At 49.1% G+C, this 57,671-nt stretch carries 47 protein-coding genes and 1 pseudogene (1 of these 48 running past the window's edge); 10 read left to right on the top strand and 38 right to left on the bottom strand.

From position 1 onward, the window contains the following. The 8 genes and pseudogenes from V8F51_RS19265 to V8F51_RS19230 all read right to left on the bottom strand — a co-directional run. Positions 1–412, bottom strand: the 5' end (the start) of a protein-coding gene (locus V8F51_RS19265) for an MrcB family domain-containing protein (protein WP_337102014.1). 2,354 nt of this gene lie to the left of the window's left edge; the window shows 412 of its 2,766 coding nt (coding positions 1–412); the start codon lies at positions 410–412; its stop codon lies beyond the left edge, outside the window. A gap of 113 nt (positions 413–525) precedes the next feature. Then, positions 526–852, bottom strand: coding sequence for a nucleoside triphosphate pyrophosphohydrolase (locus V8F51_RS19260; protein ID WP_337102012.1), 327 nt, complete (start codon positions 850–852; stop codon positions 526–528). A gap of 17 nt (positions 853–869) precedes the next feature. Continuing rightward, a complete protein-coding gene (locus tag V8F51_RS19255) occupies positions 870–2,735 on the bottom strand; it encodes a DUF2075 domain-containing protein (protein WP_337102011.1) in 1,866 nt (621 codons plus the stop codon). A gap of 547 nt (positions 2,736–3,282) precedes the next feature. Continuing rightward, the gene (locus V8F51_RS19250) at positions 3,283–5,106 is read right to left on the bottom strand and encodes a hypothetical protein (protein ID WP_337102010.1); all 1,824 of its coding nucleotides are present in this window, start codon (positions 5,104–5,106) and stop codon (positions 3,283–3,285) included. Then, positions 5,096–7,081, bottom strand: coding sequence for an McrB family protein (locus V8F51_RS19245; RefSeq protein ID WP_337102009.1), 1,986 nt, complete (start codon positions 7,079–7,081; stop codon positions 5,096–5,098). Before V8F51_RS19245 ends, V8F51_RS19250 begins: the two co-directional genes overlap by 11 nt. After that, positions 7,078–8,361 carry a hypothetical protein gene (locus V8F51_RS19240; RefSeq protein ID WP_337102008.1) on the bottom strand — a complete coding sequence of 428 codons (1,284 nt, stop codon included), beginning with the start codon at positions 8,359–8,361 and terminating at the stop codon, positions 7,078–7,080. Before V8F51_RS19240 ends, V8F51_RS19245 begins: the two co-directional genes overlap by 4 nt. Positions 8,362–8,487: 126 nt before the next feature. Continuing rightward, positions 8,488–8,610 (bottom strand): annotated as a pseudogene (locus V8F51_RS19235) (diacylglycerol kinase); the annotation flags it as partial. A gap of 433 nt (positions 8,611–9,043) precedes the next feature. Then, positions 9,044–9,268 carry a hypothetical protein gene (locus tag V8F51_RS19230; protein ID WP_337102007.1) on the bottom strand — a complete coding sequence of 75 codons (225 nt, stop codon included), beginning with the start codon at positions 9,266–9,268 and terminating at the stop codon, positions 9,044–9,046. Positions 9,269–9,434: 166 nt separating this feature from the next. On the opposite strand from V8F51_RS19230, the gene V8F51_RS19225 reads away from it, so the two are divergent. Both V8F51_RS19225 and V8F51_RS19220 read left to right on the top strand, forming a co-directional pair. Further along, positions 9,435–11,594 (top strand): sensor histidine kinase, encoded by a 2,160-nt coding sequence (locus tag V8F51_RS19225; RefSeq protein WP_337102006.1) that lies wholly within the window; start codon positions 9,435–9,437, stop codon positions 11,592–11,594. After that, positions 11,591–12,289: a response regulator transcription factor gene (locus V8F51_RS19220; RefSeq protein WP_337102005.1), complete on the top strand. Its 699-nt coding sequence runs from the start codon at positions 11,591–11,593 to the stop codon at positions 12,287–12,289. The genes V8F51_RS19225 and V8F51_RS19220 overlap by 4 nt, the downstream gene beginning before the upstream one ends. A gap of 85 nt (positions 12,290–12,374) precedes the next feature. On the opposite strand, the gene fliD is transcribed toward V8F51_RS19220, so the two are convergent. The 3 genes from fliD to V8F51_RS19205 all read right to left on the bottom strand — a co-directional run bounded on the left by fliD (position 12,375) and on the right by V8F51_RS19205 (position 21,222). After that, the gene (fliD, locus tag V8F51_RS19215) at positions 12,375–13,625 is read right to left on the bottom strand and encodes a flagellar filament capping protein FliD (RefSeq protein ID WP_337102004.1); all 1,251 of its coding nucleotides are present in this window, start codon (positions 13,623–13,625) and stop codon (positions 12,375–12,377) included. 33 nt (positions 13,626–13,658) lie between these two features. After that, positions 13,659–14,066: a hypothetical protein gene (locus V8F51_RS19210; protein WP_337102003.1), complete on the bottom strand. Its 408-nt coding sequence runs from the start codon at positions 14,064–14,066 to the stop codon at positions 13,659–13,661. Between the two features lie 187 nt (positions 14,067–14,253). Beyond that, the gene (locus tag V8F51_RS19205; RefSeq protein WP_337102002.1) at positions 14,254–21,222 is read right to left on the bottom strand and encodes an InlB B-repeat-containing protein; all 6,969 of its coding nucleotides are present in this window, start codon (positions 21,220–21,222) and stop codon (positions 14,254–14,256) included. A 720-nt stretch (positions 21,223–21,942) separates the two neighbouring features. On the opposite strand from V8F51_RS19205, the gene V8F51_RS19200 reads away from it, so the two are divergent. After that, the gene (locus V8F51_RS19200; protein WP_337102001.1) at positions 21,943–23,022 is read left to right on the top strand and encodes a beta family protein; all 1,080 of its coding nucleotides are present in this window, start codon (positions 21,943–21,945) and stop codon (positions 23,020–23,022) included. Here V8F51_RS19200 and V8F51_RS19195 read toward each other — a convergent pair. The 13 genes from V8F51_RS19195 to V8F51_RS19135 form a co-directional block, all read right to left on the bottom strand. Next, positions 22,991–23,566, bottom strand: a complete 576-nt coding sequence (locus V8F51_RS19195) for a sce7726 family protein (protein WP_337102000.1) — start codon at positions 23,564–23,566, stop codon at positions 22,991–22,993. The two genes, V8F51_RS19200 and V8F51_RS19195, sit on opposite strands and share 32 nt — an antisense overlap. 331 nt (positions 23,567–23,897) lie before the next feature. Continuing rightward, positions 23,898–24,227 (bottom strand): hypothetical protein, encoded by a 330-nt coding sequence (locus V8F51_RS19190; protein WP_337101999.1) that lies wholly within the window; start codon positions 24,225–24,227, stop codon positions 23,898–23,900. A 12-nt stretch (positions 24,228–24,239) separates the two neighbouring features. Then, positions 24,240–24,416 carry a helix-turn-helix domain-containing protein gene (locus V8F51_RS19185; RefSeq protein ID WP_337101997.1) on the bottom strand — a complete coding sequence of 59 codons (177 nt, stop codon included), beginning with the start codon at positions 24,414–24,416 and terminating at the stop codon, positions 24,240–24,242. A 379-nt stretch (positions 24,417–24,795) separates the two neighbouring features. Then, positions 24,796–25,155: a helix-turn-helix domain-containing protein gene (locus tag V8F51_RS19180; RefSeq protein WP_337101996.1), complete on the bottom strand. Its 360-nt coding sequence runs from the start codon at positions 25,153–25,155 to the stop codon at positions 24,796–24,798. 596 nt (positions 25,156–25,751) lie between these two features. After that, a complete protein-coding gene (locus tag V8F51_RS19175) occupies positions 25,752–26,267 on the bottom strand; it encodes a hypothetical protein (protein WP_337101995.1) in 516 nt (171 codons plus the stop codon). A 41-nt stretch (positions 26,268–26,308) separates the two neighbouring features. Further along, positions 26,309–27,070 carry a hypothetical protein gene (locus V8F51_RS19170; RefSeq protein ID WP_337101994.1) on the bottom strand — a complete coding sequence of 254 codons (762 nt, stop codon included), beginning with the start codon at positions 27,068–27,070 and terminating at the stop codon, positions 26,309–26,311. A 60-nt stretch (positions 27,071–27,130) separates the two neighbouring features. Next, positions 27,131–27,640 carry a hypothetical protein gene (locus V8F51_RS19165; RefSeq protein WP_337101993.1) on the bottom strand — a complete coding sequence of 170 codons (510 nt, stop codon included), beginning with the start codon at positions 27,638–27,640 and terminating at the stop codon, positions 27,131–27,133. A gap of 544 nt (positions 27,641–28,184) precedes the next feature. Beyond that, positions 28,185–30,605 carry a phage/plasmid primase, P4 family gene (locus tag V8F51_RS19160; RefSeq protein WP_337101992.1) on the bottom strand — a complete coding sequence of 807 codons (2,421 nt, stop codon included), beginning with the start codon at positions 30,603–30,605 and terminating at the stop codon, positions 28,185–28,187. Between the two features lie 15 nt (positions 30,606–30,620). Then, on the bottom strand, positions 30,621–30,905 hold the full coding sequence (locus tag V8F51_RS19155; RefSeq protein ID WP_337101991.1) for a hypothetical protein: 285 nt from the start codon (positions 30,903–30,905) through the stop codon (positions 30,621–30,623). Between the two features lie 13 nt (positions 30,906–30,918). Beyond that, entirely contained in the window at positions 30,919–31,101 is a 183-nt protein-coding gene (locus V8F51_RS19150; protein WP_337101990.1) for a helix-turn-helix domain-containing protein, read from the bottom strand. Between the two features lie 12 nt (positions 31,102–31,113). After that, the gene (locus V8F51_RS19145; RefSeq protein ID WP_337101989.1) at positions 31,114–31,347 is read right to left on the bottom strand and encodes a hypothetical protein; all 234 of its coding nucleotides are present in this window, start codon (positions 31,345–31,347) and stop codon (positions 31,114–31,116) included. After that, the gene (locus tag V8F51_RS19140; protein ID WP_337101988.1) at positions 31,344–31,649 is read right to left on the bottom strand and encodes a hypothetical protein; all 306 of its coding nucleotides are present in this window, start codon (positions 31,647–31,649) and stop codon (positions 31,344–31,346) included. The genes V8F51_RS19145 and V8F51_RS19140 overlap by 4 nt, the downstream gene beginning before the upstream one ends. Positions 31,650–31,661: 12 nt before the next feature. Beyond that, entirely contained in the window at positions 31,662–31,982 is a 321-nt protein-coding gene (locus V8F51_RS19135) for a hypothetical protein (RefSeq protein WP_337101987.1), read from the bottom strand. 219 nt (positions 31,983–32,201) lie between these two features. On the opposite strand from V8F51_RS19135, the gene V8F51_RS19130 reads away from it, so the two are divergent. Together V8F51_RS19130 and V8F51_RS19125 are read left to right on the top strand one after the other, a co-directional pair. After that, on the top strand, positions 32,202–32,666 hold the full coding sequence (locus V8F51_RS19130; protein ID WP_337101986.1) for a helix-turn-helix domain-containing protein: 465 nt from the start codon (positions 32,202–32,204) through the stop codon (positions 32,664–32,666). Positions 32,667–32,685: 19 nt separating this feature from the next. Next, complete coding sequence (locus V8F51_RS19125; RefSeq protein ID WP_337101985.1) at positions 32,686–33,930, top strand: site-specific integrase; 1,245 nt, start codon at positions 32,686–32,688, stop codon at positions 33,928–33,930. Between the two features lie 256 nt (positions 33,931–34,186). On the opposite strand, the gene rlmD is transcribed toward V8F51_RS19125, so the two are convergent. From rlmD to V8F51_RS19105, 4 genes are all read right to left on the bottom strand, one after another. After that, the gene (gene rlmD, locus V8F51_RS19120) at positions 34,187–35,677 is read right to left on the bottom strand and encodes a 23S rRNA (uracil(1939)-C(5))-methyltransferase RlmD (RefSeq protein ID WP_337101984.1); all 1,491 of its coding nucleotides are present in this window, start codon (positions 35,675–35,677) and stop codon (positions 34,187–34,189) included. 99 nt (positions 35,678–35,776) lie between these two features. Then, complete coding sequence (locus V8F51_RS19115) at positions 35,777–36,685, bottom strand: diacylglycerol kinase (RefSeq protein WP_337102104.1); 909 nt, start codon at positions 36,683–36,685, stop codon at positions 35,777–35,779. 66 nt (positions 36,686–36,751) lie between these two features. Beyond that, positions 36,752–37,531, bottom strand: a complete 780-nt coding sequence (locus tag V8F51_RS19110) for a sirohydrochlorin chelatase (RefSeq protein WP_337101983.1) — start codon at positions 37,529–37,531, stop codon at positions 36,752–36,754. A 6-nt stretch (positions 37,532–37,537) separates the two neighbouring features. Then, positions 37,538–37,828: a YerC/YecD family TrpR-related protein gene (locus tag V8F51_RS19105; protein ID WP_020619046.1), complete on the bottom strand. Its 291-nt coding sequence runs from the start codon at positions 37,826–37,828 to the stop codon at positions 37,538–37,540. Between the two features lie 249 nt (positions 37,829–38,077). Between V8F51_RS19105 and V8F51_RS19100 the strand changes: the two genes are divergently transcribed. After that, the gene (locus tag V8F51_RS19100) at positions 38,078–38,668 is read left to right on the top strand and encodes a hypothetical protein (RefSeq protein WP_337101982.1); all 591 of its coding nucleotides are present in this window, start codon (positions 38,078–38,080) and stop codon (positions 38,666–38,668) included. 141 nt (positions 38,669–38,809) lie between these two features. Further along, the gene (locus V8F51_RS19095; RefSeq protein WP_337101981.1) at positions 38,810–39,475 is read left to right on the top strand and encodes a helix-turn-helix domain-containing protein; all 666 of its coding nucleotides are present in this window, start codon (positions 38,810–38,812) and stop codon (positions 39,473–39,475) included. A gap of 1,553 nt (positions 39,476–41,028) precedes the next feature. On the opposite strand, the gene V8F51_RS19090 is transcribed toward V8F51_RS19095, so the two are convergent. The 3 genes from V8F51_RS19090 to V8F51_RS19080 all read right to left on the bottom strand — a co-directional run bounded on the left by V8F51_RS19090 (position 41,029) and on the right by V8F51_RS19080 (position 43,998). Beyond that, positions 41,029–42,027, bottom strand: a complete 999-nt coding sequence (locus tag V8F51_RS19090) for an inorganic phosphate transporter (protein WP_337101980.1) — start codon at positions 42,025–42,027, stop codon at positions 41,029–41,031. A gap of 32 nt (positions 42,028–42,059) precedes the next feature. After that, on the bottom strand, positions 42,060–42,671 hold the full coding sequence (locus V8F51_RS19085; RefSeq protein ID WP_337101979.1) for a DUF47 domain-containing protein: 612 nt from the start codon (positions 42,669–42,671) through the stop codon (positions 42,060–42,062). A 235-nt stretch (positions 42,672–42,906) separates the two neighbouring features. Beyond that, on the bottom strand, positions 42,907–43,998 hold the full coding sequence (locus tag V8F51_RS19080; RefSeq protein WP_337101978.1) for a DUF3048 domain-containing protein: 1,092 nt from the start codon (positions 43,996–43,998) through the stop codon (positions 42,907–42,909). Between the two features lie 168 nt (positions 43,999–44,166). Here V8F51_RS19080 and V8F51_RS19075 point away from each other — a divergent pair, with 168 nt between their 5' ends. The 3 genes from V8F51_RS19075 to V8F51_RS19065 are packed head-to-tail and all read left to right on the top strand — an operon-like array spanning position 44,167 to position 47,937. Next, the gene (locus V8F51_RS19075; RefSeq protein WP_337101977.1) at positions 44,167–45,291 is read left to right on the top strand and encodes a GerAB/ArcD/ProY family transporter; all 1,125 of its coding nucleotides are present in this window, start codon (positions 44,167–44,169) and stop codon (positions 45,289–45,291) included. Then, positions 45,260–46,771, top strand: coding sequence for a spore germination protein (locus V8F51_RS19070; protein WP_337101976.1), 1,512 nt, complete (start codon positions 45,260–45,262; stop codon positions 46,769–46,771). The genes V8F51_RS19075 and V8F51_RS19070 overlap by 32 nt, the downstream gene beginning before the upstream one ends. After that, positions 46,768–47,937: a Ger(x)C family spore germination protein gene (locus V8F51_RS19065; RefSeq protein ID WP_337101975.1), complete on the top strand. Its 1,170-nt coding sequence runs from the start codon at positions 46,768–46,770 to the stop codon at positions 47,935–47,937. Before V8F51_RS19070 ends, V8F51_RS19065 begins: the two co-directional genes overlap by 4 nt. A gap of 465 nt (positions 47,938–48,402) precedes the next feature. Here the strand turns inward: V8F51_RS19065 and V8F51_RS19060 are convergent, their stop codons facing one another. The 7 genes from V8F51_RS19060 to purH form a co-directional block, all read right to left on the bottom strand. Then, complete coding sequence (locus V8F51_RS19060) at positions 48,403–49,224, bottom strand: alpha/beta hydrolase (RefSeq protein WP_337101974.1); 822 nt, start codon at positions 49,222–49,224, stop codon at positions 48,403–48,405. 356 nt (positions 49,225–49,580) lie between these two features. After that, complete coding sequence (locus V8F51_RS19055) at positions 49,581–50,969, bottom strand: sensor histidine kinase (RefSeq protein WP_337101972.1); 1,389 nt, start codon at positions 50,967–50,969, stop codon at positions 49,581–49,583. Then, positions 50,966–51,796, bottom strand: a complete 831-nt coding sequence (locus V8F51_RS19050; RefSeq protein WP_337101971.1) for a response regulator transcription factor — start codon at positions 51,794–51,796, stop codon at positions 50,966–50,968. Before V8F51_RS19050 ends, V8F51_RS19055 begins: the two co-directional genes overlap by 4 nt. A gap of 24 nt (positions 51,797–51,820) precedes the next feature. Continuing rightward, positions 51,821–53,269, bottom strand: coding sequence for an FG-GAP repeat domain-containing protein (locus V8F51_RS19045; RefSeq protein WP_337101970.1), 1,449 nt, complete (start codon positions 53,267–53,269; stop codon positions 51,821–51,823). Between the two features lie 34 nt (positions 53,270–53,303). After that, on the bottom strand, positions 53,304–54,170 hold the full coding sequence (locus tag V8F51_RS19040; protein WP_337101969.1) for a polysaccharide deacetylase family protein: 867 nt from the start codon (positions 54,168–54,170) through the stop codon (positions 53,304–53,306). 179 nt (positions 54,171–54,349) lie between these two features. Continuing rightward, positions 54,350–55,615, bottom strand: coding sequence for a phosphoribosylamine--glycine ligase (purD, locus tag V8F51_RS19035; protein WP_337101968.1), 1,266 nt, complete (start codon positions 55,613–55,615; stop codon positions 54,350–54,352). A gap of 138 nt (positions 55,616–55,753) precedes the next feature. Further along, a complete protein-coding gene (gene purH / locus V8F51_RS19030; protein WP_337101967.1) occupies positions 55,754–57,301 on the bottom strand; it encodes a bifunctional phosphoribosylaminoimidazolecarboxamide formyltransferase/IMP cyclohydrolase in 1,548 nt (515 codons plus the stop codon). Between the last annotated feature and the right edge of the window lie 370 nt (positions 57,302–57,671).

The raw sequence follows: 57,671 nt of genomic DNA, 5'->3' as shown, positions 1-57,671 counted from the left end.
CTAAATTACTATTATAATTATCCAATTCAACCCGAGCGTATCTCTGCAATTCATCCATAGTTTCTTCGTTTAGCTTATCCCAAATAGTTGACTTAAACGAGATAGTTATTCCTCCGTTGCTTTCATCAAGTATTGAGGATAGTGCTTTAATCGGCGTGTAGAGTAGCGATTTGGTTTGACTCTGCGTAAATTCAATCCAGCTTGCAGCTACACCACTCGGAGGGGAGTCTACTTTATTCCCTACTTCGATGTTATTTTGAAAATATGCTAAGAAACGCTTAGCTACATCATCGAGTGATATTGCTTGATTATGAGTGGCTCGATACTCATCTATTATTGAAAGTACAAGGACCATTTTATAGGACTTTTGTTTGCTTCTAAATATTGAAGATAAATCGGCGGAAAGTGGCATGATTGTGTCCTCCAGATCTAATGATGCAAATAAGTGACCTCTAAATATAAGCGTTAAGAACCTCGGAATATTAATGATAAAGCCTATTTAGGCTATCATATAGCCCCTTCCAATCAGGCATCTACCACCTCTATGAGATAGATTCTATCTTTGAATCCACCACGCTTCATAGCTTTATTAGTACGGATCTGCTCTAATTCTTGAACGGTAACTCCATTCGTTTCCGCGAGAGCGTATATGACTTCTAGCATGTCGGCCAATTCCTCGGAGGCTTCACTGCCACTCTGCGCTTCTATGAATTCGTTTGTTTCCTCTTTCAACTTCGCAAGCAGCTCCGTCTTATATTCATCTTTCTCAAGAACACGAGTTGTGAAAGACATTTCTTGCTTGGTTATGATCTCTGGAATCAGGTCTCGGACAAGTTTGTTGTAATTGGTCATAAGGACTGATACCCCTTCTATTCCGTCGTTTTTGCTAATCGCTCCATCAAATATTTTTGAAGCTCTTGGTCCCTGCAATAAATGTAACAACCTTTTATTCCTCTAGACATCAGGATTTTGTAAATGTTCTTGATGAGAGAATTAAGCCTGACTGGATCGTCCTTCAGCCCTTTTTTCCCAGTTTTGTCTTTGTAGTCTTTGTAATCAGAATATATTGTACCTGTAGCAGCATCGTACCTCAGGTCGTTCCCGATGATGACGCCGACATAATCAAACTCCAGTCCTTGTGTCGTATGAACGCAGCCGACCTGATTGATGCCATCGGGGTGGATCGCCCATGACTCGCGAATTGCATAGCCGTTCCATGGCATTCTAAAGTCATGCTCCTCCAATATTACATCCTCAATTTGTCCATTCGCGTTACCTTGCTTTGGTGGTGTCCAACTCCATGCATACCCGGCTAATAGGCGTGCTTTGTGTCCATTTTCTTGTTTATCTTTAATCAGATCGTACAAACGATGTGGCGTGTCAACAATCCTGAAGTCAAAAAACTCCTTATCCCACCCATTAAAATTACCTGTGTTCTGTATGCCTAGAACATCATCAACCCAATTTAAGTAACCTTCTGCACCCGCGCACCTGAATTGAGCGTGTAACGAGTATTCATGGATTTCTGAACCAAGCTCCTTGGCAATTCTTTTAACTTCCGCTACCGTACCAATATCGTCTGGACGAATCCTCTGAATATCATCAATAAAGAATACGCTCGTTTTTGCGCTTTTTACAATATCTTCAATCTGGTTTTGTCCCATATACATATAGGCGCCTTTACCCTTCAAGCGATGCGCTTCATCTACAATAAGGACATCGAATTGATCGGACGCTGTCTCAACAAAGCTTCCTGACCCCATAAATAAGCTCTTCGTTCTCATCTTCGATCTAGAGCTTTGTTTCGTCAGCATCTCTACCATTACATTCCGAAAAGAAGAGTTAGGCGCAACGAATTTGGTATTCAAGCTATGACGTAGCAAGCCACCAAGCGCATTCATTGATATGACGGATTTCCCTGTACCAGGGCCACCTTTGATGATGATTGTCCTTTTTTTATCCTGTTTCTTAGCTAGTGCCACGATTGTTTCATAGGCAACTTTCTGCTCGTCGAGCAGGACAAAATCCGAATTCCCCTCGAACAAAGCATTGATGTGATCTACCAACGACTTAGAAGGAGTAATTTTCCCGTTCTCTATTTCATATAAGAGCTGCATTCCTTTGCCCTTACCAACATATTTGAAAATGAACTCTTGCAGCTTCTTCGTTTCATGGGATAAGAATAGAGGTGCCTCCGCGATCGTTTTCTCATATTGCTCCGATTTGAGCGGTTCCGGATTTTTTTCGCGATAATTATGCAGAAAAGCCACGGAGTGCGCTGTGACATCTTGGTTATAAACGGCGGTATTCATGTCGACGATGAATTGTCTATAGGACCATGCTTGATAGGACGGATGCGTGGTTTCTCTCACACCGCCGTTAATCGATGTTTTGACGATATCTTCTTTTTCCGTCGACCAAGCTTCTTCCCACTGCTTAAGCTCCACAATAATGAAATTTCGGTTCTGCTTGTCATCCCGACCTGCGATGATAAAATCAATCCGTTTGCTTGTAGCCGGAATATTGTATTCGATCATGACCCCGCAGTCGTCGGCTACTTTCGAGTTGCGAATAATCCGCTCCATGAACTGCATGGAATTGTTCCAAGAGCGCCATTCCGAAACGGAAGGACGCTTTCCTAACTTTTCGATAAATGCGGTTTCTATATTAACAGCTATTTTATTATCATCCACTGCCTCTTTAAAGTCGGCAACAGAACTGCTGTATACAATCATTGGGCACCTTCTTAATCTAAGTGTAATGGTATAATTCGACAATTTAATATAAAGGTCCTTCTCATAGACAGAGATTGGTCTTTGAGGAATTGCCCTCTATTGAAAAAGAGCCGAACGGATGTCGGGAAGTTGACTGATATCCATTCGGCTCTTGGTATAATCACTTTTCTAGCTGCAAATCAACACTGTCTCGCTCAGAGGATTCAATAACTGCAATTGACTTCACATTGGATACGACACGGCCATTGATGTATGCGTCCAAAACGATTTAAGCAACAGGAGGAATCTATATCCTGTTCAGCAATACGAAATCATCTCTTCTTCGAATGTACATTTAGGGTTTGCGATATTGAATTTATCTACTAAAAAGAAGGCTGCAGCCGCAGCCCTCTCGTTTTAAAAAATTTTAATATCTTTCTATTCAAAACGATCATTTTTTTGAAAATCACCGCAGTGCATATCATTACAAATATCGAACAGATCCAACACCATATTAATGATTTGGTGTTGGGTCAATTTATTAAAATCTAGAATTAAAAAATTAAAATTAATTGTCCTTGCTTTGTTCAATCCATTCGGATATCTCACCCATTAATTCTGAGAATCCAGTGATTTGGTCTTGATCTATCTCTGGGAAAAGCTGAATAAATGTAAATGGGTGCTCCTCTTTTTTTACAGGCGCTTCTCGATCTCTTGAATATACACAAAGAACTCTGTCAACTACCGGACGTCTATAACTTACTGCCGTATGTTCGCCTCGGTAAAATATCGTGTTGTATTTGGATAATTGCGAATATACGTTACTCGAATAATTGTCATTATGAAGCGCTTTGTATCTCCGGTGTTTCGCATCCATTGCAAGCGTAGAGAGAAATACGGAAGAATGTTCCTCTTTCCTGTATAAATCAACACGGATATCAGGCTGGATTAGACGAGGAGAATAGAAAAGATCATCCCTGGTTAAAGTATCTCCCCGCATGTAGATCATTTTGTCATACCATATATGAACGATTAAATTCTCTTTTTCTAACTCTATTCCAAACCCGGAAGGCATTTCCCTAAAATCATCCAGAGTATAAGAATTTCGCATAGAAAAGCCATCCCGCCGCAATATCTCTACCACCTGAAAATATACAAACTGTTCATATACTTTCCAGGTAGGCTTTAGAATTTGGACGATATGGTTGCTCTTGTTTTCACCAACGAGCGTTTTTCTACTTTGCTCATATAAATCACAAATAGTCCGATAGTTTCGATCTTTCAACTGCGGCTTCCTTTGTGCCCTACTTAATTCTGATAACCCAGTTGAAGAGAGCACATATCCGAAACGGCCATGTAAATTTTGAAGTAGATCTATCCATCGTGTCAACACTAGTAACTGCTTTTCTGCTTTCTGTATTTCATCATCCAATCGAAGAGTAATGGATCGCATCGAATCTTTTGATTCTTGCGAAACTTCCCTCTCATTCAGCCAGTATCGCTTGCGCTCTTCATTACGTTTTTTTTCTTCCTCATTGTTTCGAATCGCTGCCTGTTGTTTCTTGCAATCGCTATGTATCTCCCGCTCGACTTGATTTAGCTCGGTTTTCCAAGATGAAATCACGTGCTTGATCCATCGATTAGCAGGGAGATCTAAGGTAAGAGTCTTCTTTTTATTAAGATCAAACGCAGAAGCTCGCATTTCCTTCCAACGCAAGCTTTTATGATCTACCTTACGCTGGTATGGGTTGATTATATACTCAGTTCTTACTTCTGAGTGAAGGTTTCGCTCCAAATAATTAAGCGCAGCATAGAGCCTGTCCTTTTCATTCATAAGCCTCAGCACATAGTCATAATACGTTTTTGAATTCAGTAGTTCATACTCATTACCTGTTGATTTACTGGTATATACAAGTTCGTAACATATTCCCACGATCTCTTGCTCTAAGACCATGTGCATATGCTGTACTTGTTCTGACGAAAGATGAATAGGAGAGACCAGTATCGCAGAAGCATAAATGATATCATCATAGTGAACTTCAAGATAATAAACGCCAAGCCTCCATGGAAACATCTGATTTTTCTCATGATTAAAAAGGTAATTCATATCACCTTGGTGCGATACTGAGATTGCAAGATCCACCTGTTTTCCTTCATCATTATAAGTACTGCTTTCAATAATAAGCTTTGACTGGGGGTCTAGCACAAATCCATCTCTTGGATAGAGCCTAACACCAATTCGAACGCTTTCTTTTACTTGTACAAAATCTCGAATGGATTTTGGCGACACACCGCCTCTATTCCAAAACTCTTTTACTGATTTCGTATTTTGTGGCGTATCATCGGTAAAAAACTCTACAACAAAAGGTAATGATTCTGCACTATAAAGCATACCCGTTCCTCGTCAATTCTTTCGCTTTTTGCTCAAGGAAGCTTAATGATGCTTTAAAATCATCTTCACCGTTGGAGGCGGAACGCTCTTCTAGAAGCAGACGAGTGATATATCCCCATTGATATTTATTAATGTCCAAGTCGTAGGTTCCAACGAGCTCTTGAATTTGTTCCCGATGACCTCTTATTTTAGTTAAAATGCGCTGCTTGATCTGGTAATCAAACGCTGTTTTTCTAGTTACAAAAGGGTTTCCTTCGCTGACTTCCGGAATATTGGATAAGTATTTACCTATCCCTTTTGCTATACGAAAGCTAACACCGATTTGAGAATCATACTCACGCATTAATTCATGAAGCCGGTCTAAAAGGGATATTTCACTCTCCTCCAGACGCGATTCATTGTTTACCCAGTAGTCTCGATAGGTATCTCGATTAACATTAAGTTCCATGTCAAAAGAAGAGATCCCTTCTTCTTTTTCCCCCATGGCTTGTCCAAACGCTGTTTTTTCAAGAAAAATGACATTCATCCTATCGAGCATCCTGTTGGAGAAATCTTTTGTTGTTTCATCGAAATTTGCGGTACCGACAAACAGCACATTATCAAATATATTGATCCCGTTTTGCAGTTTCCGATTGTGACAAATTGCATCTTTACTGAAAACGCGAAGTGTTCGTTGATCCTTAGGCATTTCAAGGAGCGAGATGAACGGCGAAAAATAATGCTCAACTTGACCCAAATTCATCTCATCAAAAAGTACCATATGCAATTCGTTTTTATTATTACTTGCCCTTTCCAGAAACGAAACAAGACCAGTCTCGCTTTCCATGAACAGACCCAGCTGATGATTTAAATAGCCAAGGATATCAGAAGGTTCTGTATAAGAAGGCGAAATCGGAACAACCAATAAATTTTCATCTTTTTTAAGCCCTAGTGCTTTGGCATAAAGCAGTGCGAGTTGCGTCTTACCTGTTCCACTCATCCCGCCAAGGACAGCAATATTCTCTGTTTTTAATGCTGTATGAAAGTTCACAAGTGCTTCTTCTTCCTGATATACCAGACCTTCTTCTGCTGAGTAATGCTTAAGCCTCGCAATAAAATCTGCCTCGGATAATGTGCGTAGTGGCTTCGACGCTGTTCGATCTTTCTTTTCTTCTTTTTTCGGATGCGAGGCCTCTTCTTGAATAATGCTGCTTCCACGCTGATCAAACAAGTCCCGAAGATCACTAGCATATTTCGCCGTTATAAATCCAAGTTCTCGGTATGCACACTTAATGTGATCCCAAAAATTTTCAATCTCACTAACAGACAATCTCTTAACGGATTGAGGTTTCATTGCGTAATATAGATTGTTGTTATTGCCTGTGACCAAAACATCTTGCTCAGGTATAAAGTATAAGTATCCATCGCATAGTATGAATTCAGGTATTTCCATATAGATGGGGTAATCAGGCAACTGCACTGGTGCTTTATCTAGAAGCGACCTTTCAAATCTTGCAGCAGGAACACCTTTTTTCACCTGAGGGATTACCACATAATCATTTGCTTCATTTTTATCATCGGACACTAAAACAATTTCAAAATTATAATGAAATTTGTGTACAGGATCGTTTCTAAAGTTTAATTTTGGCTTGAATAGAATCAATTTCCCTTCCAAATGTTCACGTAAAAATTGCACCTTGTCTGCTTGTTCATAGTATTTGATACTCTGTAGGTAACGGCTGTTAAAATCATCAAAAGACACATAGCATTCCTTTGGACTTTTGCCCAAATCATCCTTTAGCAATTTCGGTTCGTCGCTAACTGCCTGCAAATAAAATACAACATTATTTTCGTTTCGCTGGCTAATAGAAACTGCTCTTCGTTCCCTACCTAATGCTGGTATTCTTTCTGGATCTGATTCGTCTGCCAATCGACCTAATATATAACAACTACTGATCTCTCGTTTTACTTTTTCGTTTATTTCAATTGAACTCATAGCATATATTCCTCCGTCATATCCTTTTCAATAACTTGTATGTATTGTTTCAGAAGTTCTATATAATCGTTATACTCTTCGAAGTAAAACTCGTTTTCGTTAAGAAAATTTTTAATAGTTAACCAGTCCTGTGTATTCTTAAAGGATTGCCGATCAATAAACCAAACTTTATTTTTAAGTATTGCAATGGTTCCATTTTGTTTCTCTTTTAGCAAATCTTTTTTTGAAATAATGGAATTTCGAAAAATTTCTTTGATTCGCAGGTCCGGGCTATCTGTAACGATAATCGCATTTTTTGATGGAGGAACCAATTCCTCAAACAATTCATTAATCTTTTCCGTATGTATTCGTTTTTTTCTCTCGTTTTCTCGTTCATTCTGTATAATTTGTAATTCAGTTTTGCTATTTTTTAAAGCCTTGTCCGTCATTACGATTGTATCAGTAAGGCGCACTATCTCACCTTGTAAGTTTTTCTTTGCTTCTTCAAGTTCGATCATTAGTCGTGAACATTGTTCGTTTGTCGCAGCCATCTCAATTTTTGTTTGCGTAAACGCTTCCGTGATTAGGTTCTCTTTCTCTTTTACATACATAGTAAATGCAATTTGCTGGAATCGCTCTTGTTCCGGTAGCATTGCTATAACGGCAAGAAATTGCTCAAACGAATCAAGCGAAGCAATGTAGTTCAGTTTCGACCTTTCGTTTTCTTTTTCTTCAAGCCTCACCTTTATTGCTTCCCACTTTTCACTTGCTCCAATTGATCCTATAAACCCGGTATATTCATCTGTCGTCGGATAAAGCAGACCTTTACTAATCCTCATGATCGCCTTATTCACCATCTCTTCTTCGTTAATAACAAATATTTCGTGAAAGAGTGGTTTTTTCTCTACTGCATTTTTTTTGATCGCGTCAAAGTGATCTAAATACATGTCGTTATGCCATTCATAAATAATAGCAAACTTCTGGTATACTCGAAGCTGTGAACAATCAAGTTCCATTGCAAACTCATCGAAAGGCAAGCTTTTCCAACTATCAGGTATCTGCTCTTTCGCATCTTCAGCTACTTCAGCGTAAAACAAATGCATCGGAATTTTACCTCGTATCGCTTTTCTTGCACCGATCCCTTGAACTAACGCTGAAGTGACAACAGCCCGCAATTGTTCAACCGGGCGAGTTGAAAGCTTATCTTTTCGAAACCCGTCAATCGATAAATTAAACATGTTGCATATATGAAGTAGGTCAGATTTTAATAACAGACGCGGCATCCATTCGCTCTCATGCATTCTTACTCCCCCTTACTCTATTCCTTAATTTACCACAGCAGTATCTATCATACAACGACAAAATCTGCGCTATATATTATCAATTAGTCCTTTGGATGTGTGCCGATTGGCACGCTCGCCTTGTTGCAGTTCGGTCGGGCGCAGGCGGGTCATTTTCTCCAGTCCCTTAATAAAATAATAAATAAGCTTCCCAACCATTGTATTGAGCTTGCTCGACACATCGTAGGTCAACTCGGTGAGCGATCCGCCGCTTCGGCTGCGGCCATTATCGTATCGCCTTCGCCGATCGTTGCATGGCAGCTCGTCTCGATGCCGCCTCTTCGGCGGTTGCAGGATGTCCAGCAACCGCCGGCTGGTCCTGCACCAACTTCTTCGCTCGTCGTTCAGCTCGGCTAGTTCTCTCTCCAATCACGCTAAACAAACAAGAGGTTTCCCAATTATCGAAGATAATAGAGAACCCCTTTGTCTAATATAGCTAGTGACTTCACTGAGCTTTTAAATATTCATCAAAATAGCCAGCCTGGGAAACCTCCACCGCCACCATAATCCGAGTAGTCGCCAAGCGTAATTCAATAGATGACGTCCTGTGCAGGCATTGGGAGTGAACGAATGTAAATACTTTCTATCTCTGGGCCTCCAGCTACTGTTATCCATCCGGTAACCTCGTAATGTTCATAGCAGGTTATCGACGGAATGCTGAACTCCGTGCCATATCGATAGGTCTCTTCTGATAATATACTTCCAATTGTTCAGTATTCGGATTAATGGCAACGAACTTCGCTGTATATACATTTCTGTCATAATACAATTTGAGCACAAGGCTGCCGTCTTCCTTCACGGTTCCGGTTTTTTCATTCAGACTGGAATCGGATAATGTGCTTGGCGATATTTTCGACGCTGTCGTCATCCCAATCCGGCTCTTCCTCTTTTCCGAACAAGCCCCTGTAGTTTACCCCATTAATCAAAGGTAAAGAAAACTTTAAACTCGCGCTTGAGATAAAACCTGCCAATAATGCTATCATTAAAATAATCAACTTAATTTATAGCGCATCTAGTAGATTGGGGTCGACTTCATGATGAGGGATATTCTTCGATTCGGTTCTCGTACGATTTTGCTTCGCATAGCTGTTGTCATTGTCGTTGGTTTGGTTGCAAGCTATGCCCTCGTCTCTGCACCGGACTCCCCTCGGATTAAAAGCGAAGAAGGCATTCTGGATTTAACGGAGGATCATGTTAGTAACAATCCGCGAAAGCTTCAGGGAGAATGGGCGTTTTACTGGCAAGAGCTGCTTTCGCCAGAGGATATTCGGAGCCGTATGGAACAAGGGGGACAGACTGATCGGTATATCAACATCCCCGGGTCCTGGCTAGGCTACCCGCTGGATGGTCAAGAGTTGAAAGGAGAAGGCTTTGCAACCTTTCGGCTGGTCATCGAGCTTAACAAGCAGGATCGGAATGAGAGACTTGCATTGCGGCTTCCTGCTATTTTTCATTCGTATAAATTATGGGCGAACGGTGAACTGCTGGCAGAGGTCGGTACGGTTGCTCCGGACAAGAGTGGCGTGACACCGCGTCTGGCAACGAAGCTGGTATTCTTCCAGCCCGAAAGCGACACGGTAGAGCTGGTTATGCAAGTAGCGAACTTTCATCATAAGCGAGGCGGCATCACCCAGGATATTGAGCTGGGCGGCAGCGATGCGTTAACGGTCAAGACACACCTGAGAATCGCCGCTGATATGTTCATCACCGCCAGCCTGCTGGTGATCGGCATTTATCACCTGCTGTTGTTCATGCTTCGACGCAAAGACAAGGCGCCCTTGTATTTCGGCCTGTTCACCGTGTTGTTCGGTATCCGATCCTTGCTGGTCGGCGAACTCATGATCACGCAACTGTGGCCGGCTATTCCATGGGAATTGCAGTTTAAGATCGAGTATCTGATTCTTTGCAGCAGTGGTTATATCATCACCATGTATTTTGAATGCATTTTCCCGAATTATGTGTCGCGATGGTTTCGTCTTGGCACCCGTATCGCAACCGGCGCACTCTGTCTAGTCGTTGTGGCGACCCCTGCACTCATTTATTCCAAAATGCTGCCGATGATCGGCGTGATCGTTGTTCTGCACATGGCTTATCTGATGGTCGGGCTTGCCCACGCGGCCGTGCGGCGCATGGAGGGAGCGCTGACCTTCCTGTTAGTGTCGGTCGTTACTCTTGTTACGGTTATCAACGATTTTTTATATTACAACGAATGGTCGGTCATCGGAAATACGTCTCCGCTTGGTCTGTTGGTATTTACGATCGCACAAATCGTTTTGCTTTCTTCAAGATTTACGAGGGCGGCAACGAACGAGGAGCGGATCGCGCGCGAGCTGCAGGAAGCTAATGACAAGCTGAGCGAAATGAATGCCAATTTGGAGCGGATCGTGATGGAGCGCACGCATGATTTATCCGCCGCTCACGAAGATCTCCGCGCGTCGTATGAGCGGTTACTCCACTCCGAGCAAGGAAGGAAGAAGCTGCTTGCCTACATTACGCATGATTTGCGCATGCCGCTGTCCAGTATGCTCGGTTATGTCGAGGCTGTGAAGGACATGGTTAGGCCGGAACGAAATGAACAGTACCTGAAGTATATCCGGGATAACACGATAAGGATTAACCGTATGATCGAAGAGCTGTCCTTCTTGTCGCATCTAGAGACGGGACAAGTCGCGTATCGAATGGAGCCGGTTCATGCGATTCACTTCTTACGCGGTTTTTTTGAACAATATGAGCTGGTTGTGCGTGACGCAGGGCTGGATTTCATACTGGATATCGGAAATACGGAAGATCAACGCCCTGACTTGCCGGTTGTCGAGATAGATGCGCAAAGATTGGAGCAGGCGTTGTTTAATCTCGTGTCGAACGCGATGAAGTTCACCTCTAGCGGCGGGGTGGTGCGTCTTGCACTTGCAGTGGACGAGGCGCAAGATGCCCGCTGTGCGATCATTAGCGTACAAGACTCCGGCACGGGCATTCCCCCGGAGCAGCTCGAGCAAATCTTCGATCGCAATTACAGGTATGATCGATCGGGCATGGAGAATGGAGTTGAGGGCAGCGGACTCGGACTGGCGATTTGCAGGGAAATCGTACAAGCCCATGGAGGGGCGGTTCGAGCGGAGAGCGATGGCAAGACGGGGTCGATATTCTATGTATCGCTGCCTTTGTATTCGAGAGACAGGAAGGTGACAGCGTGAAGGACACGTACAAAATTATGATCGTCGATGATGATCCCCATATATGCGAGATTGTTCAGGCGTATTGCGATCGGGAAGGCTTTATATCCTCGTATAGCCACAGCGGGACGGAAGCTACGAATCTGCTTGCGTCGTTCGAACCGGATTTGATCGTACTGGATGTACTGCTGGCTAATGAAAACGGCATTGACTGGTGCAGGAACGCACGCAGCTACACGAATGCGCCGATCGTATTTCTGAGCAGTCGCGAGGAAGACGAGGTGAAAATCAGCGCATTATCCTATGGAGGCGACGATTATGTGACCAAGCCGTTCAGTCCGGGAGTACTCATGGCCAAAATCAAGGCTCACCTTCGCAGAGTGTCGACAAGCAGAAGGGAACAGCTGCTGGAGTTACCGGGTTTGACGCTGGATTTCTACGCACAGTCCGTCAACATAGGCAGTAACACCGTCTTTTTATCGAAAAAAGAATTTAGTCTGCTGTCCTATTTGGCGCAAAACGTTAACCGCGTCGTCGCTGTCGATACGTTGTTCCATCTCATCTGGGGGATGGAGAGTCTGGAGGATACGAGAACGGTCGCCGTACACATCAGTAATTTGCGAAAAAAAATCGAGGCTGATCCTGTTAATCCGGAGAGAATCATTACGATTCGAGGGGCCGGATATATGCTGGTTGGCCAGCAAGCGCGAACATAGCGATAAGGTTGGCCGTGTACACGACTGCCGATCATACACGAAAGACCACCTCCGTTTTACTTGGGAAGGTGGTCTTTCTTTGCCGTTAATAAAGCGAATTCACGATCCACCCGCTTGCCAGCGTCGGCATCGCCATTTGCATAGATGACTGGTACATCGCGAATTGTTGCACCTGGCGAGCCTTCGCGTTCAGCAAGCTGCTTGCCTTGACATCATTGTATCTTTCCGCTGCTGTTGATAGACGGTCGGCTAGGCCATAGCTGCCGCTAATCGCTTTCGTTGTTTGTTCGAAATTTGCGCTTAAGCTCTTCTTAAGCTGCTCTTCATCCAGCTTGAGAGTACCGTCGCCGTTGCGGTGAATACCGATTCGCTCATAGGTAGATGAGCTGACTAACGATTCCATGCTTTTACGGACAGATGAATCCATAACGCCGCCGGCTTCTTTCAAGCGATCATGCATCGCATTGTAATCCGTCACCAAATCTTTAACTTGCGCGATGACTTTGTCTTCGTCCGGCTTGATTTGAATTTTCACGGCTTCCGTCGACGGGGCTATTAGTGTCGCCGTAGCTTTGCCCTTCTCCAAATCAATCGTGTTCGACTTCGATGTTTGCGTTGCGCCGCCGTTCACGCTGTAGAACGCATTGGACGCTAGTTGCGTTGCATGGTTAACGCCGGTTGCCGACATCGCGTTGCCGGTAACGTCTTCAACCTCGAAAACCTGATCCGCTCCCGTCTTATCGCTGCTTAACTCGAGCTTCTTCTTGCCTGTTTGATCATCCGTTACAATACTGGCGGTTACTCCCGTCTTCGCTGCATTGACCGCATCCTTTAGCTTGGTCAGCGCTTGATCGTTCGTATCTTTATCGGAGATAACAGCCGATACCTTCGTCGTCTTGCCGCCTATCGTAATGTCGAACTGATTGGTGCCTTTGCTTACAACGGACGTATCTGCTTTAGATAAAAATGATCCGCTGTTCGTTTGAGAAGTCGCGACCGCATTCACTTTAACTTCATAAGTTTGGCTCGCTGCTCCGGCCGATGCAGCCGCAGTAACCTTCATCCTGTCCGATGATTCCGCCGTCCTTGCTTGGAAAGAGGAATGATCCTTCTGCATTAATTTTTGCGCCGATGCTTGCATATCCTGCGCGGATTTCAAAAAATTCGCAACCCCGTTTGCCGCCGTCTTGATATATTGCTCATAAACATTGCTCTTCGAAACGAACTTTGAGAATAAAGACGTGTTCTCGCCCGGACTATTGAAAGAGTAGTTACTCAAAGAAGTCGTTCTGCTAATCGGATTCATCAAGTTAAAGGAGTTAATCGATAACGTCATCTGTCAAACCCTCCATATTGTTGCACCATAATGTTAATTTCTGCTCAGCGAGGCATACTTGCTCGATCGCACGAACTCGCGATGGGCTTCCTGAATCGCGTTCGCGCGCATCAGCAGCTCCTCGGAACCGCCATGCTTCAGTTGCCCGGCAATCTGCAACAGGTTGAACGTGTTGTAATTGTTCGCATCCGCTTTGCTGCGGCTATGCTTCAGTGCGTCCTCATACGCTTGGCGTTCCATGGAGAGTCTCATTGCTTGATCATGTAGATTGATATCATTTCGCTGTAAGTAGTCCATTTCATCGGTGCGCAGCTTCTTGCCCGTCACGAGTACGTTTCGAATAGATGCCACACGCGACTGATCCGTTGATGCGCGTGCATCCTTGTATTGTTGCATCACTTTGTAATAATTGCTGACTGGCTGCGCGGATCTTACATTCATGCCATCCCCCCTAGCTTTTCTTAGTCAAATTCTACTATTTCTTCTAATTTATCATGAAAGAATGTTCTATAAAAGATACTTAAAGAAAACTTTGAGTTCAAGTTAACTACGGCTCATGCCGGACGCACAGCGAGAACAGCCTGCTCCGATGGGAGCAGGCTGTTCTGCTAGTTTGATCCGTTAAAGGTTAATGCAAGTCCGGATCATACTTCATCACGGTCTCTTTACCATCTAATGTAATGTTGCTTGTATTGACAATAAAGTTCACATAGATGTTGTCGTTGCTGTCTATGTTGAGTTTGACAAAATTCGTGTATTTGTTACGAACGGAGATGCCGGCATACTCTACGACGCTCCAACTCATATTCTCGTATTTCATCAGAGTCACGCTGTCGCCAAGCGCAGAATCGATATAAGCAACATAAGGAGTACCCTGGCTGTCGAAGGCGATATCCGACGGACCATACGCTGTTACCGGGAATCCAGCTGTACCTACGGCCACCCAAGCGTTGTTCTCGTATTTCACCACGTACACCTTGGAACCGCTCGTATAGGTCATATAAGGTACGCCATTCGGATCAAGCTCGAATGATGCCATATTATAACCGCCTGGCTCCGGGGGATTACTGAGAGAATTCGAAGCATGATTCTCGCCCACGTAATTCACCACAGCAGCTCGAATTGGATTACCGATGGTATAGTACGTATAGAATAAGTAAGGAGTGTTACTCTGATCAATCGCGAGGGCTACATTTTTAGCGCCTAACGTCACTTTACTATCTATATTCTCCCAAACGTCACCGTTAAACCTCTTTACGTATACGGTCTGAACGTTGCTCTGACTGACGTCGATATAAGCGATATAAGGAGTGTCATCCTCGTCGAACGCAATCGAGATATCGTCCCCGAATTGTTGTTGTAAATTGCCTACATCTTCCCAATTCCCATCCATATATCTCTTCACAATGGTTTTCTTGGTTGAATCCACATAAGCAACGTAAAGCCTGTCTTGGCTGTCCATGGCGAGCGTTATTTCAACCGAACCCCACGAATTGCCGAGGGTCGCTGGATCGCCAACGGCCTGCCACTCGTCATCCGCTTCTACGTATTTCTTCACGAATACCTCTTTACTCGAGAGCGCATAAGCAACATAAGCAGTACCCTGGCTGTCGACCACGACATTGGACTGTTTAGTCACGCCCACTTCCATCGTATCGCCAAGATGCAGCCACGATGTCATCGTCCACTTCGCGTACAGGGTAATATCTTTGGTAACCACTGCCGAGAAGTTATAGACGTTCGTCAACTCGGGATCGCTGTACCAACCGTCGAACCTATAACCCACCCACTTCGGTGCGGCAGGTGCCACGGCTTTGCCGCCGGGAATCACCGCCTGGTCCTCTACGGCCGGCCCGTTGTTGCTGTCGAAGCTCACCGTGTAGCTGTTAAATGTCCACTTCGCGTACAACGTGAGGTTAGCGATCACCTGTCTCTCCGTGAAGATATAAGCTTCACTCAGTGCGGCGTCGCTGTACCAACCGCCGAACGTATAACCGCCCTTCGTCGGTGCGATAGGTGCCGCTGCTTTGCCGCCATTTTCCACGCGCTGGTCAGCCACCGACGATCCGCCGTTGCTGTTGAAGCTCACCGTGTAGACGGCCGTCCACTTCGCGTACAAGGTGAAGTTAGACCTCACCTGCGTAGAGAAGTTGTAGGCTGCAGTCAGACCGGCGTCGCTGTACCAACCGCCGAACGCGTAACCGTTCCTCGTCGGTGCGGTAGGCGACGTAGCATTGCCGTCATATACCACCGTCTGGTTATTCACCGCCGACCCGCCGTTGCTGTTGAAGCTCACCGTGTAGCTGTTAATCGTCCACTTCGCGTAAAGCGTAAGGCTTGCCGTTATCGGTGTCGTCGAGAAGCTGAATCGGCTCGTCAAGTTGCTATCGCTGTACCAACCTTCGAACGTACGACCGATTAGCGTCGGTGCGCTAGGCGCCTCGGCCACTGCTCCTTCCACCACCGTCAGATCAGCCACTGCCGTGCCGCCGTTACTGTTGAAGCTCACCGTGTAGTTATTTTTTGGAGCAATCGTCCACTTCGCATACAAAGTAAGGTTAGCCGTCACCGTCTTCGTCTCGAAGTCGTAAGCGCTCGTCAATTCGCTGTCGCTGTACCAACCGCTGAACACAAAGCCTTCCTTCGTCGGCGTGCTAGGAGCAGAAGCTTTGTCTCCTTCGTTCACCTTCTGGTCGGCGACCTCCGACCCTTCGTTACTGTCGAAGCTCACCGTGTAGCTGCGCACCCACTTCGCGTACAACGCGAGGTCTGCCGTCACCTGTGTCGCGAAGTCGTAAGCGCTCGTCAGAGCGCTATCGCTGTACCAGCCTGCGAACACCAGATTATCCTTCGTAGGTTCATCCGGTTGGCTTACCAGGAAGCCATAACCAACCGTCTGGTCAACCACCGCCGACCCGCCGTTGCTGTTGAAGCTCACCGTGTGGGTGTTCACCGTCCACTGAGCGGTGAACTCGACAGCCTGGGCGGGCATCGTTGTCGGAGAAGCAGGCGACCATCCCGTAAATGCATGCCCTTGCCAAGTCGGAGCTCCTAGGTATAACCCCGTCGTTGCCCCGAAAGGTACGTTAACGATCTTAGTCTCTTCGCCGGAGCCATTGTAATTGATCGTCATGGCGTAGTTATTGCGCTTATAGTACAGCTTCAGGACTGTTGTGCCTTTGCCCGCAATCGGGGCTGCCGTCACCGTTCCCGGAACGCTGCCGTCGAACGTAAAGCCCGCATAGGATTTGGTCGGATTTGTCAGCTTCGCCTCGGTATCGGTCGTACCGCGATACGATTCCGTATCCGCAACCGTATAGGTGTCGCTTCCGATATTTTGCAGCAAGTATACGACCTGGTAAGACGTGTCTTCTTTTGCCGTCCACTGCGCGGTATAGGTGGTGTCCGAAGCCGTTATCGCACTTGGAACAGCCGGCGACCAACCTGCGAACGTATATCCCGGTCTTGTCGGTACCGGTATACGAGCCGCGATGTTCTTGCCGACCGCTTCCGTTACCGAACTTCCGGGCGCCCCCGCATAAGCCCAATCGAAGGTCATCGTTCGATTCATCGGGTAGTAATCAACCCTGACGACCGACGAGCCGTCCCCCTTGATCTTCACTCCGCTTGCCGTACCTGTCGCATAACCTTGATCCCTGAACCTGTCGGAGTTGATCCGGATCTCCGTGCCGGTTGTTCCGGTCAACGTTTCCGTAACCACAGGCGATGTCGTTGTCGATGTTTTGGTATTCGGATCTATCATATAATGCTGAACGGTATACGGCGTATCCGTGTTCGGGATCCAGTGCGCGTACAGGATCCAGTCCGAGGCAGGCATACGGCTCGGAATGGTCACCTTCGTGCCGCCGGATTCAGACCAATACCAGCCGTCAAAGGTGTACCCCTGATAGACTGGGGTTTCCAAGCTGATCGCCGCGTTATACGGGGCAGCAACAACCTTGGTCATACCGCCATTCTGCGGATTAAGCTGGAAAATATAGTCGCCCACTCTAGCCAACCAATTCAACGGAATCTTGCGCGTGAGCGAATCCGACGAGTACGACAGCGGCGCCCCCTTCCAAGTGATGACCAGGTTGCCCTCGCTCACCTGAATGTTCTTGTTCACCACTTCGATCTTCCCGGTATTCGCCTGATACCTGAAGTTTCGATTGTCCACCTGGATATCGAATCTCGAGCGGTCATACGCCTGTATACCCATCTGGCCTGTCTTCAAATCAAACGTACTCATCGTGAGCAGCGTCTGCGGCACAGAGATGGATGACGCGGAACCCGCCAAGTTCACTGCGGGCGCCTTATCCTGCGAATAGGCAAAGTCGACAACATGCTGCTGCTCCCCTACCGTGTACAGCGGCCATGTATTGTCGTACACCGGCATGCTGGCCGAGAGCAATCCATCGCCTAATTGAGCGCCTACCGAGCTCTCCAGATAGATGCCGATCTCTACATACAGAGCGCCTAAAGACCGGGAGGTCTGCACCCCGTTCTGCTTCTTCAACTGATAGTAGAAGTACCCCCATAGATTCACATAAGCGCCGGGTTCTACGGCTAGCCCGATGCTATTTAATTTGACGCTACCGATCCCTGCTTTAAGCTCCATATGTATGCCCGCCCGCAATCCGAGCGTCCCCATGACATAGAAGGTGAACTGATAGTTGCCGTCGCCCGGCAAGCTGACGGTGTCGCTCTTGCCAGTGAAACTAAGCACGCGCAGCGTAGCCGAGTAGCGCTTGGCGGTCGTATAGTTGAAATCAGCCCCTATCGTCAGGTTCACATTGGCATTGACAACGAACTCTGCCGTAAAGTTGACTTCAATAATACCCAGCGCCACGCGCATGCTTTTGTCTACGAGCTCTTTCTTGATTAACGGAACCCAATCCGTCTCGTTCTCCATCATCTCTTGATACTGTGCCATCAACGACGCGTCGTCTACTCCGGTATCTTGCACGCCATCGATTAACGCTTTGATTTCCGTCGCAATGTCGCGCACCTTGCCTAGCTTGCCGCCCGTAGCTGCTTTATCCCAGTCATCCAACGCATCCTGCAGCTTATCGTGTTCGACGGTGGCGATTTTCGCCGTTACATTGATTCCGGTATAGGTATAGGCATCCAGATTCGCGGTGACCACATAATCATCTATGGTGTACCAATAAGGGATACCCCAGAAATATTCCCAATGTCCTTGCAGATCCCCGTCTACGCCTAGCCCCAGGCTCATCTCCTCAAGGAATGTACCGGTCATATGGATGACGAGATCGCTCTCTTCATGAATCGATATGACAATGTCGGCTCCCACTTGCAGCGCGGCGCTTACGCCCGAGGTTCGGCCGTCAATATGCCGCAGTGTCGTGCCGAGCGAAGCGACGACGGTCAGATTCTCCACTTTGACTTTGCCCTCGTCGCTTGAGCGCGCCAGGTCCATCGTCTGCGGCTGCGCCTTGAATTCTTTCGTCTGCATAGCGAGGGCGGACAAATAGTTCGCGGCTTGATCGACGAATCCGCTGTCTATCGCTTGCCGCTCAATTTGATCTTCGAGCTTAGCGATGTCTTCATCCGATAACAGCAGGTTGCCGTCAAACGTCTGCTGCTGATAGATGTCGAAGACATTCTCGATATCTGCCATGGTGGCATCGGTATACGTAATGACAAGCATTTCCGCCGCAGGGGTAACCGATGTGATGCGGCCATATCCGCTTACTCTTGAGCCTTCTTCGGCAAAGTTGCCCTCATAGAAACCGATAAAATCGCCCACATCGACGGTGGTGAGTTCGCTCAAGCCGAATTGCGCATACAGACTGTCGCTGTAGTTCATTGCGATGCTCTCTACCCTGATAGAGTGGTTGTACGGGTCTCCATCCGTGTCCGCCTCTACGCTCACTGGCAGAACATCCGGCTTGAACAACACTTGCTTGGAATCCGCGTTACCATAGGTGTAGGTGTTGCCGTTAATTGCCGTGATCCTTACATAGGCGACATCCCCGTTGTCAATGTCGGTTGTTTCTACCGTGCGCTGATCGGGACGAACTCCTTCATAGATGGCTACGGCATCGCCAACTTGAATCGCCGTATCTCCAGAATAGGTGAACGTTCCGCCGCTTGCATTAGCCGCGGCGAGACCGGTTTCGCTGTCGCCCACCGTCGTCGAGACCACCGGAATCGCGGGCGAACCCACATCCGCGCCATCCAGCATCATATCCGTGACATCCGCGAAGCGCAGATAGATCATGCTCGGATTGAGCGGGACACTCATGGCTTCTTGCTTAGCGACGCTAAAAACATAGATGCTCGTCGTCTCGTCTTGACCTTGGAAAGACAGGTTTTCATCTGTCAGCGTAAGTTGATAAGTGTTGCCTTCTTCGAACTGACCGTCTTCGGCTGCGGACGCTACCGTAAAGCGGCCGTTCGAACCGGTGACGGTAATCGCCGCGGAGTCCGGATCAGCGATGTCGTGGAACGTCATACCCGCTTGTACCTCGGATGCCGTCAGACTGCCGGTCTCATCATATACGGCGATGGTGAAGTCCGGCGCGACATCCAACACCGAGTAACTGGGAACGCTCTGAACGGCATTACTGACGTTATCCATATATTTGGCATACAACTTCGTATCCGCACTAACGGTACTGCCATTCGCGAAAATGAGAGAAAAATCGCTATCCCTAAACCAACCTTGGAATATATATCCCTCTTTCACGGGGGCAGGCAGCTTATTTAACGGTTCCCCTTTCTTTACGCTCCGAGCAGCGATCGCAGTACCTCCGTTGCTCTCGAACGTAATGATATACTCAGAGTTATTGGAATTGCCGCCGTTGTTGCCGCCGCTATTGCTGCCTGGCTCGGGATTCGGCGTCTCCGTCGCTGGATTCTGATTTGCCCACGCCTGCACAACCGCACTATTGCGCATGAAGAGAACAGCCGCTTCCGCACGAGAGGCTTGGGCATGCGGGTTGAAATTGCCCTTGCCATCCCCGGTGAACAACCCTGCTTGCCACACCTTGACGACCGCGTCAGCCGCCCAAGGAGACACATCGGCGAGATCGCCCGGCTTCGTCGTTACGCGATTGCTTGTTTGATAGGGAATCTGATAGATTTCAAAATAACGCAAAGTCATCGCCGCCATCTGCTCTCGGGATACGTTTGCATTCGGATCGAATTTCCGGTTGCCCGTGCCGGCGGTAATCCCTTTCTTGGCTGCCCACTCTACATATGGCGCATACCAAGTGCCCGTCTGCACATCGGCAAAGGACGTGGTTGTATACTCGCTTACGTCCACGCCCGCCATTCGTCCAAGCGCCGTCACATACATGGCACGCGTTAACGTTCCCTTCGGCGAGAAGTATCCGCCGCCCGTTCCGCTGAATATACCATTCTTCTGAACATAGTTGGCCGCCTCGTAGAACCAATCTGTTGGACTAACATCTTGGAACCCGCTTTGTTCGGGCGCTGTAGCCTGCTGCATCGGCAATTCGGACGCTGCCGCCTGCTGCACCGGCAGTAAGGTCGCCACCATGCTGATGACAAGCATCCACGCCAGAATCTGCGAGGTCAACTTCCCTTTCCATTTTGTTGCCTTCTTCACAATTAATCATCCCTTCTCGCTCGCAGCTGATATGAATCTTTGTTTCTACCATACTGCTCTGGATGATTCTATTGTGATTTTTAAAGAAAACTTTAAGTTCGCGCTTACGACACGCTTCTGCCAAACCGCACATTTTCTGCCTCCGAATCACACAAAACGACAAGATGAATAGGGGAAGTACGACAAATGAATAGGGAATGTTCGACAAGATGAAGGAAAAACAAAAATAGAATCACAGCGTCGAGTAATGTCCCAACGTCGTGATCCTTTTTTTCCACCAGTTTCTATTTATAAGATTATTAGCCCTAATCAAAATAAAGGGCTCAAGCATTATTCATGCTTGAACCCTAGCCAATTTGGTAAATGCGGCTCGTAAATTGTTAATTCCTTATGATCTTCACACAGCACTCCACATGCGTCGTATGCGGGCAACGATCACGTCTTTATGTCTTCTGTTATAGTGCTAAGAACCCCCACCATTTGTGGACATTTGCAAATGGCTTGTGTTTGTTTACTGGCGATTGTGAAAATATAATAGAACTTTTCACATCAATTTAACATCAATCCTTTAATACTAATTAGTGCTAAGTGAAACAAAATATTAACAACATTGCTCACTTCCATATGTCGCCAAAATAGGACAATTGATGTAGTATTATAGTACTGGATACCTCAAAGTTAATCCTTCAGCCGATGAAGAAAACAAAGCGGAGGCATGCTATGAAATATGCAAATCAATATGTTCCGGTACTGAAATGGAAACAAGGAGAGCAAAAAGCCCTTGAGGCATTATCTTCAACGGTAAAGGAATATGTGCTTCCCTTACTGGAAATCGCACCAATTGATTGGGATTTCGAAAATGACGTTCCTAAAAAATCAATTGATGAGCACCTTCTAAAGATTGGCGAAACACTTACTCGTTCTTGGGGATCACATGCACCCATTTTCATTGATTTAGAGCATATCGATGCCACAGACAGATTATCTAGTGGACAGCACCCACTAAATTTTGTTTTGCAAGAAGCTCGGACTCGTGACATAAGGGTAATACCAGTAACTAGTCCTCAACGTGATACTGCATATCAGGCTGAGATAATTGCAGCTCATCAGCAAGATCAAAACGGCATATGTATTCGATTGAAGGATGATGACTTTGGAGATTTACACAATAATATCAACAGGTTACTCACTCAACTCGCCGTTAATCCAAATGAAGTTGACCTAGTATTGGATTATGAATACGCCAACCCGAATGATCAGACTAGAACCACACTTTTTATAACTGGTATTATAAATAGTCTCCCTTATTTACCGGACTGGCGCCGAGTTATACTTTGTGGAACGTCATTCCCTACTGACCTTTCTTCTGTTAGTTCAAATTCAATAGATCAAATAGAGAGAACTGAATGGCTGATCTGGAAAAGGCTTATACGTTCTGGTGCTATTGCTAGAAATCCAATATTCGGAGATTATGTGATTTCAAATCCTGCGCCTTTCGAGGCAGATCCACGATTCATAAATATGAGTGCCAATATAAGATACACAGGTGATGATAAATTTATTATCTTTAAAGGTCGTATGATTAAGCGGTATGGTGGAAATCAGTATTACCAACTAGCAGCCCAGGTTGTTGCTCACCCTGAATATTCAGGTTCCTCATTTAGCGCCGGCGATCATTATATCCAGGAAGTTGCCAATAATAACGATGGCCCCGGAAATGCAACCAACTGGCGCAAAGCAGGGACCAATCACCATATAACATATGTAGTTAATGAGCTCTCCACCCTGTCCTCCCCTTAAGTTTCTTACGGATTTCATCTTGAAGTTCCTTAAGAGGTATTTGTTCAGCTAACGCGCTCCATAACACTTGTCGCGGCTTGCTTAATAGTCCTTTTTGCAAGCCGCGTTCTTTTAATATTTGTATTGCCTCGTCTCGCCATAGAAGTTGGGCAAGTGATAGCGCATCTATACTTAGGTTTTGTTGTGGCTCCCTAATAACAAAAAAGTGAACAACCCCATCCGCCTCTTTTTCAGCTTGGGTAATCCCCCACCAGTCAGGAATAATATCAATGATACCATCTATATACTTTGAGGCAGTCAAGATAGTAACACTGTCAAAGATTTTATTATAATACTCGCATTGCGACGGTAACCTTACAAGCGTGTCGCTCTCACTTTTTATTTCATAACCGTTTATTGCCCCATTGACAACAGCAACATCAATCCGCGCATCCCCTTGACAAAGAGCTAACTCGTCCACTATTAAAGTATCAGGTTCATGCTCGTGCTCCTTGCTTAACATATGATGGAGCGATGCACGAATATCAATGTCCTTTGTTTTCATTAACTCACACCTCAAAAATAATCGGCTTCATAGAAAAGACATCCACTTCACCTACATTAAGGATGGTCACGGACGTCGTAAAGACAGTTTAACACACAAGCTATTAATTACTCCACAGGAAATCCAATTAATAAATCTCATCAAGTAGTTTCTGCCGCTGGGTGGGGCTATATTTGAAGATCACTGTATTAGCTACTGATCGGACTCCTTCTGTTGCTGCATCTCAAACCACTTTGTTCCTTGCTTAGCTGCTGCTGCAGCACTTAGAACCGCTATCGAGGCCTACATTGTCACCGTGATCATTGTCACAACCGTTTTTGTGATATGGGTATTAATCGCCAGCTTTTACAGAACTTCGTTGAAGGGTACTGTTAGCAGCGGCTTTGGCGTCCTCAAACTCCCTTAGCCAGTCGGAGCGCGTGTACCACTTTCTCGCTTCTTTGAATCCCTTGAGCTGACCAGATAACATCCAGTCCTGAACGGTTCGGACATATACCCCAAATTTCTCAGCGACGGCGCGATCAGTAAGGATAGTGTATTCCTCTCGATTCGGCCAACCAAAGCGGGCATACAAATCACTCAGGATAACGCGTTGGTCTTCCGCAGACTGCAGCGAGAGTATGTGGTTAATGATCGTGGTTGCCATACTTGCCGGTGTCATGCTGCCGCCCCCTTAGAATGAATGTCCTTCTTTCTTTTCTATTAGTTGTCTTTCGTAATCCAGCAACCACTCACGTTTGATACGCCAGTAGTTTCCTTGCTTATACGCTCGGAGAACGCCTGTACGAATGCGGTTCTTAACTGTCCATGCACTGATCCCCAGGTATTCAGCTGCTTCTTTAACATCCATTATTTGAATCTTCTTTTCTGTATCTCTCAGTCCTTGCATACGGGTGACTGACTCGGCGACCTCATGAGCAATACGTTGAATTGCATCATCTACAAGAACCTCAAAGATCGTGACTATTTCTTGGTATAGTTTTGAGGGTTGTACGTTTATTTCTACCGCCGCCTTTCTAGCATCGGTCAGACTCCATTAATTCGATGTACCTTCTTTGGGCTTTCTTCCAAAGTCCGACTTAGGCCGACTAATGATATCCTTGATTAAATGTGAAAATGCGCGGTTTAATTGCCGCCTGGGACCCCGCGACAGATCAATCTTTACTCCTTCATAACGTTGCATCTCTGAATTATCCATCATTTACGCCCACATAGCATTTTAATTATTTCTACTCCAGCTCCACAGCCATTTGGCCTTCATACTCATCAAGCCAATCAGCTCTGGAATACCATCGCCGGTCCATCCGGAAACCTCTGATTCTGCCGCTTGAAATCCAGTCCCGTGCAGTGCGGACATGAACCCCATATCTCTCAGCTACATCCTTATCTGAATATAAGCGAGCTACGTCCATACGCTGCCCGTGCTCTGTATTGAGTTGCAGCGCGAGCTGCTGCTCTGAAGCATCGAGCATATCCAGCATCAGTTGTACAACTCTTACTGTTTGTGCGATTCGAGACAAATAAATCACCTCATCTTGCTTATCATTAGCCATGACGTCGATGTATTCGCGAATAACTAGTTTCGACAAGTCTTCTTTATCATTTCAGGATCGCTTCACCGATCTTAGGGTATGATAGAAACCTATGCCTTGCTAGTTCAGCTTCAGCAGCGCATTTTCGACTTGTCGGTCTACGACCTCTTTGCCCCTTTTTAGGGAGTCCAAAATGTCCGAATACTTATCCTTCTAGGCATACAGCGTTGATCGCGTGACACCCATGTTTGCATGCAACATCCGCCAGACTAGCGGCGTCCTTTCAATGTGGAAATGATTGCTCGAGCATCCACCGGCGTAGCTGTTGCTCCGTCATTCGCTTGTTCAAATGAGATACATTGTAGGATCCGATCCGATTCAATGTTAAGAGTTCTTGAGCAATTCACCTGTAACGGTTCAATTATTACTCCCTTTTTAGGGTGTCGCAAATGTCGCGATACTAACATTTGCTAACGTCCGTATCTGCTAAAAGCATTCCCAAAACTCTATCAAATCATACTGCAGATACTAGGTTTTACTAGGCGCGGCACTGCTGACTAGAAATGAGAGTAGTAAGGTTTTATGAGGTTCTTGCACGTCTTAACTTGTCCGATCAAGCGCGATTATGATTCTCTAAGATAGAAAAAAGCCCGCTATTCAGCGGACTCCAGTTCAGCTATTTGTTTGTCGATCTCGGCGAGCTGCAGCTTAAGATCAACGAGCTCAGCTTGTTTACTTTTAAGAAGTTCCTTTGCCTCGTAAAGACGTTTTTGCCAAGTGTCCTTGTCTTCGGAAGTATTTGCAACTGCGTTCTCGTATGTGGGAATTTCGACAACCATTAGCGCACTAATAATTTTCTCAGTATTTATAATACGTCCGGCTAGGTTTTCCTTGTTCCTTTTTAAAACCGATAAGTCTATCCCCTGTGTTTCTATCTTAACCACACCTTTCTCATAGGAAACACTAGCACCGAATGCCTCCACAATGTCTCTTACTGGAGCGTAGCTCTTAGCATCAACAATGACAGCGTTGCTAAGAGCTTGTCCGTCCAGTGTTACGGTTGCTTCCTTTTGAATAGTCTTCCCTACCTTTGAAACCCCGTCCGCCAATACCTGTCCAGAGACCATCACAAAGGCTCCAATAATGAAGCCGATTATATATTTTCTCATGTGCAAACCTCATTCCCAATTTTTGCACATAGTATAGCATACTAGGATTGGGTATGGGTATGGCTGGCAGCTACCGACCAAATGTAATGGCCGATGATGTTATTCGATGCGTCGACGACAGCTAGTCGGGTACCAGCAGGAATAGCATGGTTGTGTCCTCCGGCTGAACCTGTAGATGCTCCTGAATCAGCTTTGTCATTAAGGTCCGTCTGCAGATCGCTTCCCGTATCCATATTTCGTATGTCGCTCCAGTCAACAAATCGGACACCCTGCACCCCGTTCGTCGATAGAGTTATCGGGCCGGCACCTGCTGTCAGATTCAGCCCGAACAGTCCGTTGAGGTTCAGTTTATCATCCGCACTTATTGTTCCTACTGACAGATCACCATCATTAAACACAATAGCAGGCTTATTTGTCAGGTAGAAATACGGGTCAATGTGAATGTAGGTGTCCTCTGAACTGTAAGCGCTGAACAAATTACCTGTCGAACTCATTTCACATCTTGGATAGGTCCCATTGGACGTTGCAATATACGAACCTATAATGTTTACGGCCTCGATAAGCCCTGCTGTAATATGTCCTAAATTGGCCGCAATCGCTGAAAGCTCACTGACATCCATCTTATCGGCGGTAATAGTATTAGCTGCGATATTGTCTGCCACAATCCCTTTAGCCCTAATGTTCTCGAAGTCAATATTCCCATTCAACATCCAGCGCAGAGTCTTTTGGAGCTTGGCTAATTCTTCGCTTAATCCTTCTGCCGACATTGCGTCTCTAATCACGTTTATTGGCTGTTGCGCCATGTTCTCACCTCGTTGGTTACCCGCACAGATCGCGAGTATTATTTTGTATTTATAGTTTTATCACGCAGTGTCGCTGTTTGAGTAGCACTCTAACGTGTAGCCTATGAAATGAAGTGCACCTCTCTTGATGTTTGCTAATTCGGGCGCAGTAAGAGACAACGATTCAGCAATTTCTTCATCTCCGTCTAAATCTACAGCAAAGAAGGAAAGAGTAACTACCCGCTGCTCAACAGGACTAAGCTTTTGTAGCACCCACTCGATAAAGTCAATTCTTTGGTTTGCGCTTCGCAGCTTTGCTTCGAGAGACTTCAACTGTTGCTCTCGATATGAAGCCTGGTTCTCGACCGTTGACTTCGGAAGACCACCCTTCGCCCGGGGCATGCCGTCGATGAACGTGGTCTTCGGCCTTATGTCTGCATCCATCAGCTGGATCTGCGCAGCTATCTCTACCCTATTAAGCTTTAAGACGTTGTAGGCCAACAGTTCCTTTCGGGCTCTTCTCATCCTGCTCATTTCCATGTTGACCTCCTCTGCCGGCGGCGCCCTCACCTTCATATCATCAAACCCCATCTACTCGGTTATGAACATATATGTCGTAGTCTATCAACACCTTCAGAAAACTTCAGTTCAGGTACTTGTCATTACGCACGCGAGGGTCGAGTATTCTCCGAGTGCCTGCACTACGAACCTTAGCAATTCTTAGCCCCTTAACATTGCTTAACAATGCGCTCACTCTTTTTTAGGGCCTCGGAAATCTCGGGATGCATTTTCCGATGACCTTAATACAATCCAGGGCCTTCCACGTCCACAATGATGAGCGGGACATTTTCAGGACAATTGCGGACATTTTTATTTTTGATTTTGTCCCGTAGAAAACCCAGTCATACCAAGGCTTCTCGGGGTTTCGGGACAAAAAGGACAAATTCTTTAGAGAAAGTCAGCCTATATAAAATAAACGTATATAGCGTAATATCTTATTTTTTTCTCATATGCGTAATTACTATAAAAAAAATGTCCTTTTTGTCCCTAATCTCTGAAACCCCTTGATGCGTAAGGCTTTTTGACGGGACAAAATGCAATTTATTTTTGTCCCGTTTTAGTCCTGTTTGTCCCGTCAGCTCGCTCCAAATGTAAAGCCGGCGCCACTCTGCTGCCTTCCAGCCGGATTCGGCTTCAACCCAACTCCTTTAAGAACTCGTTTGGTTCGTGTTGAATCCTTCTCGTTCTTATGCAGTGTGTAACCCTGCCTAGCCATAAACGCCTCCAGCCGCTGGAAGAACTCTTTCTTTCTGTGGGTATATTCCGCGTTCTCGATACACCACATTCCATAGTGTCGATACAGCTCCACCGGGCCCACACTTGCCAGCGGATTAAGAAGCAGATGCTCCCGCGCATAGACCGGTATCACGTCCATGTCGCCGATCGTGTCCGCCTTTGACTTCCGCATCTCCTCCGTCTCTCTCAACCCCTCCACTTGCCACTGAAGGCAGCCTCTTACCAACCAGGCCAATATGCCGACCTTCTCCTGTTGCAGCTTCTCTTCCAGCTGTGTGTCGCGTTCATGCTCTTCAAAATAGCGCAGGAAGTCGAGCTTCTTGATTCGATCCCAGATGCCATCGTCCGAGCCATCTACATTTGGCATGTAGTTAGTCTGCAGGAAGATCTTAAAGGCAGGCTTGAATGTGAAGTCATTCTGATTGAGGAAGCGGGCTGTAATCGGATCGCCACCGGTTAGCCCCTTAATTAGCGCCTCGTCCAGCCGCCGGCCTCGGTCTGTCTCACTGGCCAGTACCAGGCGTGCACCTTTCAGCTTAGCGATACTGGGTGTCGGCCCTCCACCGCTCTCCAGTTTCTTAGCCAGTAACACATCAGGAGGGATATGCTCCACGTAATCACCCAGTATAGCTGCCACCGTATTGAATATGACTCCCTTACCGTTCCTCCCGCGCCGGCCGTGCATGATAAAGAAGGCATGTTCCTTCACGGAGCCGGTAAGCGCGTAGCCCAATGCCTTTTGTAAATACCGCAGCTCCTCTGAGCGGGGAAGCTGGCTCTCATCCTCGAAAATATCGTTCAGCGCTTTATCCCACTGTGGGCATGCAGCCCCTGGGACGTAATCAACTGGAACAAGCTTGGACATCAACCTCGCTGAGTCATGAGGCTGGAGGAAACCGGTCCGTAGATCTAAAATGCCATTGTTCACATTGAGCAACCATTCATCTGCGTCTAGCTCATCCGGGGCAACGGCCAAATACGGCTCAGCCAGTTTCAACATCTCCCTGATGCCGCTGCCAGACTTTGCTCGTTCAGACTGCTTTCGCAATCCATCCAGCTTCGACTTTAGCTTGAGCAGCTCCGGCGACAAATCTTTCTTGGGAAAGAGTTGAATCGCATTTCGCTGCCCGTCAGTCAAACTATTCCACAGGCTACCATACTCCTCCCGATCAATGCGTTCAGCGATCGTCATCGCAAGCTTCACAGATTCGCTATTGTTGTCCCGCTTCCAGCGCTGACCATCCCAAATCAGCCAGTGATCGAAAGGCTTGCAGTAGCGCATATGAGAACCGAAATGATAGATGAACCGCTCAGCATTTCCTTTGTCCCCGCTATCAAATGAGTGAACGCCGCACCACGCTGTGAGATCGCGTATCGCCTTTTGAATCGTAATCTCTCGGTAGTCATCCCGCTCCCATTTCTCACGAAGCAGGGCACTCTGCCGGAACAGCCTGTCGATCTGCTCCGGATCCTGCGTATAAAAAGCTAGCATATTGCAAAGGCCCTGATCGGCTGCGCTCTCGTCGCCGCCATGGAATCGGTGAACATCTCCGTTAACGTATAGCGCGTTGAACTTGTCTGCGCTGCCTGAATGCTGTGCTATACTGATAATAGATTCATCATCCATCTGGGGGCTTCTGAGCTGCGGTAGCTCAGAGCCTTTTTCTGTTGCCTTCACGTCCCCAAGGAAGCGGGAGTATAATCGATCAACCTCTGACTGACGAGGTTCTATCGTATGCGGCGTACCGGCTATATGCCGGCCAGTTACCACGAAGAAACGTTCCCGGTCATACATCTCAAAATTAGCATTATCCATTCGTTTGCATTTATCGCCTGGTTTAGCGGCTCGAACTAGAATATGAATACCGGTCCCGCTCTGGCTGTATTCTGTATAGCTGTTCAGCTCATTAATTATTGCCTTGGCTTCCTCGGTCAGATCCCCGAGCAGCCCTCCATCGTGCATGCAGGCAAAGCCGGTCTTATCCAGATCACTATCCAGGTCAACGCCTGTGAAAGGATCATCTGTGCTAAAGACGAAGCCCAATCCCTTGTATACGGCTGGAGCCCGCTGAAGCGCGCCCAGTGCTTCCTGGAAGCTTGCCCAGGTCTCAGGCTTGTCGGCAGATGCTCTGCGCCCGTCAACCCCATACGGCACCTTTGTGGGCTTCTCATCTTTTGGCTTCCGCTTCTCCAACTTCCACAGGATCCATTGAGCTCGCTGCTTTAGTTCGTCTGGAATGTTTTTAATCTCAATGCTCAATAGCTGTCACCTTCCTCATCGGTGCTGGCGATGCTGCCGCTCTGCTATGAAGCTGACCGGAGATATAATCCGATGGGCCTCATGAGCAAATCTCAAAATGGCAGCTGGATCGTGTGAATCAAATGCGATATGACGTGTGACTCCATTCTGAAATAATGACCATATGACTCCAGCATGTCCTTCCTGTTCTGCCCGATCCATCGCATGCTCAATCGCATCGTGGCGGCGAGCGTATGGAACAGACCATTCATTCACAACTTTGCCGCTAGTACTAACAAGCGACATTTTAATTTGCTTCATGTCAGTAGCCCCTTTATGCCCGAGTGGCTTCTAACTCACCACGCAGCCATTGTTCTAGTTTTTCCCGGTGAAAGAGAATACGACCTCTAACTCGTACATGCGGGATTTCGCCCTGACGAGCCATTGTATAAATCGTTGCGATCGATACTCCCACCAGTTGGGCCGCCTCGTTAACAGTCAAAGTAAGTTTAGTCATTCGAGATTCCTCCTATTTGTATTTCCCAATAATCACGTTTCGCTCTTGCTGCAACATATCGATACGCGCCTGGATGATATCTCTAATCTCCTTGAGAGGATCTAATCCAGCTCTCAGCATAAATTCTGATGGCTCTTGCGGGAGCTGTGATCGCAACCGCAGCTCCTCCAACGCATTTTCTATAAGCTCATTAGCGTGTTCATTGCACATCGCCAAGCCGATTGCGGACGCTGAGTTCTTAATCATTCGGTGCATCCCTGCTGGAGCTGCCGTTGTAAGACCTGTGCCCTCATATATTCCGTGCAGAGCATTTCACTCATCCCCTCGAAATAAACCGCGGTATCTGGCATGTTAAGCTCTGACATAAGATATTTCACCGCAGCCAAAGCTTTGGAAGCTGGAAACGTTCGATTAAGTGAAGCGCCTTCGCAACCAGCTCCCACTTTAGAATGGATGGTATAGAGTCCGTCACTATTCACGACAGCAGCCACAATGATTTGCTCAGGAAGCCGTGAAAAAATAAATTTTTGCTCTTGTTTAATAGGCATAAGCGTTACCTCCTAATAGTCTGATTGCCGGTAGTGAGCTGCCGCTTCCTCTATCGTATTGAAATCAAAACCGCAGTGCATTGTCTTGACGATCAGATTGATCAGCTTGGCAGGCAAGGCTACCTGCTCCGCTGCCATGATCACATAACCTAAAGCGGACTGGTTAGACCAGGACTGACAATGGGCTTGTTCGGCACCAGCGCGGTATGCTTTAATCAGTAGCTGTTCCACTTCAGTCAGCAGTCCGATCTCACCGGCCTCCATGCCCTGAGGGAAATACTTCGCCTCCAGCTCTCGGCGCCGCTGCGCTGCCGTAAACTCCAGATTGTTCATTGTGGATTCCTCCTATCAGATGTTGTTCTAATACAGCCGTTCGCAATAAACGACTAGCGTTGCTTTCTGTGATGACGTTTACGCCTCTTGATTTCTATTGATAACAAAGTATCTACAGATACTTTACCATACAAAAGATAACACGTAAAGATAAAATGTTTCTTTTGATAACAAACTGTTATATACTAGGTGAAAACAACATAAAGGAGACTAAATATTATGAGTCAAAATGACTTTGGAGATTTTCTTAAGAAGCAACGCGCCTTCAAGGGGTACACAGTTCGACAACTATCTGAAATGGCAGAAATCTCACCGTCATACATTACAAATTTAGAAAATGGTAAGCGGGGCGTCCCTTCCCCTGAGGTTCTTAAGAGGCTGCATGGGCCACTTGGAATTACATTTCAAGAACTAATGGTGAAAGCAGGTCATGTAAAATACGAAGATTGGTTCTATGACAAAGTTGAAGAGTCCGAAAATGAAACATATGGTGAACTTTTCTACCATGAGATGCTGGGGTTCCCTACAAAAGAAGCCTATTTACAAGAAATACTAGATGCGCGTAGCGAAATAAACCATGTTTTAAAACTAAAAGAATTAACTTTAAATGGCCATCCACTTACAGAACAAGACCGCAAACGTATTTCGGACATGCTTAAGGCACTCTTCCCTGAATACCAATAAAGATTGGAGGCGTTAGTTTATGGCAAAAGCTCGGAAACTCAATATTCAGAAGCGAGGCGAAAACTCATGGTTCTTCACGGTCTACACCGGTCTTGGTCCGGACAAGAAGTATGGCCGTAAGACCAAAACCCTCACGATCACCGATGAAGCATTACTGAAAACGACGAAGCGGCTAGAGGATTACATTACAGCGGAATACATGAAGTTCAAGGAGGAAGTTGAGGGCGGCGAATACATTGCGCCGCAGAAGTTGACCGTACAAGCCTTTGTGGAGGAATGGCGCAGCAAGTATGCAAGCAAGCACCTGGAGCACAAAACGCGCACCTCATACGAATCACACCTCAAGAAACGCATCATCCCGGCATTCGGACACATGAAGCTAGAGGAAGTCAAGCCTCTCCACATTGTGGACTATCTTGAGCAGCTTAGCCAGGAAGGAAGCCGCGGTGATCAAAGAGCCGGCAGCCTCGCCTCCGGAACAATTCAAATAAATCACCGTATCCTCAAGAACATCTTTTCTCGTGCGGTGGAATGGAAGGTTATAAAAAGTAATCCCGCCGCCTCGGTAAAGAAACCAAAGGTTGTCCACAAGGAGAACACACCTTACGGTGAGGATGAAGTAGCAACGCTGCTGCAGGCGCTGGAGCGGGAACCATACCACTGGCGAATGATGATTACACTAGCACTCACAACTGGCATGCGGCGCAGTGAACTTCTTGGACTTGAGTGGAAGCATGTAGACTGGAAGGCCGGAGTACTGGACGTATTGCAAACGATGGTCCATGCCCTCAAAGGCGAGATCATTGTTAAAGAACCAAAAACGAAAAACTCCAAACGTAAAATCTCCTTGCCCGCTTCCGTACTTGAGGAGCTTCGCGACTATTACGCATATCGCGCCAAGGAGCGGGACAAGCTAGGCGATTCCTGGAACGGGAAGGATCGCGACGGTCGAGAGTGGCATTTCATATTCTGTCATGCGGACGGATCTCCTTTCCATCATGAGCGGCCTTATCTTTGGTTCAGAGGCTTCATCAAAAAGCACAAGCTCCGCTATATCCGCTTCCACGATCTACGTCACACGGCAGCCACACTGCTTATCAATCAAGGTGTGCATGCAAAGCTCATTTCAGAGCGTTTAGGCCACGGCAACATAACCACAACGATGAACGTCTACGGCCATGCCCTACGATCCGCTGACCAGGCTGCAGCAGATAAACTAGAGTTTCTATTCGCTAAGCCCAAGGAAGCTAAGGCGAAGAACTAACAAGTTACACCCGATTGAGGAGTAAGTGTCGAATCTGTTTACCGTAAGCGTAAAAATAAAGACGCTCAGGGCCGCAGCTCCCAAGCGTCTTTTTCTTATGGCTTATGTCGAATTATCTTTGTTTTGTATCAGATATTTTACTTTTTCACATCGGATTCACATCAATGTCGTATTTCAGCGCCTGTATCACCCGCTTACACCGCTCTGTAATACAGCTCCTAAAACCGCACCAGATAAGGGTTCTTGAACACCTGTACTATACCCGCTCCAAACGAGTGACGGATTCAATATGTGTTGTATGCGGGAACATATCCACCGGCGTAACCTCCACCGTCCGATACCCACCATCCTCGAGCACACGGAGGTCTCTCGCCAACGTCGAAGGATTGCAGCTCACATACACGACCCGCTCCGGCTGCATCTTCAAGATCGTATCCAGCAGCGCTGGATCGCAGCCCTTGCGTGGCGGATCGACGACGATCACGTCGGCGGTCACGCCTTCCTCGCGCCAGCGCGGAATAACGACTTCAGCAGGGCCAGCCTCGAACGTCGCATTCTCGATGCCGTTCAACTGTGCATTCCGCGCAGCATCCTCAATCGCTTCCGGCACAATTTCAACCCCGTAGACACGGCCTGCCTTCCGAGCGAGGAACAACGAAATCGTCCCGATGCCGCAATACGCGTCGATCACATCTTCGTTACCCGTTAGACCCGCATATTCTACGGCTCTCCTATAGAGCTCCACCGTCTGCACAGGATTAACCTGATAGAACGATCGAGCCGAAATCGCAAAGCGAATGCCATCGAGCTCATCGTAAATAACGTCGCTTCCCCACAGCGTCCGAGTTTCGTCTCCGAAGATGACGTTCGTTTCGCGCGCGTTCACGTTCTGTACGATGCTCTTCACGCCTGGCAGCTCCTCGCGGATGCGTTCTACCCAGCGGTCTGCCGAAGGCAGCTTTCGAACGTTCGTGATCAGCACCACCATAATTTCGCCAGTCACAACGCCTGTCCGAGACATAACATGGCGCAGCACTCCCTGAGCTGACTCTTCGTCGTATGGAGTGACGCCGAGCTCGCGGCCGATCCGCTTGACGACGCGGACAACCTCGTCGTTATGCTCGTGCTCGATGAGGCAATCGTCCATGTCGATGATGCGATGGCTGCCGCGTGCGTAGAAGCCGGCGATCAGCTCGCCGCTCGAGTTATGCGTGCCGATCGGCACGCTTGCCTTGTTGCGGTAGCGCCAAGGCTTGTCCATGCCGACCGTCGGATGAACAACGATTCCATCCGGCGAAGCCCCGTCCCCATTGGCCTCTCCCGCTACGTTCAGCTTCCCGATCCGCACGAGGTTATCCACGACATGCTGCCGCTTCCATGCGAGCTGCGCTGCATAGTCGAAATGCTGCAGCTGGCAGCCGCCGCATTCCTTATAAATATCGCAAGGCGGCTCTTGCCGATCCGCGCTCTTCTCCAGCAGTTCCGCAAGACGCGCATAGCCGTACTGCTTCTTCACCTTCATGACCTTCGCGCGCACGCGCTCGCCGGGCAGCGCACCTTGGATGAACAGGGTGAAGCCGTTCGCGCGGCCTACGCCTTCGCCGTCATGGGTGAGGCCGATAATATCGAGCGTCACCTCTTCGTTCTTCTGGAATGGCGCATCTGCCCGTTCCTTCTCGGACGCCGCACCGCGCCCTCTATTGGATCTTCCGTTATGGCTGCCGCCCTTGTTCGTTCCTTTACGCATGTAATCTCTCCGCTCTGCCTTCGCAAAATCTAACTCCTATCATACAATACGGCCAGCCTCTTTGCACCATTCGCATGGTCAGGAGACTAGCCGCAACGACTAACGATATGTGGAAATTCCCGTTTCATCCGCAAAAATCTGAAGGCGCGACGGCAGCACCGAGAACGTGCACGGCAACACGCCGCCATATTCGCCGTCGAGATTGATCTGTACGTAATCCGGCGTCGTCACCTTCAGCTCGTTCGTCCGGAAGTGGATGACATGCGGATCATTGAAGTGCTCCCCTCGCAGCGCGAGTGTGACGAGCTTGATGAATTCCGGCAAGTTACACTTACGAATGAGCAGCACGTCGAGCAAGCCATCATCGAGCAAAGAATCCGGCGCAAGTCGCTCGAAGCCGCCTACGGAGTTGCTGTTGCAGATGAGGAACATCATGAACTCGTCGTGAAACTCCCCGACGCCGGCCGCTTCGAACTTCAATTCGGTCGGGCGCAGGCGGGTCATTTTCTCCAGACCCTTCATATAATAAGCAAGCTGCCCAACCATCGTCTTGAGCTTGCTCGGCACATCGTAGGTCAGCTCGGTGAGTGAGCCGCCGCCGGCAATGTTAATAAAGTAGCGATCATTCGCCTTACCGACGTCAATCGGTCTTGTATACTGCTGAATGATGAGGTCGCAAGCGTACTCCCAATGCTTCGGAATGCCCGTCGCTCTGGCAAAATCATTCGTCGTCCCCACAGGCAATATGCCCAGCGGAGGAATGTTCGGCTTGTTCGCGAGGCCGTTGATCACTTCATACAGCGTGCCGTCGCCGCCAGCCGCGATAATCATATCGTAGCCGCGATCCGCGGCTTCGGCCGCAGCCATCGTCGCATCGCCTTCGCCGATCGTCGCATGACAGCTCGTCTCGATCCCGCCCTGCTCCAGCTTCTGCAGAATATCAGGAAGACGCCGCTTCATCTCTTCTCTTCCCGATGTCGGGTTATAGATAAGCCTTGCCCGTTTAATACTCATATGACTCTCACACCCCTAGTTATCCCATACAGCTATCTATTATGTAACCCTCATCACCAATCAACCATTCCATCCATCAAGCCAGCTCGTCATCTGCCGCGTCAGCCAGCGTTCAATCGCCGGATTCGGCAGCATCGCCCGCCCGTTATACCGATATTCAAGACCAGCAAGACGAGTCGGCACGACATGGCTTGTAAAATAACCCGGGCTGAGGAACAGCGGCACGACGATAACCGCCAGCTCAGGATGCTCGCTCTGCATCGCCGCAAGCTTAGCCGCAGCTTGGTCGGGGAGCAGCATCGCATGCTCCGACTCAGCAAAGCCGCCAAGCGCCTTCAGCCGCGCTGCGAGCAACGAAAGACCTCGCTGCCAGCGCTCGTGGAACACTTTCTCCTTGCTGCCGTGCCCGATGAGCAACACCGCTTCACGCTCCGGCGCCTCGGACAGCTCGGCAATGTTGGCAAGCAGCAGCTCGGCAATCTCCGGATCGTCGTCGATCGGCGAGCCGTACGTCACTTTAGCCTCTACGCTGAACGTGCCGAGATCGCCTTCCAGATCCGAAACCCACGGCAGTCCGAACGCCTGACCTATCTCGTCCACATGGGTGCTTCCTGACGAGACGAACAGCGGCAGTACCAGCATATCCGTCACGTCGGCTTTCTCCAGCTCATCGATACCATCCTGAATAAGCCGTCCCTCCACAATCTCTAGGAAGGACGACACAATAGGTACGCCTGCAAGCTGAGGTGAAGCAGAGGCTTGCTTAACAGCAGCATCAACGCGCTCCACCCAGCTTGCTTCCCTGGAGCCGTGACTTATTACGAGAATGCCCGATTTCATAACAGGCTACCTTCCAAGACGCTCTAATGCCATTTTATACCCGTCGTTGCCGTAATTCAAACAGCGCTTAACTCGCGAGATCGTTGCCGTGCTGGCGCCCGTCTCCGCTTCGATCTGATTGTATGTACTGCCTTTGCCGAGCATACGCGCGACCTCTAGACGCTGGGATAGCGACTGAATCTCGTTCACCGTGCACAAGTCGTCAAAAAACACATAACATTCCTCAACCGACTTCAAGGTCAGAACTGCTTCGAACAATTGGTCGATCGCTTTATCGTTCAGCTTCTTAAGCTGCATGAGCATTCACTCCATTTATTTATAAGGTATCTCGCGGATTATCGAACTATCGCTATTATTGTAGCTTTTTTGGACTGTTTTTTCAAACATTACCGTATTCACGCTTTACAGGACGGAAGGGTCGACAGTGGACCAAGCATAGCCGTTCCCATACAAGCACAGGGCGAATATCATGGAAAAAGTTCATTAATCGGGGCATTCGTCCAATCCGACCAATCGCCTATGCATAAACTAATAAAAAAAAGGGTTGTGATCCGTGTGGATTATCGCAATAACCCGAGTGCCGGCGATCAACAACAGTTCCCGACACACGGCACCTACCGCCATGGCCAGAACCAGCACAGCCAGTCATACAGGAGCAAATCAAGCGGCATGAAATCTAGCGGTATCAAAATCGTGGACGCGGAGACGTCGGCCATCCTTCCTGTCGCTCCTCCGCCTCCTTCGCCGGTTGTCGTTCCGACGCCGGATATGCTGCCCTCCATTCCCACGTTAGCGAAGGATGCGACGCTTGGCGAGCTCGTGGAGGCTGCACCGGCAATTACGAAGACTGGCGGCTTCTCGCTATCCAGCTTAGGCGATATTAAAGGTTACATCGATCGAATGGGTGGTATTGACGGTATTCTGACGACGGTGGGTAAGGTGCAGAAGGTTATGTCCAGCGTCTCCCAGATGGCGCCGCTTGTGAAAGTACTGCTCGCTTCCTTCAAAAAGTCCAAGGACGACGATGACGGCGATGCGGAAGAATGGAAGCCTAAGCGCAAAAGACGTCGCAAGAAACCTGCCTCCGGCCGCAAAGGTACGCCGAAGCGCCCTGGAGCCAAGAAGCGCCGCCGCTAAGCTAAGCTTGCCGAACACTCAGCCATTCGTTATGATACATCTATAAGCAATCATTCGGAGTGAAGAACACCCCAGCTTCAGCGCGTTATGCGCTGCGGCTTGGGGTGTTTTGTCGTTCCTATCGACGAAGGAGGTATCCACTTGCATCCTAATCTGTCTCGCTTTATTGAATCGTTCGAGCATGAAGCCTCGCTCACAGGCAAGTTCCGCAGCAAGCTGGATAAGACCGCGCTTGTCTTCCTTGAGCAAGTGTGGGGAGCGGCGTTCGATTACAACTATGATGGCCTGCGTGCGGAGTTTCCGTTCATCGATCACAAAGGCGGTCAACGCTTCGCGGACTTCGTCTTCGTGAAAAACGGCGTCCGCCTCGCCATTGAGCTCGATGGCTTCACGACGCATGCCAGCCATATTACGCCAGGTGAATTCAACGATCACCTCGCTAGGCAGAACGACCTTGTCCTATCGGGCTGGCTCCTCCTCCGTTTCTCGGCTTGGCAAACTGCCCATGATTCGAGGCGTTGCATCGCACAGATTAAGCAGGCGATCGGCCACTGGTGGTCGGTTGCGTATAACGGTCAAACCTCCTATGATGTCAAGTTGTGGGAGACCCGAAAGACGCTGCTTATACAACTAGCTAGACGCCGTGACGCCAAGCTGAAGCCCAGCGAGGTTGCCCGCGAATTCCGCATCAGTAATCGAACGGCGATCGATTGGCTGAAGCGTTATGAACAGGAAGGGATCCTCCGCGGTCTAAAGTCCGGTCAGCGCATCACCTTCTACGAGCTCTCTATCCCCATCGAACAGTGAATATTCTGTTAATATGTGAATAATTAGCCTAATAAGAGCAAAAGCTCAAACGTTGTCCACTTGTGGATAACATTTGAGCTTTTGCGTCCACACCCGATTGAGCGCAATTTGTACTCTTTGAACGACTTTTTGTTCTATCCACAAGCTGCTGCCCACCGCCACACACAATTTCATTACCGTTCATTCACAGCTGTGAGCGGTTTGTGCATATCCCGTCCCCCAATAGGTGAGGTTATCCTCATCCCCCATGAGGCCAGACTCACTCATTCGCCGCATCACAACCACTTTGCCATCGATTAGTGAGGCAAACCTCATTCCTCGTGAACCTACGTTCACGGCAAGTGAGGATTACCTCACTGCTCCGGCCAGACGCTCCAATTAGGCGACAAATAGTGAGATTCGCCTCACTATATAATGAGCTCCTTCACACAAAAGCCTGACTCACTACGAAGCAGCCAAGCTCAATAGCAGGTTACTCTGGCACCATGCAAGGCACGCCCCACCACCGAGCGAGCTACGCACCAGCCTCCCCATTCCGCACCAAAGCACACCAATCTATGAGCCTATCCTCATCCCCAATGAGGCCAGACTCACTCATTCGCCGCAACACAACCATTCGACCATCGATTATTGAGGCAAACCTCATTCCTCGTGAACCTGCGTTCACGGCAAGTGAGGTTTACCTCACTATTTCGGACAGAAGCTACAATTAGGCGACAAATAGTGAGATTCGCCTCACTATATAATGAGCTCCTTCACACTCAAGCCTGACTCACTACGAAGCAGCCAAGCTCAATATCAGGTTACTCTGGCACCATGCAAGGCACGCACCACCACCGAGCGAGCTACGCACCAACCTTACCATCCCGCACCGACACACACCAATCTATGAGCCTATCCTCATCCCAGTGAGGCCAGACTCACTCATTCGCCGCATCACAACCACACGGCCATCGATTAGTGAGGCAAACCTCATTCCTCGTGAACCTACGTTCACGGCAAGTGAGGTTTTCCTCACTAATCCAGCCAGAAGCTCCAATTAGGCGGCAATTAGTGAGATTCCCCCTCACTATATAATGAGCTCCTTCACACAAGCCTGGCTCACTATGAAGCAGCCAAGTTCAATAGCAGGTTACTCTGGCACCATGCAAGGCACGCACCACCACCGAGCGAGCTACGCACCAACCTTCCCATCCCGCATCCACACACATTCTATGCGCATATCCTCATCCCCAATGAGGCCAGACTCACTCATTCACCGCAACACAACCACACGGCCATCGATTAGTGAAGCAAACCTCTTCCCCGGTGAACCTACATTCACGGCAAGTGAGGTTTACCTCACTAAATCGCCGAGCCAGCTCCATTTGCCCACAAATAGTGAGATTACCCTCACTATTTAATGAACTCCCTCACAGCGAGCATCCCCGACCTCCCTGCCAAGAGACAGCAAAAAAATAGTGAGGCAAAGCTCATTCCCCGTGAACCTGCGTTCACGGCGAGTGAGGATTGCCTCACTATCTCATATCTCAAAGCCCGCAGCCTTCTCCCTCCTATTTCAGGAAGAAGAAGTGAATCAACCAGTAGAAGAACATCGCCATCAGCACCGTGATCGGAATCGTAATAATCCACGATACGACGATTTTGCCTGCGACGCCCCATTTCACGGCGGAGAAGCGCTTCGCGCTGCCGACACCGAGGATGGACGACGTAATAACATGTGTCGTACTTACTGGCAAATGAATCATCGTAGCTGTCAGAATTACGATAGCCGAACCAATATCAGCTGCGAAGCCGTTGATTGGCTCGATTTTGAAAATCTTCGTACCCATCGTCTTGATGATCTTCCAGCCGCCGATCGAAGTACCGAGTGCCATTGCGGTCGCAGCCGACAGCTTAACCCACAATGGAACGGACATATCGTCCTGCACGCCTGCTGCAACCAAAGCGAATACGATAATCCCCATCGCTTTCTGCGCATCATTCGTACCGTGCGAGAACGATTGGAACGCAGCTGTTAAGATTTGTCCGAAACGAAAGCCTTTATTGACCTGATGCGGACTCGACTTCGCGAATATCATTTTCAATATCCACATAATGAGGAAACCCGCCGTGAAAGCAATAAGCGGTGATGCGATCAATGCCGTCACGATATCCGTCAAGCCGCTCGCATTAATATTCGCCACTCCGGCACCGGCAATAACCGCGCCCATAAGGGAACCGATAAGCGCATGCGACGAGGAAGAAGGAATACCGAACCACCACGTAATGAGGTTCCATACGATGGCTGACAGCAAGGCTGCGATAACAATCTCCACCCCATGCTCAAGCTTGGCAGGATCTGCTACCCCTTTGCCGATCGTCGCCGCTACGCCCGTGAACGTAAGCGCGCCGACGAAGTTCATGACCGCCGCGAGAACGATCGCTACGCGAGGCTTAAGCGCACGCGTCGATACAGAAGTCGCAATAGCGTTAGCCGTATCGTGGAAACCATTTATAAAATCAAACGAAAGCGCTAGAAAGACAACGATCCATAATACGTACATATCCATATTGAATGACTCCTACTCTCTTGGATTAGCTATTAGCTGTTACGCATAATAATCGATTCCAGCGTATTGGCAACATCCTCGCAGTAGTCGGTCGTTTGTTCCAACATTTCGTAAATCTCTTTGCGCTTCATGAGCTCAATCGGATCCTTCACATTGGTGAACAGGCTCTTAATGCATACACGAAGCAAGTCGTCGGCTTGGTTCTCAAGCTCGTTCAGAGCGATATTCGGTTCGCGGATTGCCAGCAGCTTCTTCTCGGTAAGAAGGTAGATTGCTTTCTTGATTTGGTGCGCGGAGCGAACGAGGATATCGCCGAACAACGTTATGTACTCATCCTTCTCGCGAATATTGTACATTTCGAAACGGGATGCGCAAGCTTCAATGCCGTCAAGCACGTCGTCAAGCGAAGTCGTAAGCGCCATAATGTCGTCGCGTTCGATCGGGGTAATGAACGTTTTGTTCAGTTCCTTCAATATCGTATGCACGTACTTGTCGCACTTGCTTTCGTATTCCTTCATTGTTTTGGCGAATGCCGTAACGTCTGACAGATCAGAAACGCCTTTCGAGAAAAACTCCACTGCTTCGACTAACGCGTCTGCCATTTCTTCAAACGTCTTAAAGAAAATGTCTTTTTTCTTGAACATCGTAATCCCCTTTACCCGACTTGATGTTTGTTTAGACTTAAGACTTATACACTGTCAAGCCCACAATATCTTAACATAGTTTAGCCGACAATTGTTAAGAGAATGTAAACATTGGTGAAAAGTTTAAAAGTTTTCATTTCCGACACAAAAACAGCGGAATCCCCACAAGAGGACCCCGCTGTTCCATAACCGCAGCTCATAGATCCACACTTGTAACTACAGTGTTTCCCATGAACTAATTTTGTACCCATGTGACATGCTCAGCGAATGTAGGATTGTTGGGCACGATGTGAAAAAAGGTTTTCCCCGGTACAAAAGGAAGCTCCGTACCGTTCTTCACAATTCGAAGCATGCCGTCTGGAGCGCTTACCCATTCCGCTTCGATTGCCTTGCCCTGCTGGAACAATATAGCCGAGCCGCCCCGATCCAGATCGACCGCCAAACGCCCCTCGTTGTCGAGCGTCTTATGGTCAGCGCCAAGAACGACCAAATTAGAAGCTGCCAGCTGCTGATCATTATTCAAATCGATATGCGGCTTGTCGTTAATCGACCTTCGGTAAAGCCCGCTCGTCGAATCATATTCATAACCAACCTTATAATTCTGCATCATGAACGTAATCGCGATACTTGCAGCCGGAACGCCTGTCTCCGTCGAACCTTTCTCCGCGAACGTATAGGTCGGTACGGTCACATCCGTGCTGTATCCCTTCTTGTCTGCGCCTTCCCGCAGCTTCTCCAGGTTCGTATACAGGTTATGCGGAGCTTTGCGCTCCTTGCTTCGCCAGAAGTAGCCTCCCGCATTCGATATTTCGTCCAAATACGGTTTCTTCTGCCGTTGCAGAATGGCATAACCATCCGTACTTGCTCCCGCATGCGCGAGCACGCCTCCGAAGCTCTCGCCAATATGAATTAAATACGGACGAATGCTGCGTACAGGTCCGATCGTAGTCGTTGCTGCGTCTGTGCTTTGAAAAATAGCGATCAAGCGAGTAATACCGCCTTCTGCCAGCACCTCATAGACAACGTCGGCATTCGTAAGCCCTGACTGCGGGCGTGCAGCCGCAAAGTTATTGATCATAACGGCGATCGGCCGCGCCTTCACTTCCTGCTCCATAGGGATGCCTGTTAATGAGGCCGTAAAGCCAAGCGGCTTCGGCTCTTCAGTCGGCATATCCGTTACGATCGGCGCATCTGTTCCTGCCGTCGCTTCCGGATCCGCTACTGCGTTATTGCTGCCTCCGCATGCTGTTGCAAGAAGAATAAGCGCAAGCGCAGCTGCCTTGGCTGCGGCTCCCGTTCCTGTTTTCAATCGACGTTTCTTGTTCATGGGCACCATCCTTTACGAAGCGATTAAAGGGATGAATTCGTTTACACCTTTCTTCCATTTAATCACAAAACAACCCGCTTGTCCCGACAAAATATGCTATCCCTCGGTTAAAAAATCCATAAATTGCACATCTTATCTCTATCTCCCTAATGAGGATGAGGTGATTTCATGAACAGAGGGAGCGGCTTAATCAGCATATGGCTGTCATTCTCGATCCTGCTGCTAAGCGCGGGACTGGTCAGCCATGTCATGTCCATACCGCTGCTGCTAGGCGCAGCCCAGCGGGACGCTTGGGTAGCCGTGCTAGTAGCGGCACCGTTCTTCCTTCTATGGCTCGTCCTGCTGTTCGTCGTCTTGAAGCAGCTCCGGGGCGAGCGCATCCCGGATTGGATCGCCAGACACTTCGGCCGCATTCCGGCATGGATCTTCCGTTTGTCCGCTTTTATCATCTTATTCCTATCGGGCACGTATACGCTCCACGATACGTCGATGTGGACCGTCGTTACCTATATGCAGCAGACGCCCGTGCAAGCGATCATACTGATCGCCATTGTCACATCCGTGCTAGCTGCGTACGGCGGACTGCGTACGATCGCGATGACAAGCAGCGTCCTGCTGCCTGTCGTTATTCTGCTCGGCTATTTTGTCGCGACGGCGAATACGAAGTATAAAGATCTCAGCCTGCTGTTTCCCATTCTGGAGAGAGGCTGGCAGCCCGTCTGGCAGGGAGCCTTCTTCGCGCTCGGGGGGCTGCTGGAGCTATGGATTCTAATGCTCTTCCAGCACCAGCTAAGGAATAAGTTGCGACTGTGGCAGCTGATCCTGCTTGGACTATTCATGATTACGATGTCCATCGGGCCGACGATCGGCGCCATCACCGAATTCGGACCGATCGAAGCAGCCAAGCAGCGTCACACCGCCTTCGACCAGTGGAAGATCGTCAATATCGGCAAGCTGCTGCAGCATGTCGACTTTCTCTCTATCTATCAATGGCTGTGCGGTTCCTTCGCCCGCGTCTCCATTGCGCTTTACTTAATGACCGACATGCTAGACGTCCGCAAGCCTCGTTCGCGGTTCATTACGTTAGTTGTCCTCGCCGCGGTCATGACGGTGATTGCCATGCATTTGTGGAGAGACGATCAGACGCTCGATTATTTGATGCAAATCCATTTTCCGATAACGGTCATCTTTGTCGTATCCGTTACCGTTCTGCTCGCCCTAGCCGTGCTCTATCGCCGCAGTCGAAAGGAGTCCTCTACCGATGAAGCATCAAAAGCAAAAGCAGCAAAATGACGAGCTGCAGCCGCCTGAATATTTCGACGAGCATATACTGCGCAATTGGTTCGTGAACTGCGATGATGTCATCATTCAGACGAATCAATTCGGTGCGGCCGGATCGTCGGTGCAAGCGGTATTCATCTACTGCAGCGGGATGACGGAGACGAAAATCATCAACGACGTCATTCTGCCCGAGCTTCATAAGGTATTCAAGGAAACCGGCTTTCAGCGTCGGGAAACGATGAATCATAACGCCGATCTGCAATGGGATGTGCTCTATTCTCCGAACCTGAAGACGACCCGCAGCACGATCAGCTCCTATGTATTCGAAGGCCATCTGCTCTTCTGCTTGCCGAATATCCAGACGATATGGACGATCGATATCGCGAACTTCCCAAGCCGCATGCCATCCGAATCGGCAACTGAAGTGTCGATCCGCGGACCGAAGGACGGTTTCGTCGAGCAGTTGACGACCAATATCGCGCTGATCCGGAAGCGGCTTCGCACCTATACGTTAGCCTGCGAGTACACCCAGTTAGGAGAACGAACGCTAACGAAGACGGCGCTGCTCTATGTTTCCGATATCGCGAACCCGGAAATGATTAAGGAAGTGAAGGACAAGCTTACGAACATTCACGTCGAGAAGCTTGTTACGACCGGCCACTTGGAGGATTTGTTATCGGGCTCGCCGATCGTCCTGTTCCCGCCTACGCATTATACGGGCAGACCCGACTTTGCCGTGGAATGTCTGCTTAACGGCCGATTCATTATTTTCGTAGACGGCAACCCGACCGCCATCATCGCGCCAAGCAATTTATTTTTGCTCATGAAATCGCCAGAAGATGCCTATTTCCCCTTTCTATCCGTCAATGTGGGACGCATCCTGCGATTTTTCGGGTTTATTACGACGATTTTCCTGCCGGGCTTCTACATCTCGCTCACAGCGTTCCATATCGATCAAGTCCCTTTCCCGCTGCTCGCGACCATTACGTCAGGCCGTCACGGGCTGCCGATGGAGTCCGGTCTGGAAATGTTCTTCATCATGGTCATGATGGAGCTGTTCCGCGAAGCCGGCGTGCGACTGCCAAGCTCGATCGGACAGACGCTTACCGTCGTAGGCGGTCTTATCATCGGCGATGCCGCGATACGGGCAGGCTTGATATCGCCGCTAATGATCGTCGTAACCGCCATTACCGTCGTTTCCGGCGCAACGCTCGTCAATCAATCGCTCACGAGCTCGATGATCCTGGTTCGGTTCGCCTCCTTCACGCTGGCCGCGACATTCGGCATGTACGGCTTCATAACGTCAATCATATTGTTCGTCATTTATTTAAGCACGGTCACATCATTCGGCGTTCCTTATCTCGCGCCGGCAGCGCCGCTGGATTTCAAGGAAATGCTGAAGTCGCTGTTCAAATGGCCGTTCATGATGAACAGGCGCAGACCCGAGTACCTGCATACTCAGGACCCTTCGAAAACAGGAAAAAAACGTTGAATTCCATCACCAGCCGGCTTCGACTCTTCCTGGCGCCGCTGCTTGTCCTATGCCTTTGCTTGCCGATATCCGGCTGCTGGAGCGCTGTTGAGCTTCAAAGCGTCAGCTACGTCAAGGCTATAGGCCTTGATTATAAGGACAATCAGTTCATCCTCTATGCGCAGCTGCTCGACTTCTCCAATATCGCCAAGTCCGATGCAGGCGGCAAGGCGAATCAGGATGCGCGAGTATGGGTAGGCAAGGGAAGAGGCAGGACGCTGAATGCCGCGGCCAACGATCTGTATAAGACGGCTCAAATGCCCCTTTCTTGGGGACATGTATCGGCAATCGTCATTTCGGAAACCGTGCTTAAGCACGTTGGCATCAAGTTCGTCGAGATGGTGAATCGTTTTCCCGAAGTTCGCTACAACACCTGGGTATACGGCACGCAAAGCTCGATCGAGGACATCTTGTCGACCAACTCCTTCTTCAAGCTCTCGCCGCTTACGACCATTCTTCACGATCCTCAGAACAACTATCAACAATACTCGTTCATGCCGCCCGTGCTCCTCTTCAAATATTTGGCTTCGTTCAACGAGCCAGCGCGAACAACTTCTCTGCCTTGCATTGCCATCAACAGCACGCAGTGGAAGGAAAATGAAACCCCGCAGCCCATGCTTACGGTAAACGGGGCGTACTTCGAATACGGAGACAATATTAACGGATTCCTGTCGCGCCAAAGTCTGCTTGGATATCGATGGATGCTGAAGAGCACGAATCGCTCGCCGTTAACGCTGGAGAAGGATGGAGAGGTCTACGGACAACTCTCTGCGGGCAGGCCGAAAATCAAGATAAAGACAATCATTAAAGGCGACGAGGTCCGCTTCCATATCTCCGTCCGATTGCTGGCGGCCTTGTACGAGTACTTGGAGCCGCTGTCGAATCAGGAACTGGTAGCCATCGCTTCGGAGATCGTTAAGAAACAAATCATGGACACCTACACGGCAGGCGTCGACATCAATGTGGATGTATTCCAGCTCGGGCAACATCTCTACAAGAAAGATCAGAAGCTGTGGCAGAAGCTGACGAACAAAGGCCAAAGGCTGGCCATCGATAAACAATCTATCGAGAAGCTGGACGTCAACGTCGTCATCCCGTACTTCGGCAAGTATAAGCGGCTGCAGTAAGTTTATGCGAATAGGATGGGGAATCCATCCTATTCTGTCCACAGCCCCGCCGACTCCCACCACTAGCGTCGCTCTCACCATCCATAAGCTGCATTTCCCATCCTATTGTCACTCAAGTAATCGATGTTTGTGCGAATAGGATGGACAATCCATCCTATTCTGTCCACAGCCCCGCCCGCTCCCGCCACTAGCATCGTACTCACCATCCATAAGCTGCGTTTCCCATCATATTTCCCTCAAGTAACCGATGTTTGTGCGAATAGGATGGACTTCACATCCTATCCGGTCCACAGCCCCGCCGACTCCCACCACTATCCCGTTCTCACCATCCATAAGCTGCATTTTCCATCATATTTCCCTCAAGTAATCGATGTTTGTGCGAATAGGATGGACTCCCCATCCTATTCTGTCTAGAAATAAAAGAAACCGAGCTCCCTATCACTCTCGGGAACTCGGTCCATCTGCTTAAATGCTCCAGTGATGCCAATCCTGCTGCTGGCGGTCGAGACCGCTCAGCCAATCGGATGTTACGCGGATCGCTTCCTCTTGATGGCTGCGGCTGGAGTACGTATGATTTGCTTGAAAAATAATTTCTTTGTCGCATAATCCTTCGCTGCGCGTCCAAAACACCTTCTGGTACAGGAAGCTGTAATCGACCGGAATGAGCTCGTCGCTCGTTCCGTGAACGAGCAGCACTTCGCCGCTGAACTTTGTCGCCGCTTGGAACGGCTGATGCTGGAGCAGCGATTCGTAGAACACCTTCTGCAGCGTGTAGCCGTTATAGTCGGAGCTGCCCGACGTGACCGCTTCATCATAGCTGCTTCTACCGACGATACGAACGATATCGTTGAACGGATAGGCTACCGGAGACCATAGGACAAGCCGCTTAACACGGCGATCCCTCACGGCTGTCATAATCGCTATCGCTCCGCCTAGGCTATGGCCCAGCAGCACGATCCGGCGCGGATCTACAGAATCCATGCTCGTAATATAATCGATCGCTGTGCGCGTCTGGTCGATCATCGATTCGAAGCCGAGCGCTCCGTAATCGCCTCCGCTCTCGCCGCAGCCTCCATAGTCGAATCGCAGCACATAGGAACCTTGCGCCGCCAGAGCGCGAGCCGCCTTAACGAACAGCCGATCGACACCGATCCGGCTGCCAATGAATCCGTGGCATATTATTATCGCTTGCTTCTTCTCCGAATCCTTATGACTTCCGTCAGTCGGATAATGAAGCGTTGCGGTGAGCTCAAGCCCGTCATGACGCAAAGTGATCTGTTTTTCCATGCCGACTACCTCCTGATGATCCATATATAATAATTCCTACCCGTATACTATGAATTAAGTTAAACTTATATTAGCATCCGATTCGGTTACTGTCAAATGCGAATATTCAAGTCATGGAATCATGAGTATGTATTACTAATTTTCAATTACTCAGGAAATACTATGCATGGGAGTATGAGGGTTGGAGTGTACTTTTACCGGCTAAGAAACAGAAATGCGAGGAGGTGCATGGGCATGCCGCTATGGCTCGAATGGTTGGACAATCATTGGCTTCCGGTTCTGCTGACCATAGGCGTTGTTATTGCAATCGTCTACGTGATCGCCCACCGGAAGCTGTTGTTCTATAAAGAATAGTTCTATTCGCGTATAAGCGGCAAGCGGATCGTCACGATCGTCCCTGCTCCGCGTTCGCTGTCGATCGTAAGCTGACCATCGTGCAATTCGATGATTTCTTTGCAGATGGCAAGGCCGAGCCCGGAACCGCCTTGGCCCGTTTGGGCCTTATAAAAGTTCTCCGTCACATGCGGCAGATCCTCCGCGTCGATGCCGCAGCCCGTGTCGGCTACCGTAACCTGCGCATACTCCTCCGTTGCGGTCGTCGATATGCGAATCGAACCGCCGGCCGGCGTGAACTTGAACGCGTTGTCGATAAGATTAATAATAACCTGCTTGAGCCGGTTGGCATCGCCGTGAACGACAAGCGGGCTTTTGCCGTATTCGGCCATCAGCCTGACGCCTGTCTGTCCTTTGCGAACGGCTAGCTGATGCACGGTCTCCTTGACGGGCCCGTTCATATCCAGCACCTCCGTATGGAGATCCATCGTCCGTGCCGACAGCTTGGAGAAATCGAGCAGGTCTTCAACCAGTCCGGATAAACGCTCCGTCTCCCGGCTAATGATCGACATCCCCATTTTGAATTCCTCATCGTCCGCAGGATCGCCTTCCTTCAGCGTCTCGCTCCAACCCTTAATTGAAGTCAGCGGCGTGCGAAGCTCATGTGAGATCGAAGAAATGAAGTTGTTCTTCAGCTTCTCCCGCTTGTTAAGCTCCACAACCATGGAATTAAACGTTTCCGCAAGCTGGCCGATCTCGTCGTCGCTTCTCTTCGTTGCTCTGCGCGTCCAATCTCCCTCCGCCATGTATCTCGCAACACGCGTCAGCTCGCGAATCGGCTTCACGATACGTTGAGCTAGAAACAAACTCAGCCCTAGGAAAAGCAAAATGACAGCCGTACCGACAGCAGCGGCCATACGAATAAGCAGGCTTACCATCGCATCGACCTGTTCGAGCGAAGCCGAATATCGCAGCAACGAGACGACGCGCATGTCGTTCCACAGCGGAATCGTGACGGACATGACCCGCTCGCCGTAATAAGGGTCAACCCCGCGCCAGCTTCCTGTCGTACCGGAGATTGCCGCCTTCACATCGCCCGTCGTATAACGGATATTTTCGGAGAAGCCGTCTGAATCGATACGAATTTGGCCCGTGCTGTCTAGCAGCTGCAGTCTTGTCCCGCCTTCGATCATATATTGCAGCATATAATCCGCTTGGTCCTGAACCCCTAGCGAGGAGAGGGAACGGCCATGCAGCGTAAGCGCCGTCTCCGCCCGCTGCTTCACCGAGCTCTGCGCGCTGCCGTAATAATAGTTCCACATCAGCGCTGCGAACGTCGTGCCAAGCACGGTAACGACAAGTACGATTAGCAGCAAAAAGCTCCAAACCATCCGCGATTTGACGCTTCTCATGGCCTAGCGCCCCGTTTCCACCGATACCCGAAGCCCCATACCGTCTCAATGAACGATGGCTCGGACGGATTGCTCTCGATTTTCTGCCGGATGCGGCGAATGTTGACGTCCACGACCTTCAGATCGCCCACATAGTACCGGCCCCATACTTCGCTCAAAATATGATCGCGGCTCACGCTCGCCCCCTCGCGCTCCATGAGCAATCGAACCAGCGTCCACTCGGTAGGCGTGAGGATGATCTCGCGATCCTCCTTCCATAGCTTGCGCTCAGGTATGGACAGAACGAAAGGCGGAATACGAACTTCAAGCGCCGGAGCAGCTGCCGCTGCGGGAGCTTGCCCAAGGTCATAGCTGCCGCTAAAGCTTTGATTGGACACTTGCACGGCCTTGAGCAAATCCTCCGACTCGCCTGCCTTGTCCCCGCCGCCTTGCACAGTTGAATCGATCGAGCCGACCGGTTCGGAACTCATCCTCCTGTACAGCGACTTAATCCGCGCGATAAGCTCGCCGGGGCTGAACGGCTTCTGAACGTAATCGTCCGCACCTAGCTCCAAGCCGTGTATTTTATCCTCTTCCTGCGACTTTGCCGTTAACATAATAATACCCATGCGGGGATAATTCGCACGAAGCTGCTCGCATACTTCGAAGCCGCTAATCGTCGGAAGCATCACGTCCAGCAAGGCGATGTCGAAAGGCCCTTCCGTACCCGCAAGCTCAAGCGCAGCTTCGCCCGTCTCCGCCTCCGTCACCTCCATCTCATTGCGCTTCAAGTTAATGCGCACAAATCCGCGGATCGATTCCTCATCCTCCAGCAACAATATTCGCATAGGTCACCGCCTGCTTCTGTTCTATTAATCATTGCGAATCGTCAGATAGGAAGCCATCTGATCTTCTATCTTCAGCATTTCGTTGAACTCGTTCTTGTCTGCGTCATTCCACTCTTGCGGCGCTTCCTTAACGAAGGAAACGGCGAACACGTTGCCGCTGTCCGCGAACAAATGGTGATACGATTTCTGCTCATCTTTCCAGATAGTCTCCAGCGCATCCCAATCCTTCTTCGGTACTGCGTACAAGGTGGCAAGCTCTGCCTTCCCGTTACCCGAGCTGTCGATGACATCGATCGTCACGATACTATAAGGATCGCTCTGCGACTTGCGCAGCGTATACTTGCCCGACCATTGCTCGGGAATCCGCATCGTCAGTCCATAGTTTGAATCTGTGAACTCCTCCATGACGGGTGCGAAGCTGGACTGCCCATCCCATTGCACCCAGTCGTTGATCCATACGGCATCTACGTAAGGCACGCCAAGCTCGTCCGGCGCTTCTCTCACCAAAGCCAGCTCAATAATCCCGTCTCCATTCACGTCGCCGCTCTTCGTCGGCTTGCCGCTAATGCCATATGCCGGATCATCAGGGGCAGGATACACGAGCCTTAGCCCTCTTTTCTCCCACACATACATGGCGGTGAATGTTCCGTGCGCGCCTGTCGAGGCTTCCAGCACAACCCCGTTAAGCCTTGGCGATACTTGCCCGATAAGCAGTCTCTCGTACGTGTTGACTTCGTTGAACAGGCTTTGTTCGACGATTGCATGCAACGCGTTATTGTTCCAGTTGTAGATCGTTAATTGAAACGCGGGCAGCTCCTTCTCCCGGTTCGTATGCGTCTCCGAAATAATGGCTAGCTCCGGCAGTCCGTCTCCGTTCATATCGCCAGTCTCTGCATAGGAATAAGGCAGCGAATCAAGCGGCTTCAATACAAGATTGCCGCGTTCATTGCGCTCCGTCTTCCCGTGAAAAGAATATATCTCCAGCACGTTCGGACTCTCGAAAGCGCCCGTCCAACCGACGAGCAGCTCCAACTTGCCGTCACGGTCTAGATCGATAATATCGAGCCAAGCGATCTGCCTAGCCATCGGCTGTTCCACTCCGACCCACGACTTCCATTTACCGTCTGTCTGCTTAAGCACCAGCAGCTCCGGCGTACTGTATTCATTGTAAAAGGTGACGACCGCTTCCTTCACGCCGTCGCCATCCACGTCCAGGATGCGGATCGCCTCCATGTTCTTCTCTCTTAGCGGCAGCGTCAGCTTGCTATAGTCAGGGAGCTCCTTCTCGATCGCTTGCAGCAGCACCTGCTTGTCCGCCGCGATCTTCGGCTTCTGCAGCAAATCCGCAGGGGCCGCCGTGTAGCGGCAACCTGCGGATAAGATAAGGATGAACAGGGCGACGCTGAGAAGGCCGCCTATTCGTATCATATTTCCGTACAGGACGGATCGTTGCGGTGAGCGAGCGACTTTCAATTGCTATAGCCTCCTCCAGTTGCGTTGCAGCGGATTATGGCAGTTCATCTATCGTAGCGAACGTATAACCCATCTCCGTTAGTTCATCTATAATTCCAGGGAGCGCCTCCACCGTATTCGCGATGTGCTTGCCTCCAAAAGAATGCATTAATATTATACCACCGGGCTTTGCTTCCGTTCGAATCATTTCTTGCATATCGGCTACCGAAGTCCCCGCCCAATCGCGCGTATCGATATTCCAACCGATCATGTGACGGCCCGTATTTTTAACGATATCCTTAAGCGTATCCGACACCGCTCCGTACGGAGCGCGGAACAAGACTGGCGTGAAGCCTACGGCATCCTTAATCAGTTTATCGCTATCGTTAATCTCCTTCAAAATCGCATCCTTGCTCAGCTTGGACAAGTCTTTATGATTGTACGTATGATTGCCGATCTCATGGCCTTCTTTCACAATTCGCTTCAACACTTCCGGACTTTTGTTCACTTGGAGACCAACGACGAAGAACGTCGCTTTCACTCCTTTTTCTTTCAGGATATCCAATATGGCCGGCGTATAACGCTTGTCCGGACCATCGTCGAAGGTTAACGCGATAACCTTCTGCTCTTCTTTGTCAGGCTCGGCTGTTGCCGTACCCTCTGGAACAATCTCGATCGGAACGTTCCCGCTGAGGTCTTCGCTGCCTTCATCCTGCACTAAAATAATTTCCCCCGGCTTAACGCCGCTGAGATCCAGACCAAGATCGGAGTATACTCCATCCGTCTTCTGCTCTTCCCCATCTGCCGCGACAGCCGTCAGATCGAGAGTTTGGCTGACTGCGCAGCCGCTGCCCCATACCATCACTGCCACCAGCAGCAGCATAACCAGCCATCCCTTATAACGCTTGAACTCCCTTGTCATTTCGCTCACCTTCTACTCCCCGCTTATAACTCTATCGTAGCGGAATGGTAGTTTAAGAGAGTTACAAAATAGTAACACCTTTCGCGCATAAATGACATTTTCTCTAAAAAGAAAAAGCCCCCGTCATCGGCGCTTTATCAGCGTTTTCGACAACAGGGACTTATATGGCTTTCGGCTTCTTAACGAAGCGCTTTAGCTGCAATATCGGTACGGCTTTGCTTGCCTTCAAAATCAATCACGCTGACCGCCTCGTAAGCGCGTGCGCGAGCTTCGGCAATGTCTTTACCACGGCCTACGACGCCAAGCACGCGTCCGCCGTTCGTTACGAATTGGCCGTCCTTCGATGCTGTGCCGGCATGGAACACAAGCGCGCCTTGCGCTTCTGCTTCCGCAAGACCCGTAATGACGCGGCCCTTCGGATACGATGCCGGATAACCTTCGGATGCGATAACGACGCAGACAGCTGCCTCGTCATCCCATTCGATATCGAGATCGCCAAGTCTGCCGTTCAGCGAAGCGAGTACGATGTCGACAAGATCCGTTTTCAGACGCGGCAATACGACCTGTGTCTCCGGATCGCCCATGCGAGCGTTGAACTCGATCGTTTTCGGACCGTCCTTCGTGATCATAAGGCCTGCGAACAGGACGCCGCGGAACGGACGGCCTTCGCTAACCATTGCTTTTGCCGTAGGGATAATGATGTTCGTGATCGACTCGTCGATAATCGCTTGGTCGATATGCGGAAGCGGCGTATATGTGCCCATGCCGCCCGTGTTCGGTCCTTTGTCCCCGTCGAAAATCGGCTTATGATCCTGTGCAGGCACCATAGCGCGAACCGTCTCGCCGTCAACGAACGCTAGAATCGACATTTCTTGTCCTTCGAGGAATTCCTCGATGACGATTTGGTTGCCCGCATCGCCGAACACTTTGTCGACCATCGCTTCGCGAAGCGCCTTTTCCGCTTCTTCAAGCGTTGCTGCAACCGTTACGCCTTTGCCAGCTGCAAGGCCGTCGGCCTTAATGACGATCGGAGTCGACTGCTCACGCAAGTAAGCCAGCGCCGATTCGTAATTGGTGAACGTCTCGTATTTGGCAGTTGGGATGTTGTATTTTTTGAGCAGGTTTTTCATGAAGATTTTGCTGCCTTCGATTTCAGCCGCGTTTTTGCGAGGTCCGTAAGTCGGGATACCCTCTGCTTCGAAAGCATCTACGATACCGTCCGCAAGCGGATCGTCAGGTCCGATAAAGACGAGGTCGATCGACGCTTCCTTTGCGAAGCGCGTAAGCTCCGCGAATTCGCTAACCGCGATCGGCACGCATTCCGCAAGCTGTGCGATACCCGCATTGCCCGGCGCGCAGAACACTTCCTTTACTTTCTCGCTTTTCTTGAGCGCCCAGACGATCGTATGCTCCCGTCCGCCGCTGCCAACAACCAATATACGCATGTTGTTTATCCCCCTATAAGTTGATGCTGTTTTGAAAAAAAAGAGCACAACAGTGAGATTTGCCTCACTCGGAAGTGAGGCCCCTCATACCTATCTATTACGCAGGCTGTCGTGCTCCATATGGTTCATTCGTTCGTTTTAGTGTTTGAAGTGGCGAACGCCAGTGAATACCATCGCGATACCGGCTGCGTTAGCCGCTGCGATTGATTCCTTGTCCTTGATCGATCCGCCTGGCTGGATGATCGCCGTGATGCCTGCTTTCGCGGCAAGCTCAACCGTGTCGCCCATTGGGAAGAATGCATCGGATGCAAGTGCCGCTCCTTTTGCTTTCTCGCCGGCTTGCTCGATCGCAATGCGAGCTGCGCCTACGCGGTTCATTTGACCAGCGCCTACGCCTACTGTCATATCGTCCTTCGCAAGAAGAATCGCGTTCGACTTCACATGCTTAACGACTTTCCAGCCGAACAGCAATTGCTTCAGTTCTTCAGCCGTCGGCTTGCGGTCTGTAACGAATTGCAGATCGGCTTCCGCCAAGCTGTGCACGTCGCTCTCTTGAACAAGCATGCCGCCAGCTACCGAAGTCACGATCCATTCCGGCTTGCGCTCTGCTGCGGCTGTAAGTCCGCCAAGCTTCATAAGACGGATGTTTTTCTTCTTCGTCAGAATATCGAGCGCTTCCGGCGTGAAGTCTGGCGCGATAATGATTTCAAGGAAAATGCTGCCGAGCAATTCAGCCGTGTCAGCGCCGATTGTACGGTTAGCCGCCACGATGCCGCCGAAGATCGACGTTGGATCAGCCGCATAGGCTTTCTCGTACGCTTCGTGAATCGTTGCGCCGATACCTACGCCGCAAGGGTTCATATGCTTAACGGCAACGACTGCCGGCTCGTCGAACTCTTTAAGAATGCCAAGCGCCGCGTTCGCGTCGCTGATGTTGTTGTAGGAAAGCTCTTTGCCGTGCAATTGCTCAGCTGTGGAGATATTGCCTGCAGCAGCAAGCGGCTTGCTGTAGAAAGCAGCCTTTTGATGAGGATTCTCGCCGTAACGAAGATCTTGTACCTTCTCGTAAGTAACCGTGTACGATTCAGGAAGCGGCTCGCCCATTTGCTTCGAGAGGTAATCGGAGATGAGGGAGTCGTATGCAGCTGTGTGACGGAACACTTTGGCAGCTAGACGTTTGCGCGTTTCGAGTGTTGTGTCGCCTTGCGCTTTCACTTCTTCTAGGATCGTGCCGTAGTCGCCAGCGTCGACAACAACCGTTACGAAAGCATGGTTCTTAGCTGCGGAACGAAGCATCGTTGGGCCGCCGATATCGATGTTCTCGATAGCGTCCTCGTACGAAACGTCCGGCTTAGCGATTGTTTCTTTGAACGGGTAGAGGTTAACGATAACGAGATCGATGTAGTCGAGACCAAGCTCTTTCATCGCTTTCTGATGCTCTTCGTCATCGCGAACGGCGAGCAGACCGCTATGTACGGCCGGGTGCAGCGTCTTTACGCGTCCGTCGAGAATCTCAGGGAAGCCCGTTACATCGGAAATGCCGATAACCGGTACGCCTTCCTTCTGAAGCAGGCTGAACGTTCCCCCTGTCGAAATAATTTGTACGCCTTGCTGCGCCAGCTCACGGGAAAACTCCACGATGCCGGTCTTATCCGAAACACTAATTAACGCTCTGCGAATAGCCACGCCAAATTCCTCCTCATCTATATGGAACAACAATTGCTTGTCTTCTTACTCGGCTGCTACGACATAGCGCTAATTTCTATCGCTATTTCGTTCAAACTAACCTTAGTTTGTGGAATAGAGCTACTTTCTAGCTCTAATCGCCAGCGCTGACGCCGTTTGAGCTCAGTTCCGCCGAAGTCCCAGGAAATAGCGCTAATTTCTATCGCTATTTCGTTCAAACTAACCTTAGTTTGTGGAATAGAGCTACTTTCTAGCTCTATTCGCCAGCGCCGTCACCGTTTGAGCTCAGTTCCGCCGAAGTCCCAGGAAATAGCGCTAATTTCTATCGCTATTTCATTCAAACTAACCTTAGTTTGTGGAATAGAGCTAC

The organism is Paenibacillus sp. YIM B09110, from assembly GCF_037167145.1.
Lineage (GTDB): Bacteria > Bacillota > Bacilli > Paenibacillales > Paenibacillaceae > Pristimantibacillus.
Note: the sequence above shows the minus strand (reverse complement) of the source record. Positions and strands in the feature narration are given on the sequence as shown.

What these genes read in the sequence shown, in the direction of transcription:
- V8F51_RS19260 (WP_337102012.1), bottom strand. Translation starts at nt 852, where the DNA reads ATGACCAATTACAACAAACTTGTCCGAGACCTGATTCCAGAGATCATA.
- V8F51_RS19255 (WP_337102011.1), bottom strand. Translation starts at nt 2,735, where the DNA reads ATGATTGTATACAGCAGTTCTGTTGCCGACTTTAAAGAGGCAGTGGAT.
- V8F51_RS19250 (WP_337102010.1), bottom strand. Translation starts at nt 5,106, where the DNA reads ATGCTTTATAGTGCAGAATCATTACCTTTTGTTGTAGAGTTTTTTACC.
- V8F51_RS19245 (WP_337102009.1), bottom strand. Translation starts at nt 7,081, where the DNA reads ATGAGTTCAATTGAAATAAACGAAAAAGTAAAACGAGAGATCAGTAGT.
- V8F51_RS19240 (WP_337102008.1), bottom strand. Translation starts at nt 8,361, where the DNA reads ATGCATGAGAGCGAATGGATGCCGCGTCTGTTATTAAAATCTGACCTA.
- V8F51_RS19230 (WP_337102007.1), bottom strand. Translation starts at nt 9,268, where the DNA reads ATGACGACAGCGTCGAAAATATCGCCAAGCACATTATCCGATTCCAGT.
- V8F51_RS19225 (WP_337102006.1), top strand. Translation starts at nt 9,435, where the DNA reads ATGATGAGGGATATTCTTCGATTCGGTTCTCGTACGATTTTGCTTCGC.
- fliD (WP_337102004.1), bottom strand. Translation starts at nt 13,625, where the DNA reads ATGACGTTATCGATTAACTCCTTTAACTTGATGAATCCGATTAGCAGA.
- V8F51_RS19210 (WP_337102003.1), bottom strand. Translation starts at nt 14,066, where the DNA reads ATGAATGTAAGATCCGCGCAGCCAGTCAGCAATTATTACAAAGTGATG.
- V8F51_RS19200 (WP_337102001.1), top strand. Translation starts at nt 21,943, where the DNA reads ATGAAATATGCAAATCAATATGTTCCGGTACTGAAATGGAAACAAGGA.
- V8F51_RS19195 (WP_337102000.1), bottom strand. Translation starts at nt 23,566, where the DNA reads ATGAAAACAAAGGACATTGATATTCGTGCATCGCTCCATCATATGTTA.
- V8F51_RS19190 (WP_337101999.1), bottom strand. Translation starts at nt 24,227, where the DNA reads ATGACACCGGCAAGTATGGCAACCACGATCATTAACCACATACTCTCG.
- V8F51_RS19185 (WP_337101997.1), bottom strand. Translation starts at nt 24,416, where the DNA reads ATGGATGTTAAAGAAGCAGCTGAATACCTGGGGATCAGTGCATGGACA.
- V8F51_RS19175 (WP_337101995.1), bottom strand. Translation starts at nt 26,267, where the DNA reads ATGAGAAAATATATAATCGGCTTCATTATTGGAGCCTTTGTGATGGTC.
- V8F51_RS19170 (WP_337101994.1), bottom strand. Translation starts at nt 27,070, where the DNA reads ATGGCGCAACAGCCAATAAACGTGATTAGAGACGCAATGTCGGCAGAA.
- V8F51_RS19165 (WP_337101993.1), bottom strand. Translation starts at nt 27,640, where the DNA reads ATGGGGTTTGATGATATGAAGGTGAGGGCGCCGCCGGCAGAGGAGGTC.
- V8F51_RS19155 (WP_337101991.1), bottom strand. Translation starts at nt 30,905, where the DNA reads ATGAAGCAAATTAAAATGTCGCTTGTTAGTACTAGCGGCAAAGTTGTG.
- V8F51_RS19150 (WP_337101990.1), bottom strand. Translation starts at nt 31,101, where the DNA reads ATGACTAAACTTACTTTGACTGTTAACGAGGCGGCCCAACTGGTGGGA.
- V8F51_RS19145 (WP_337101989.1), bottom strand. Translation starts at nt 31,347, where the DNA reads ATGATTAAGAACTCAGCGTCCGCAATCGGCTTGGCGATGTGCAATGAA.
- V8F51_RS19140 (WP_337101988.1), bottom strand. Translation starts at nt 31,649, where the DNA reads ATGCCTATTAAACAAGAGCAAAAATTTATTTTTTCACGGCTTCCTGAG.
- V8F51_RS19135 (WP_337101987.1), bottom strand. Translation starts at nt 31,982, where the DNA reads ATGAACAATCTGGAGTTTACGGCAGCGCAGCGGCGCCGAGAGCTGGAG.
- V8F51_RS19130 (WP_337101986.1), top strand. Translation starts at nt 32,202, where the DNA reads ATGAGTCAAAATGACTTTGGAGATTTTCTTAAGAAGCAACGCGCCTTC.
- V8F51_RS19125 (WP_337101985.1), top strand. Translation starts at nt 32,686, where the DNA reads ATGGCAAAAGCTCGGAAACTCAATATTCAGAAGCGAGGCGAAAACTCA.
- rlmD (WP_337101984.1), bottom strand. Translation starts at nt 35,677, where the DNA reads ATGCGTAAAGGAACGAACAAGGGCGGCAGCCATAACGGAAGATCCAAT.
- V8F51_RS19110 (WP_337101983.1), bottom strand. Translation starts at nt 37,531, where the DNA reads ATGAAATCGGGCATTCTCGTAATAAGTCACGGCTCCAGGGAAGCAAGC.
- V8F51_RS19105 (WP_020619046.1), bottom strand. Translation starts at nt 37,828, where the DNA reads ATGCAGCTTAAGAAGCTGAACGATAAAGCGATCGACCAATTGTTCGAA.
- V8F51_RS19090 (WP_337101980.1), bottom strand. Translation starts at nt 42,027, where the DNA reads ATGGATATGTACGTATTATGGATCGTTGTCTTTCTAGCGCTTTCGTTT.
- V8F51_RS19085 (WP_337101979.1), bottom strand. Translation starts at nt 42,671, where the DNA reads ATGTTCAAGAAAAAAGACATTTTCTTTAAGACGTTTGAAGAAATGGCA.
- V8F51_RS19080 (WP_337101978.1), bottom strand. Translation starts at nt 43,998, where the DNA reads ATGAACAAGAAACGTCGATTGAAAACAGGAACGGGAGCCGCAGCCAAG.
- V8F51_RS19075 (WP_337101977.1), top strand. Translation starts at nt 44,167, where the DNA reads ATGAACAGAGGGAGCGGCTTAATCAGCATATGGCTGTCATTCTCGATC.
- V8F51_RS19070 (WP_337101976.1), top strand. Translation starts at nt 45,260, where the DNA reads ATGAAGCATCAAAAGCAAAAGCAGCAAAATGACGAGCTGCAGCCGCCT.
- V8F51_RS19060 (WP_337101974.1), bottom strand. Translation starts at nt 49,224, where the DNA reads ATGGAAAAACAGATCACTTTGCGTCATGACGGGCTTGAGCTCACCGCA.
- V8F51_RS19055 (WP_337101972.1), bottom strand. Translation starts at nt 50,969, where the DNA reads ATGAGAAGCGTCAAATCGCGGATGGTTTGGAGCTTTTTGCTGCTAATC.
- V8F51_RS19050 (WP_337101971.1), bottom strand. Translation starts at nt 51,796, where the DNA reads ATGCGAATATTGTTGCTGGAGGATGAGGAATCGATCCGCGGATTTGTG.
- V8F51_RS19040 (WP_337101969.1), bottom strand. Translation starts at nt 54,170, where the DNA reads ATGACAAGGGAGTTCAAGCGTTATAAGGGATGGCTGGTTATGCTGCTG.
- purD (WP_337101968.1), bottom strand. Translation starts at nt 55,615, where the DNA reads ATGCGTATATTGGTTGTTGGCAGCGGCGGACGGGAGCATACGATCGTC.